A 56074-nucleotide genomic window follows, 5' to 3' on the forward strand; every position below is an offset into this window, starting at 1 on the left:
CCGCGCCACGTGCCGCAGCCGAGCCCCTTCCATCTGGTCGTAGGCCACCTCGATGACCCGCTCGATGCGCACCGGGATCCAGTTGCGGTCGTTCGACGAATTCCAGCGGGTCGCTTCACCGTCGTAGGTGACGTCGTCACCGAGTCGGAGCGGTTCGAGTTCTTCGAGCAACTCCAACCGCCGCTTGTCGGTGAACGCCGACGCACCGCCGATCATCCGCAGATCGTCACCGTCGTACAAACCGAGCAGTAGCGATCCGATGCCGTTGCCGGACTTGTGGATTCGATATCCGATCAATACGCAATCAGCGGTGCGGGCATGCTTGATCTTGATCATCTCGCGCTTGTTGGGCAGGTACAGCCCGTCGAGCCTCTTGGCCACCACCCCGTCGAGCCCGGCCCCTTCGAAACGCTCGAACCAGTCCTCGGCCACCGCCGCATCCTCGGTTGCCGAGGTGACGAAACAACTTTTCGGACTCGGACCGACCACGTCGAGCAGTCTCGCTCGCCGCGTCGAGAACGGCTCACCCGTCAGATCCTCGTCGCCGACGGCCAACAGATCGAAGCCGATGAACTGCGCGGGAGTTTTCTCCGAGAGCATCGTCACCCGACTGACAGCGGGATGGATCCGCTCGGACAACGACTCCCAATCGAGCCGAGTGGAACCGTCCTTCTCCCGAGGCACGACGATCTCGCCGTCGACGACGACCTTCTCTGGCAACTCGGCCTTGACCGCCTCCACCAATTCCGGGAAGTACCGCGCCAGATCCTTGCCCCCGCGTGACCCCAACACCACCTCGTCCCCGTCCCGGAACACGATGGCGCGAAACCCATCCCATTTCGGCTCGTAGGACCACACCGCAGGGCCGTCCTCGGGCTGAGGAGGCACCACTTTCGCGGCTTTGGCGAGCATCGGTGCGACCGGCACGGCAACAGGAAGATCCACGCAGTTCATCCTGCCTCATGCGGCCGACACGCGAGTCCGATATTTTCTACGAACACAGCACGCTCGAATCTACGAGGGCAGGACTCACCATGGCGTCACCCAACCGTTCGGTCCGCGCTCTTGTTCTCGCGACGTCGGCCTGCGTCGCCCTGATACTGGGTGGGTGCGCCTCGGAGGTCTCGGGTACCGCCGTCGCCATCTCCGGTGCCACCATCGCGCCCACCACCACGAGCGCTCCACGTACCACCACCAGCGCCCCGACGACCGACATCGACGACGGGGGCAGCGTCGACATCGACGTGGAGATCGGCGAGTGTGTGAATCTCGGCGGGACCGTCGACGAGGCGGACATCGCCAACGCGACCTGCGGATCCCCACAATCCAACTATGTCGTCTTCGCCAAGACACCCACGTCGGCCGAGTGCCCCGAAGACGCCGACCAGTACTACTACGAGACGTACTTCGACATCGAGCAGGGGGCTCTGTGCCTCGACATCGACTGGCAGGTCGGCGGATGCATGGATCTCGTGGGTGAATTCGCTCAACGGATCGACTGCGCCACCCCCGGCGCCGACACCCGGCGCGTCGTGACCATCCTGCAGGGCACCTCCTCGGTGGACGACTGCCCGGACCCAGCGCTGTACGGATTCGAGAAGGACTCCCGCAACTTCGTCGTCTGTGTCGAGAAGTTGTGACAACCATCAGCGGCATCCCCCTCTCCAGTGCTCGGGGGCGTTGGATCGTCGCGGCGACGGTGCTCGGTTCGGCCCTGGCGATGCTCGACGCCACCGTGGTCAACATCGCGCTGCCCGCGATCGGTCGCGATCTCGGCTCCGGCGTCACCGGTCTGCAATGGACGCTCAGTGGCTACACCTTGACGCTGGCGTCGCTGATTCTGCTGGGCGGCTCGCTCGGCGATCGGCTGGGCCGTAGGCGGGTGTTCGTTTGGGGCACAGTGTGGTTCGCGATCGCATCGGTGCTGTGCGGTCTCGCTCCCAACATCGAGGTGCTGATCGCGGCGCGGCTGCTCCAGGGCGTCGGCGCGGCGTTGCTGACGCCGGGGTCTCTCGCGCTGATCTCGGCGTCGATCAAGGCCGAGGATCGAGGAGCTGCGATCGGCCTGTGGTCGGGCTTGGGCGGCGTCGCGTCGGCGATCGGTCCGTTGCTCGGCGGCTGGTTGGTCGACGCCGTCGGGTGGCGCGCGGTGTTCCTGATCAACATTCCGCTTGCCGTCGTGGTCGTGTGGGTGGCTGCGAAACATGTTCCGGAGAGCCGTGATCCGCATGCGTCCGGTCGGCTCGACGTGCCGGGTGCGGTGACGGTCGCGGCGGCACTGGGTCTGCTCACGTACGGGCTGATCGAGTCGCACGTCCTGGCGCTCGCTCTGGGCGTCGTGGCGGTCGGGGTGTTCGTCGTGATCGAGCGTCGATCGCACGATCCACTGGTACCGCCGTCACTGTTCGCTTCACGAGTGTTCCTGGCGGCCAATCTCGTTACCTTCGCCGTCTATGCGGCCCTCGGCGGAGTGTTCTTCCTTCTGGTGTTGCAACTCCAGTTCGCCGTGGGCTACTCCCCCATCGCGGCTGGTCTGGCCACGTTGCCGATCACCGCGCTGATGTTGGTGTTGTCCGCCCGCGCGGGACGGGTCGCCGGACGCATCGGCCCGCGCATTCCGATGACGGTCGGGCCACTGCTCTCGGCACTCGGCCTGTTGCTCATGTTGCGCATCGGACCCGGATCCAGCTATGCCACAGACGTTCTGCCCGCGGTCATCGTGTTCGGGCTCGGCCTGTGTGCGCTGGTGGCCCCGTTGACCGGAGCAGTTCTGGGTGCCGTGTCCACCGATCGCGCTGGAATAGCCTCGGGCGTCAACAACGCGGTTGCCCGCACCAGTCAACTGCTCGCCGTCGCCGCCCTGCCGGCTCTCGCCGGTATCGCAGGATCCGATTACTCTGCGCCACAGGTGTTCTCGTCCGGTTTCCACACTGCGATGCTCATCTGCGCCGGACTGCTGGTGGTCGGTGCCGTGATCGCGGCGGTCCTGATCCGCGGCACCGGCGAGGACGCGTCCGACTGCCCACCGCACTGCGATCTCGGTTCACCGCCTATCGGCCGCCGAAGCGTCGGCTGATCTGGCGTCGTCATCGGCGACGAGCACGTTTCGCTTCGTAGAGGTCGGCGTCGGCGCGAGCGAGAACGTCCGATATCGGCTCCTCCGAATCGAACGACTCCGCGGTCCCCACACTGGCGTACGGCAACGACTCGGTGGTGGTCAGGACGAAGCCGTCGACAACGTCTCTGGTGTGCCCGGTCAGTAGCGCAGCGAACTCGTCTCCACCCAAACGCGCGATCACCGCTCCCCGTGGAGCCGCTTGCGTCCAGGACCGCGCCAACTCGACCAACAATTCGTCACCGGCCCGGTGTCCGGCCGAATCGTTGACGGCCTTGAAGTTGTCGACGTCGACTATCACGACCGCCACGGGACTGCCCGCGGTTCTACCGCCCGTCGCCTCGGCCGTCGCCATTTCCCATCCCGCCCGATTGAACACCCCGGTCAGCGGATCTGTGCACGACGCGACGATCAGCGCTTTGGTCACTGCACCGAATGCCTCGCCCGCCGCCACGATCGCCACGCCGAAAATCACGTACGAGATCGGGTACATCGGCGCAGGCGAGACCCACACCGCCGCGAGCACGGACACCACGAGAACTCCGACGAGCGCTCGGCCCGGTCCGTCTCGATGGAACGCCCGGATGTTCATCGCCAAGAACATCGCCGCCAACAAACACTGGCTCTGCGCCGCGGCGAGCTGATGAAAGGCCATCACCGCAGGGGTCGCCACCATGGCCGCGGCAAGCGCACAGCTATGCGCCACGGCGGAACCCGGACGGAGCCACAACACCAGCACGCCGGCGATCCCCAAGCAGATCGCCACGACCCCGCCGGTGATATCCGAGGTCACCCTGTCGCCGTGCGGCAGCAAGGTCAGCGTCACGCCAGTCGCATAGAGGCCGGTGGTGACCAGCAGAAAGTACGTCAGCAGTCGCGTCCGAAGACGCGCGGTCCCGTGCACCGAACCCGGATGAACAACGTGATGGAACGAGCGCATGGCCGACACCTTGCCAGGGCACGAGCGAGCTGTCTCGGCCACCTGCCGAGCGGTTCCGTTGCCGCGGCAGCCCCGATACCTGGACGGGTTTAGTGTTGACGGTGAATGCTGCCCAGCAGGGGAGCGTGTGGAAACGCCGAAAGTCCACGCCCGCCGACCGTTCAGGAGTGTCATGACGACCCCGCAGAATCCACCCGAAGTCGACGTCAAACCACGCAGTCGCGACGTCACCGACGGACTGGAGAAGACTGCAGCCCGCGGCATGCTGCGCGCCGTCGGGATGGGCGACGACGACTGGGGCAAGTCCCAGATCGGTGTCGCGTCCTCGTGGAACGAGATCACCCCCTGCAACCTTTCGCTCGAGCGTTTGGCGAAGGCCGTCAAGAAGGGCGTCCACGCTGCCGGCGGCTACCCGCTGGAATTCGGCACCATTTCGGTGTCCGACGGCATCTCGATGGGTCACGAGGGCATGCACTTCTCGTTGGTCTCGCGAGAGGTGATCGCCGACAGCGTCGAAACCGTCATCAGCGCGGAGCGTCTCGACGGTTCCGTTCTGCTCGCCGGTTGCGACAAATCGCTGCCCGGAATGCTCATGGCCGCAGCGCGTCTGGATCTGGCCAGCGTCTTCCTCTACGCCGGCTCCACCTTGCCCGGCTTCGCCACCCTCTCCGACGGCAGCGAGCATCAGGTCACGATCATCGACGCCTTCGAGGCCGTCGGCGCATGCTCGCGCGGGCTCATGTCCCGCGAGGACGTCGACACCATCGAACGCGCCATCTGCCCCGGTGAAGGCGCCTGCGGCGGTATGTACACCGCGAACACGATGGCGAGCGCGGCCGAGGCCATGGGAATGTCGTTGCCCGGCAGCGCATCCCCGCCCGCCCCCGACCGTCGTCGCGACGGTTTTGCACACGCCAGCGGCGAGGCCGTCGTCGATCTCCTGCGACGCGGCATCCGCACCAGCGACATCCTCACCAAGGAAGCCTTCGAGAATGCCATCGCCGTCGTCATGGCGTTCGGCGGCTCCACCAACGCTGTGCTGCACCTGCTGGCCATCGCCCACGAGGCACAGGTGGAGTTGACCCTCGCCGACTTCACCCGCGTCGGTGCCAAGGTGCCGCACCTGGCCGACGTCAAGCCCTTCGGCAAGCACGTCATGACCGACGTCGACGCCATCGGCGGAGTCCCCGTCGTCATGAAGGCTCTGCTCGACGCCGGCCTGATGCACGGCGACTGCATGACCGTCACCGGAAAGACCGTGGCGCAGAATCTCGCTCACATCGCACCCCCTGACCCCGACGGCAAAGTGTTGCGCGCACTGGACAAGCCGATCCACCCGACGGGCGGCATCACCATCCTCGAAGGATCGCTGGCCCCCGGCGGGGCAGTGGTCAAGTCCGCCGGCTTCGACTCCGACGTATTCGTCGGCACCGCACGCGTTTTCGAGCGTGAACGCGCGGCCATGGACGCACTCGAAGACGGCACCATCGCCGCCGGTGACGTCGTCGTCATCCGCTACGAGGGACCCAAGGGCGGACCGGGGATGCGCGAGATGCTCGCCATCACCGGAGCAATCAAGGGCGCGGGACTCGGCAAGGACGTCCTGCTCCTCACCGACGGCCGATTCTCCGGCGGCACCACCGGCCTGTGCGTCGGGCACGTGGCACCCGAGGCCGTCGACGGCGGCCCCATCGCCTTCGTCCGTGACGGCGACCAGATCCGACTCGACGTCGGCAAGGGCACCCTCGACCTGCTCGTCGACGCAGCCGAACTGGCCTCCCGAGCACAGGGCTGGGCTCCACTGCCGCCGCGCTACACCCGCGGAGTGCTGGCCAAGTACTCCAAGCTGGTCGGATCGGCCTCGAACGGTGCGGTGTTGATCTAGCCGACTGCTGCCGCGTCAATGGACCATTGCATGCGTCTGGGTAGTTTCAAGCGGTCGTTGCAACGACCGCTTGAAACTACCCTGAGCAGTGCAATGGTCCATTCACGCGAGTGGAATAAGCGGGCCGGGGTGGCCGGAACTACAGCGGCATTGCCCACATGGAGCTCGAGCGTTCCTTGAATTCCGCGCACGTTGCGTGTTGTTGGCTGGCCCGCTGGTAGAAGGTCTGCAGCGGCGTGGATGGCTCGACGTCGACCGGCGTGGAGGTCGCTGTGGACTCGCCGAGTTCGCGCGCCAGCTGATAGATGCTGGGGCGTTCGAGTTCCGCGTCGACAAGGGCAGATTCGGCAACAGTGCGCATCGGTGATTCAGAGGACCGCAACGCATGTCGAGCCCCGGACTTGTCGGGTTTCGCGGACGGCCGCTCCAGCAACTGCTCGAGTTCGGCAACTTCACGGTCTGCTGCGGCGTCCTTCGTCGGCGGAACGACGAAAGGCACGATCGGCTCGAATGCGATCTTCTCCGAGGACGTCGCCGTGGCCGCATTCTTCGACGGGATCAGCAGAGCCACGATCACGGTGCCGACGCCGAACACCACGGCGGCAACCACACTCGTCTGCACCACCGCGTCACCGAACGCCGCGACGGCATTCGCTTCGAGGTTGTCGGCGAACCCACTGAGGAAGGCGTTGTTGGCGCGGATGATGTCGGAGACGATCACCGCACCTGCCAGCGAGTCCTGTGATGCCGCAAGCCCTTCCGCCGCCTGGCCGGTGTATTGCCCGTTCGGTTGCTTGCCGGGGAAGGTCTGCAGAAAGCCCTCGATTCCCTGGCGGTAGGACGCGGCGAGCACCGATCCGAGCACGGCGATACCGAGCGATCCACCGAGTTCGAGGGCGGTGTCGTTGAGGCCGCCGCCCACGCCGAGCTTGCTGTCCGGGAACTCCCCCATGATGGCGTCGGTGCACGGCGAGACGGACAGGCCGATCGCGAGACCGAGCAGCGTCAGCACGGGCAGGAAGTCGGAGTACGTTGCCGTCGAGTCGATCTCGACGAGAGAGACCACCGACAGCGTTCCCAGGATCATGCCTGCGGTCACGGTGACGCGCGGTCCGAACTTGGGCGTGAGCCACATCGTGATGCCGGATCCGACGAACACTGCGCCGGCCAAGGGCAGGAGGTGTACGCCGGTGGACACCGGACCGTATCCGAGTGCGAATTGAAGGTACTGCGCCACGAAATAGATCGCACCGAACGTGACCAGGAAGAAGATCAGCACCGCGAGGGTGGCTCCGCTGAGGATGCGCGAGGAGAACATTCGGACGTCGAGTAGCGGATTGGCATGGCGCAGTTCCCAACCCACGAAACCGAGAGTCGACAGCAGTCCGACGAGCGCGAAGTAGAGCGGTCCGATCGTCCAGCCGAAGTGCATTCCCTCGATGATGGCGTAGACGATGGCCGACACTGCCAGGACCGACAGCAAGCCACCGATCCAGTCGATCGCCCCCGGGTCGACGGCCCGCGACGGTGGAACCAGCACGACGGCTCCGACGATAGCGGCCAACGCAATCGGCACATTGATCAGGAACGTCGAGTGCCAGGTGAAGCTTTCGAGGAGCCAGCCCGCCAACAGCGGCCCGGCCGCGATCGCGAGCCCTGACGTGGCCGCCCAGACGGTGACAGCGGTGGCACGCTCCCGCTTCGGGAACGTTGCGACCAACAGCGACAGCGTCGCAGGCATGACGATTGCGGCAGCAACGCCCATGACGATGCGGGCCAGGATGACGCCGAGAGTGGCATCGGTGAGTGCGCCTGCCACCGAACCGGCGACGAAGATGATCAGGCCGAGGATCAGAGCGCCGCGGCGGCTGTAACGGTCACCGATAACACCGCACAGCAGCATCAACGACGCGTAAGGGACCGTGTATCCGTCGATCACCCACTGCAGGTCGCTGCTCGTCAGACTCAGATCGAGAGTCATCGACGGCGCGGCCACCAACAAGGACGTGTTGGCCATGACCACGATCAGCAGGCTCAGGCACAACACCACCAGCGCTGACCAGCGTCGTGCGTACGGTTTGTGCATATCTTGGACAGGCGTCATCGCGAGCAGCGTCATTGTGTTCCCCCCCGTTGGCAAAGTGCGACACACCTTGCACAGTGCTGTGCAGCTTAGGAAGCATCGTCTAGGATCGGCAATCTTTTGTGGCGGCAGCCACACTCTCCGCCCGAGATCGTGCTAGATGTTGAACTGTGCACAAGACGACGGAGTCGGACTCGAATGCACGGGACGCCGCAGCGCCGCCGGTGCAACGACGCGACGCTCGGTTCAACCGCGCTCGGATTCTGCATGTCGCGCAGGGGGTCCTGGCGGACAATCCCGATGCGACCATCAACGATGTCGCAGCTGCGGCGGGGGTGGTCCGACGAACCGTGTACGCCCACTTCGCCTCTCGCGAAGCGCTGATCGACGGTATCGCCCTCGAAGCAGCAGAACGCATCTCGGCTGCACTCACCCGCGTTCCCGCCGCCGACGAATCGGCTGTGACGGTGTTCGTTCGGCAGACGCTGGCCCTGGCTCGCGTCGGTGATCAATACCGGCTACTGCTCGCCGTTGCACGAACCAATTTGGGACACAACAGTATTCACGATCTACTGACTCCGATGAGAGACTCGGCCGCCGCCGTCATCCGACGGGGCCAGCGCGAGGGTGTGTTCTCTCCGTACCTGGCCGCGGAAGTACTGATCCTCAACATCGAGGCCATCGCGCTGTCGATCCTCGATGCCACCAACGCCGGATTGCTCAGCGACCCGGCGGGGGCGGCCACCACGTCGAGCCTGGTGTTGCTGGGAATCGCCCCGGACGACGCCGAACGCATCGTCGCGGACGTCCGAGCGTCCGACTCGTCCGTGCACACACGCTGACGACCGCACGCCCCTTCGAACGACGAAGGCCCCGTACGCGCGGTGTGATTGCGCGAGCGGGGCCTGCGATCGAAAACTCTAGGGAGCCGGAACGAATCCTGCGCCGATTCCGTTGCCCTGATCGACGTTACGGAGGATCGCGTCGAAGTTGGTGCCGACCTCGGGGCCGAAGCACGCCACACCGAGGTAGGCGTTGACCATGCCGACGAGAGTGTTGCCGACGACGACCGGGCTGCCCGAGTCACCTTCGACGACGCACAGCTGAGCCCAGGTCTCCTGCGACTGCAAGATGTCGCCGTATGCCAGACCGCAGGTGTTGCCGGTGGTACGGCCTTCCTTGCAGACGATGTTCGGGAACGCGGTGGGCGGCCCGACCTGAGAGATGGTCACATTGCCGACGCGATTGATCGGTGCAACCTTGTCACGCTGGAATTCAATGACGGCGTAGTCGTACTCCGGGTTGGAGAACGCGATGCGGCCGACCTCACCGAGGGAGGTGTCGTACTCGGGGACGATGGAGGCACCCGCTTGGCCACAGTGTCCGGCGGTGAAGCCGACCAGGTTGCCGTTACGGTCGTTTCCGATCGTCGTCAGCGTGCACTCTGCCTGACCACCGACGATGATTCCCGAGCCGCCGCCGAGAGCAGCAGGAGTGGCCGCAGATGCGGACCCCACGCCGACGCTGGCTACGATTGCAGCCGCCCCCACGACGACGAGCATGAATTTCTTGAACATGTACTCCCTCTCAGCGGTGTCGGCAGAACCCTAGCAACAACAGGTGTACGAACACGAGCTAGTCGTTCATACCTCCTGCTCGAGGGCTGCCAGCGTGGTGCGCGCCTCCTCCAGTTGGCGACTCAGTTCTGCAACGCGGCGAGCAGCTTCCTCGCGCGCATGAGAGATGACTGCCTCGACCGCGTCCCGTGCAGTGGGGTCACCCAGCTCTCGTACTGCGCGGCTCACCGATTCCGGGCTCACCGGCTGCGCCTTGGTCGGCCTCTTCGCGCCCTGAGTTACCGTCACCGACCAATCGTTGTCGGCCCCGGCATGAATGGTGACGCTGATTCCGCCCGGTGTTTTCTTGGGTCGACGTGACGCCTGACTCGGTACGGCCACTTCCGGTCTCGACGAAGCGGCAGCAGTGGGGGCAGTCGGCGCTTTCGGCGCAGTAGCTGCAGACGGTTGCTTCGGGGCCGATGCGGGCGTGGGAGTAGCGGGTGCCGGCGCAGTGGGTGTGGAGGCCGGGATTCGCTTGGCGGCGATACGTTTCGCCGGCGCGGGCGGAGTCGCGGGGTTGCGGGTGATCCGCAGTTCCTCGGCCTCGTAGGGCAGTTCGTCGTTGACGCCCTTCGGGCTGATCGTGACGGTGTTGCCGTCGATCGAGACGACTTTGGCCGACGTGCCGTCGGGCAGGCCCAGGCTCGGGTTCGCCTCACGGAGATAGACGGTGGCCCGACGGCCTGCAGCGAGCGCAGCAGCGAGCGTCGCGAGATTCTCCTGGGTCAACGAATCGTTCACGGCGCGCCCACGGGGTGGCATCGACTACCGGCCTTTCTCGAAAGTGTTTGCGAATACTGTCGCACAGATGGATGTGCCTTGTCGCAGGCATCCGCCGAGACGCCTTGCGAGCGCGCACTCGTAGCTCCGCCCCGGAAGGCAAGGTATCTGTGAATCCAAGTAACTGTAACCGCAAGTAACTGTTACTTGGATTAACACTTAGATTGGGTTGGCCGAGAAAGCCGATGCTCCAACTCTATACGACCACCCTCGCGCGCGCCCCCCGAGCCACTGAAAGGTGCCGTCGACACCTGCCGCGTACCGGCGAGTAGGCGTGCGAGTACCCCTCGGCATGTCGTCCCGGAACCACCTCGCCGAACCACCCTCGCGCACGGTTTCTGCCGCGTAGCCTGGCGGCGTGCCTTGTTGCGTAGGTACGGAACAGGAGTCTCGATGTACCACCTCGACGCGGACGAGCAGTCGCTCAGCGACGGTCCGCACGTGTATTTGCTCGACGCCAAATCCACCCTCGAGGTTCAGGCTCTGAATCAGTGGATCGATGCCACCACGCCGGACGGGAAACCTCGCCCGCCCTCGGTGGTGCTCTCCGGTGAGGCGAAAACGTCTCTGTCGGACAGCGTTCGGGGATACGCCGACGATCCACTGCTCATCCCGCTGCGAGTGACGCTGTCCGATCGCAAGAACGGCATTCTGCACCGGATATTCGCCCCACGAGGTCGCTCCAAGCCCACGCAGGTCTGGCAGCGATGGGTGGCGGGAGACGATCCCGACCACTCTGCGGTTCTCGTCGGCGAACCCGCAACGCTCAGTGATCTACAGGACCGGTTCGAGCGGGGCGGCGGAACCTCGTTGTCGTCGTTCATTCTTCGCCAGGCCAGTCTGGCGTTGGACAAGGCCGAGCGCGGCGTCATCGGCTCGGAATACAAGATTCCGCGATTCGTCGTCGAGGACATGACCGAGCAGAAGAAGTTCAGGGACGGAATCACCGAACTCGCGGACGAGGTGGGCCAGGACCGCGAGGCCGTCGACAAGCGCGTCCACGACATCCTCGGCGAGATGGTGGCAACCGAGACCCGTCGCGCGGTGGAAATGTGGGGAACGCTCGGGGCGTACTTCTCGCGTGCGTACAAAGTCGATGTCGATCGCGATCAACTGCAGAAGGTGCGCGAGCTCAACAAGAACTATCCGTTGGTGTTCCTGCCCAATCACCGTTCCTACCTCGATCCGCTCGTGCTGCGCCCCGCGCTGTTGGCCGAGGGCCTGCCGCTCAATCACGTCATGGGCGGGATCAATGTCGGCTTCTGGCCGCTGGGTCCGATCGCCAAACGCAGTGGCGTCGTGCTCATTCAACGTAAGTTCTCCGACGCGATCTACAAGTGGACATTGCGTCAATACATGAGCTTTCTGCTGAGCAAGCGGTTCAACCTCGAGTGGTACATCGAGGGCGGCCGTAGCCGCACCGGCAAGCTTCGCCCGCCGCGATTCGGCCTACTGACCTATCTGGTCGACGCGCTCGAGACCAGCGACGCCGAAGATGTCTATCTGGTTCCGACGTCCATCACCTACGACCGACTGCACGAGGTCGGCGCGATGGCCGAGGAATCGCACGGGGCAAAGAAGCAGGCCGAGGGAATTCGGATGGCCATCGGCTACATTCGCGCGCAGGGCACCTTGCGCGGCAACGTGTATCTCAACTTCGGAGAGCCGATGTCGGTGGCGTCGATCGTCGCCGAGAACACCGACAAGCGAGTAGCGGTGCAGAAGATCGCGCTCGGCGTCTCGCATGCGATCAACGACGCGACCCCGGTGACTCCGGCGGCGTTGGTCACCATGGCCCTGCTCGGCATCGAGGATCGGGCGCTCAACGTCAACGAGATGTGGGCGATCATCTCTCCGTTGGCCCGCTACATCAAACGCCGGAACCTGCCGACAGCAGGCGGTGTGGACATCGCCGACGTCGACGTGGTCCGCTCGGCCGTCATCGCGCAGGTCAACGCCAACGTCGTCAAGCGTTTCGACGACGGCCCCGAGCCGTTGTTCTATCTTGCTCAGGACAAGCATCTGGTGGCAGCGTTCCTCCGCAACAACGCCATTCATTTCTTCGTCATGCGTGCCATCGGCGAGTTGGTCGTGCTGCCGACCAGCGGCGACTCGACGCCGCTGACGCAGGAACTGCTGTGGAAGTCGGCATTGCAATTGCGCGATCTGCTCAAGTTCGAGTTCTTCTTCGGCGACAAGAAGGATTTCGGCGAGCGGCTCGAGTCCGAGGTCGATCTGATCGATCCCGACTGGCGCACCAACATCAGCGATCCCGATTATGCTGCGCGACAGTTGCAGTCACAGGATCTGCATCTGGCGCATCGCGTGTTGCAGCCGATCTTCGAGGCGTACCAGGTGGTGGCCGATCAGCTGATGTTGCTGCCCCAGAGCGGTGAATTCGACAAGCCGAAGTTCATCGCGGAGTGCCTCGGTGCCGCTCAGGCCAAACGGCTTCGTCAGCAGCTCGATCACAGCGAGTCCATCTCCGGTGAATTGTTCGATACCGCACTGCAATTGGCCGAGAATCGCGATCTCGTCGATTCCGGTTCCGACGGTATCGCGCGCCGACGCCGAGCGTTCGCACTCGAGATCGACGAGTGGGCTCGCAAGGTGCGCACGATCCGAGACATGGCACATCGCATGCTGCGCGAGGTGGAACCGATCACGGCCCCCGAGGAGAACAATTCATGACCGCGTTCGACGATCGACTCATCGCGATCGCCGCCGCACCACCGGGCCGAGACACCGTGGCATTCTTCGATCTCGACGGCACCCTGATCAACGGATTTTCCGCTCGTGCAGTGTTTCTCGAACGCCTCAAGACCCTCGACGTGACGGTCAAGGAACTGTGGGAGATATCGAGCGCCGTCGTCGAGATGCGGATGCGCAACTCCCCCGTCGACAACCTGATGGGCAAGGCCGTCCGCGGGCTGGAGGGGCGCCGTGAAGAGGATCTGATGGAACAGGCGTACACGCTGTTCCGCAACGAGATCGCGCCGATGATCTACCCGCAGGCCCGCGCTCTCGTCGAAGCCCACCGCCATGCCGGGCATCGACTGGTGATGGCGACGTCGGCGACGCCGTACCAGGCGCTGCCCGTGCAGCAGGACATGATGTTCGAGACCCTGCTGTGCACTACTCCCGTGGTCACCGACGGAATCCTCACCGGCGAACTCGTCGGCGATTCGCTGTGGGGGCCACGCAAGGCGCAGGCCGCGATCGATTACGCCGAACGTGAGGGCATCGACCTCGCCGGCTGCTTCGCCTACTCCAACGGCGGAGAAGACGTGCCGCTGCTCGAGGCCGTCGGGCGTCCCGTCGCATGCAACCCCGATCCGGAACTGCAGCGCTACGCCGCCAAGAAGCACTGGCCGTCGCTGACGTTGGAGAGCCCCAAGCGCGGTACCGACCTCACCTCCGCCGTGCGCAGTACCGCCGCTCTGGGTTCGGTGCTGGCCAGTGCGTCCATCGGCCTGGGGCTGGGTCTGCTGACGCGCAGTCGCCGTAACGGCGCGAACATCACCAGCACCATCGCACCGGACATCGCGCTGACCATCGCCGGAGTCAAGCTCGACGTGACCGGAACCGAGAACGCGTGGTCCGCCCGTCCGGCAGTGTTCATGTTCAATCACCAGAGCACCGCCGACTCGATCATCGTCACGTCCATCCTTCGACGCGACATCACCGCCGTCGCCAAGCGAGAACTCGAACGCGACCCACGATTCGCGCTGCTGGGCAGAATCTTCGACGTCGCCTACGTCGATCGCGGCGATCCCGCACAGGCCCGCGACGCGATGCGTCCGGCCATCGAGAAGCTGCACAGCGGCATCTCCGTGGCGATCGCCCCCGAGGGCACTCGGATGCCGACATCACGTCTCGGCCGGTTCAAGAAGGGCGGCTTCCACCTGGCAATGCAGGCCGGAGTGCCCATCGTCCCGATCGTCATCCACAATGCCGGCGACGTGATGTGGAAGAAGGATTTCACCGTCCACTCCGGTACGGTCAAGGTCACCGTCGGCGAGCCCATTCCCACCACGGACTGGGACCCGGACGAGATCGACCGGTACGTGGACGAAGTCCGTTCCTATTTCGACAGAACGTTGGGATATGCCTGAGAACCAGATCAACTCGGTGGTGCAAGCGGAGATCGAACGCAATCTCCTGGGGGGCACACCGAAGTACACCCGTTCGGACATAGTCAGCAAGTCCGGGCTGCCGCTCGAGCGCGTGATCGCACTGTGGATCGGTATGGGCTTTCCGATTCACACCGATACCGAGGCGCTCGTGTACACCGACGCCGATCTCGAAGCACTGAAGCTGATCACCGGCCTCACCGAGCAGAAGGTCATCAAGCCCGAGATGGAGGTCGCAATCGCGCGCACCCTCGGCCAGTCGATGTCCAGGCTCGCGGAATGGCAAGTGGGCGTCGTGAACTCTCACATCCTCGAACGCATCACCAGCAGCGACGAGGACAAGAACGACATCGACGCCATCCGCCGCAACGCCAGGGACATCGCTGCCGAAACGGTTCCCACCCTCGAAGCGCTGCAGGGGTACACCTGGCGACGACACCTGGCCGCGGCGGCCGGACGGTCCATCGCCGATCCCGACGACGCCACCGACAGTCCGACGATGGCGGTCGGGTTCGCCGACATGGTCGGATACACCAGCCTGACGCGTCGACTCGACATCGGCGAGCTGACGACGCTCCTCGAGGAGTTCGAGTCCCTCGCCACCAACATCATTGCGCGCGGGCGTGGTTCGGTGATCAAGAACGTCGGCGACGAGGTGATGTTCAGCGCGCAGACTCCCGAGGACGCAGCCCACATCGCCCTCGACCTGCAGGACGCGTTCGCCGAGCAAGAGGACATGCCGGATCTACGCGTCGGGCTGGCCTGGGGCCCGGTTCTGGCCCGCTACGGCGACCTCTACGGTTCGGTGGTCAACATCGCTGCGCGCCTGACCAGTTCGGCCAATCCGGGAACGACACTCGTCGACACCGTCATGACCGAGGAACTGCGCCACGATTCCGAGTTCTACCTCAAATCCATTCGGTCACTGCGGGTCAAGGGTTTTCACAAGCTCAAGCCTCATCGACTCAAACGCAACAAGCGCAGCGGTCACCGCAGCGAGGAGTAGAACTCCAGATGTGTGCGCGCGGCCTCGTCCCAGGTGAGGCTGCGCGCAAGCGTCAGGCCCGGTGACGGGTCCCGCGGCGCGTCGAGCGCGCGTTCGAGTTCGATCGCCATCGTCGTCGCCGTGGATGCGTAGGTCACGCAGTCGCCGAACACTTCTCGCAGTACCGGAAGATCTCGCGCGACGACGGGAGTCGACGCGGCGAGCGCCTCCATGGCCGCCAGACCGAATCCTTCCTTCGTGGAGAAGAACGGCAGCACAGCGGCCTGCGCTACGAGGTGGGGCAATTCGTCGTCGTCGACGGTGCCCAGTATCACCGGCTCGATGCCGAGCTCGGCTGCGCGACGGTCGAATTCCGCGCGGTAGTCGCGATAGTCGAACAGGGTTTCGCCGCCCGCAAAGACCAGTGACACGTCTCGCGCGTGCAACCGAGCGAAGGCGTCGAGCAGATCGAGGCTGCCTTTGCGGGGCTCGATGCCTCCCACTGCGAGGACGTATCGGCCGAGCTTGTCGCGCCAGTGGGATCGGCCCGATTGCGCTGCTGCAGAGAATCTTCGAGCGTCGACGCCGTTCGGAATGACCGTGGGTTCGAGCCCCCATCCGCGCTGGACGTCTTCCGCCACGGCCGCCGACACGCAGATGCGCGCGTACGGGGTGGTGATCGCGCGTTCGTGACATGCCGCGAGCTCGGGTGTGGTGAACTCGTCGAGATGGTGGATGGTTCTGATGCACCGGCAGACGGCATTGGCGGAGATGCAGTCCTGCGCGTGGACAATGTCGTAGAGCTCGGGCGTAAATGCTTGTTCCAGAACATCTATGGACCGCAGTATTCGGTCCCCGACGCCCTCGTTCTCGCGGTGCTCGAACGGCACCATTCGAACGGTCACGGCCGGGTCGACTGCACGATAGAACGCGCTGTCGCCACCACGGCCGAGGGACCACACCGACACGTCCTGACCGGCGCGCGCCAGCGCCTCGGCCAACGCCAACGTGTGCACCACTCCGCCGCGCGGCTTGGACGAGTACGTCAGCAGAGCAATCTTCACTGTCTCGGCTTCTCCTGCAACAGATTCGGATACGCATCGACGCGGCGCTCCGCCAGGTGGTGCAGCCCACGGCGGGCACGGTCGACCTCGGCGTCGACATCGATCTCGTGCACGGCGAGGCCGCCCTTGGACCAGGTCTTCGCAAGCACGTCGCCACCGGGACCGACGATCTTCGCCTGCCCCAGGAAACGCAGCGAACCCATCACCCCGGTTTGATTCGACGAGACCAGAACGACCTGATTCTCGGCCGCGCGGGCGGCGTCGTACAGATCGAACAGACGGGACTGTCGGTCGTTCGGTAGCGAGGACGCCCGGTCGGTGACGCTTGCGGGCCATGCCGACAGTGCCGCAATGATTCTCGCGCCGTCGAGGGCCAACGTTCGCGCCGACTCCGGGAACGTCTTGTCGTAATCGATCAGCATGCCCATCCGCCCGACCGGAGTATCGAAGGCTTCGAATCGATCACCGGCCGCGTAAGCGAGCGATTCCCCCAGCGGCTGGTGCACTTTGCGATGGCTACCCAGAATGCCGTCACCCGTCAAGCAGGCAGCGGCGTTGTACCGCAGCCCATTCGAGAGCTCGGTGTAGCCGATGCAGACCGTCATGTCACCGGCCGCCGAGATGATCGCGGCCAGCTCGGGCCCGTCCGGATCGAGAGTCGGCGGAAACTCCGCGGGATCCGGATTGCTCAGGCTGTCGATGTAGCCCCCGAGGGAGGCGTCGGGCAGCACCAGGAGATCGATCCCCTCTCGGGCCGCACTGGAGATGATCGTGGTGATCTTCAGTACGGCCCGATCGACATCTCTGCCGAAATGCGCTGCCAGCGCTCCGATCTTGATGGGGGCCACGTCGAACCTCAGACCATCTGTCTCTGCGGTTGCGCCGCACTGATTTCCAGGCCGATCTGGTCGGCGAGGAACCCCGCATCCCTGGCAACGGAGGCGAAGCGTCCCGAACCCCAGGTGTGCTGCCACGGCAGGCCCAGGAAGTACAGCCCGGGCACAGAGGTGACACCGCGGTTGTGCGTCGGGTGCCCCTCACCGTCGAAGGCCCCGACCTTCAGCCAGCGGTAGTCGGTGCGGAAGCCCACCGACCACACGACGGCCCTGATATCGGCGGTAGCGAGATCCAGTTCGGTGGTCTCGGTCTCGGGACGCCACACCGGAACGTAGCGATCCTCGGTGGGGGCATCGATCCCCTCGCGCTCGATGTACGCGTCGATGTTGTCCTTGATGCTCTCGGCCACTCGATCCGCCGCATCGAGAGACGCCTCGAGGGTGGGCGCGAACTGCAGCACGCCGTCCTGAACTCCGAGTAGCCGGCCGTAGAGCTGCATGCCCTCGGTCGCGAATGCGCGCAGGTCGATGTCGCGACCACCGTCACGGCCGGTGACGTAGTGGTTCGTGTTCTCGCGTTTGCCGACGCCACCGGGTTGATCTTCGATGGAGACATCGTAGACGCCCATGTCGTGTAGCCAGGCGACACAGTCGCGGCCGCGATAGAAACGTGCGACGCGGGGAGCGGTGCCGGCGACCAGGTGAACGCGTCGACCGTCGAGGTGAAGATCTTCGGCGATCTGTGCGCCGGACTGGCCGGTGCCGACGACCAGTACGTCGCCGTCCGGGAACTGATGCGAGCCGCGGTATTCGGAGGAGTGGATCTGCACGATGTCACGTGGAAGCTTCTCGGCGAATCGCGGGATGGTGGGGATGTGGTAACCGCCGACGGCGACGACGATCTGGTCGCCGTGCATGGGTCCGGCCGAGGTTTCGAAATCGAATCCACCATCCACACCTTGAAGCGCGGTGGTGACCGAGACATGTTCTCGCACCGGCGCATCGAAGCTCTCGGCGTACCGGCGGACGAAGGCGTACACCTCGTCACGCTTCATGAATCCGTCGGGATCGTCGCCGTCGTAGGAGTATCCGGGAAGTGCGCACTGCCAATTCGGCGTGACGAGGGTGAAGTTGTCCCAGCGGGAGTCCTTCCACTCGTGCGCGATCGTGTCGCGTTCGAGCACAACATGTTCGATGCCACGCTGAGTCAGATGCCAGCTGATGGACAGGCCGGCCTGGCCGCCGCCGATGACGATCACTCGATGATGTTCGATACCGTTCTCGCTCACAGCAGTTCAGCTCCTGACATACTCAGCACGCGAACGGCACCGGCCTCGTACGAGGTACTGACACCGTGAATCTCCTCCATCTGCTGCGCGGCCGAGGTGCACCGCATGCCGAACTTCGCGAGCACTCGATCACTGGCGATCGTCAATGCCTCCGAGGTGCGCTGCACGAACTCGGCCACCGGGTACTCCTGCCCGGGCGTCAGATAGTCGTGCATCACCAGAGACGGTGAATAGCAGGACTGTTCGCGTCCGTCGGGCCATCGGACGAGGAACGACATCTCAGGCATGAACCGGCTCCTTCGTGATGGTCCGGTAGACGGACGGCCGGCGATCGCGCAGGTTGTACATGCCGCCGCCACGTGCCGCGCCGATGAGGGCAGCGACGTCCACGGTGGCCGTCGCCAAGCCCGGTTCGACGCCTGTTCCGGCGAGGATCTCTCCACCCGGTCCGACGATCTTTGCGCTGCAGACGAATCGCAGTGAACCGAAGGTACCTGCCTGATTGGCTGCGACCCAGATGATCTGGTTCTCGAGAGCGCGCGCTCGGTCGTAGATGTCGAACCGCTGCTTCCAACGGTCCTCCTCCATGTTCTCCACGGTCGCCGTACGCGCCGTCGGCCACGCGGAGATGGACGCGACGATCTCGGCACCGTCGAGCGCCAATTCTCTCGCTGCCTCGGGGAATCCCTTGTCGTAGCAGATCTGCATGCCCATGCGGCCGATCGGAGTATCGAAGGCGGAGTAGCTGTCTCCTGCGTCGTAGCAGAGATTTTCGCCCAGCGGCTGGTGCACCTTGCGGTACGAGCCGAGAATGCCGCTGCCGTCGACCGTCACTGCAGCGTTGTAGCGGGTGTCGCCGTCCTTCTCACAGAACCCGAAGGTGACGACGGTATCGCCCGCCATGTCGATGACGCGCTCGATCTCCGGCCCATCCAGTTCCAGGGCAGGCGGCAGTGCCTTCAACCGGCGCTGCCGGGACTCCTCGGTTTCGTCCCCGCCGCCGAGGCTCGGCAGGTAACCCCCGAGGCAGGCCTCGGGCAGGACGAGTAGCTGGCTGCCGCGATTGCGCGATTCCTCGAGCAGGGCAGCGATGGTGGCGTAGCCCTGTTCCATGTCGCGACCGAATTCGGCTGCGGCGACAGAAATGGTGACGGGCTTCGGGTGGGTGGTCATGCTTCTCCCAATCCGGTCACGGTGGATGTGACCGCGCGAGTGGTGATTCCATCGGGCCATCGCAATGCGACACCCGGAATGTCGGTGAGCTCGCCGCAGATCGCAGAGAGTGCAGGTCCTGACGGTGCAATCGGGGCACCGGGACGGTCCGCGGTGATCATCGCGAACCCTGGAAAGCACGTGATCCATTCGCCCATCGACGCTGCGTCCGGCTTCGGTATCGACGCGACGTCGAGTACGGCACCGGTTCCGCTCGCCTCGGCGAGCATTCCGGTGGTGCCGGCGAGGCCTGCCATGGAGACATCCTTGGCGGCCTTGGGGGCGGTGCGGGCGACGAACGACGCCATGTTCGTCAGTTCGTCGGTATTGCGGCGTGAGGACGAATCCCATTGCTGCCCCTGGTATCCGCGTCGCCATTTGCCTTCGAGGTCTGCGGTGAGCGTCAGTCGATCGCCGACGCTGCCGCCGCCGGCTCGCACCGGCCTCGACGTCTGCCCGAGCGCGCTGACCGACAGCGACGACGGCACCCCGGCCTGGGTGTGGCCGCCGAGCACCGGAACCTGCCATGCCGCAGAGGCATTGGCGAGACCACGAATGATGCGAGTCAGTCGAGATTGCGTGGGTGCGCCGACGGAGTCGAGCATGCCGACAGCACGGGCTCCCATCGCCGAGAGGTCGTTCAGGTTGACCAGCGCCGCACACCAACCGGCCCACTCGGGGTCACGATCGACCATCGAGGGGATGATCGCGTCGCAGGCCGCGATCATGTCACTGCCCGGCACCGGAACACCGTCGTCACCGCGAAAGCCTTTGGTTCCGAGCCCGAGTGGCTGCGCCTTCAGCGGTGCGAGGACCCCGGCGAGCATGGCCTTGGTCGAGGAGACGAGCCGTTCGATGCGGTCGATGGGCCAGTACATCGCCACGTGCGGGGTGCCCGCCACCTCGACGTCCCCGCGGCGAATCCACCCGAGGCGGGTGAACAGCTTCTCGTTGCGCTTCTGCACCGTTGCGTCGAACCGAAGTACTCCTCGGCTCTCGGCATGAGCGCAGGCTGCGCGAACCAGGGCAGGCCCGACGCCGGAGGTGCGCGCCGAGGAAGAGACCACCAGGCGACTCCCGGCCCACCATCCCAGATCCGTTGCGGTGCAGGGTGCCAGCCGCACTCCGCCGAGCACGGTGCCGTCCCGGTCGGTGGCGACGAGAACGACGGCCCGCGGGTCGTCGTCGATATCGTCCTGATCAGTGCCGGAGAACAGGCCCTGTTCGGCAACGAACGTCGCTCTGCGTAGCGCCCGGTACGAGCTCAGTTGCACCGGGTTGTCGCACGGTTGGACGATGTACCGAGGTTCGACGACTGTGGTTGCAGCGCCCGACAATCCGGCAAGATCCTGCGCGTCCACACCGTACATCTCAGCCTCCCGCATTCTGCAGGACGCTGCACGCACCGCATGCCGCGCAGCCTGCCTTCTGATCGGATCCGAGCATCGCTGCTGCCTGGAGCTCCTTGGCGACGCGTCGGGTGACGTTTTCGAGAACGTCCCGGCTGGGAGCCGTCGCCCGGTCGATGTCCACCGCCAACGTTCCGGCGAGCGGACGGAACGGAACGACGAAGGGGTAGACCCCCATCTCGATGAGTTCTGCTGCCCCGGAGACCAATTCGTCCGGATCCTCGCCGAGCCCCACCAGGATGTAGGTCGAGACCTGGTTGCGACCGAAGACACGAACCGCCTCTGTCCACGCGGCCCGGTACTCGTCCATCGAGACCGAGGCCTTGCCCGGCATCCACCTGCGTCGAACGTCGTCGTCGAGAGATTCGACGTGGATCCCGATGGACTCTGCTCCGGCGTCGTACAGGTCCTGAATCGTCCGCAGGTCGCCGGGAGGTTCGCACTGCACCTGAATCGGTAGCTGCGGAACAACCGCTTTGATGGCACGCACACATCGGGCCAGATGACGGGCACCGCGATCCTTCGCAGCCGAAGTGCCTGTCGTCATGACCATTTGGGTGACTCCGTCGAGACGTACCGCCGCCTCGGCTACCTCGGCGAGCTGTGCCGGAGTTTTGACGGCGATGGTGTCGCCGGCCTCGAGCGACGCCTCGATGGAACAGAAGCGGCAGCGTTGATCGGCGTCGTAGCGGATGCAGGTCTGTACCACCGTCGTAGCGAGAACGCTGGAGCCGTGGAGCTTGGCGATCTTCTCGTAGGCGATCCCGTCGGAGGTGACGAGGTCGTAGAACCTCGGGCGATCGACGGCTTGCACATCGAGACCGATGTCGTTGCCGTCGAACAACACTCGTCCTTCTTCGAGAACGTACGGGCTGAGCGGATTGCGGGGGATGGCTGCGCCGAGGCCATCGATGGTGACATGCCCGTCGTCGCTCGGCCCGGCGCCCGCCGTTCTCGAGACCGGCGTGGATCCTCGAATTCCGAGCAACGCCAGATCTACACGCGTACTGACCGACTTCTCGGGTCGCTCCTGCAGGCTCCGCTCCCGGGCCATGGTTCGCGCCTAGACCATGTAGGTCGAGTTGATGATGGCACCCTTGCGCGCGTAGTGGATCAGCGCGTCCTGCACGTCGAGGGGGTGGGCCGGAATGACACCCTCGATGAGGTCCTCTTCACGGCCACCGTGCAGAGCCAGCCCGAAGCGGCAGCAGAACACCGTGCCGCCCTCGGCGATGAACGTCGCGAGCGAGTCGTTGATGTTCTGCTCGCCCGGGAATCCGGAGTCCCCGGTGGTCGGGAAACCGCGAGTGGCAAGGCAATTGATCGCGCCTGGGCCGTAGAAGTACATGGCCGACTCGAAGCCCTTGCGCAGGGCACGCGTCGCCTGCAGTACCGCCACGAACGACACGGACGATTCGTGCGCGATGCCGTGCACCAGCGTGAAGTAGCTCTCGCCGTTCTCGGCCTTGTAGTCGGGGAAGATCTTGGTGGAGCCGTAGATGTTGCTGCCCTTGGGAAGTGACGGGTGCGGAATCTCTTCGAGGGACTTCTTGATGTTCTCGGCGATGGCCTGATCGAGGTCTGACACGTGGGTCTCCTGAAGTTCACAGAGCTGGCTGGATGTGGTGGACGCCTGTGGCCACCTGAGTCATGTCCGGCGAGAGAACAGATCCTCTGCGGCCATGGGACAAGTACAGGCCTCATCGATTTCCGATTGGTCACACCCGGAACAACGCTGGGTTTCGAGGGCCTCACAGTGTTGACGTGGTGTTACGCGGATAGTGTGGAGTTCGATCCACCGTCCACCCGAACCTGACGAGGAACTCGATGATCGGCGCCGTCACCGGCTTGTTGTACGCGTTGTCCCTGGTTGTGGGCATCTGGGTACTCGTGAAGCTCGCCACGAACCGACCCGTCCTGCTGAAGAACAGGCCCGATCGCGCGCTGTTCTGGACCATTGCCGCCACCGAGGCCGTCGTCGCGCTGCAGGCCGTCATCGGGTTCGTCATGATGTTCACCTCGGATCGCGAGATACACCGCCTGACGTTCGGGTCTTACCTCGTCGGACTGCTGTTCCTGCTCCCACTCGGGACGTGGTGGTCTCTGGGCGACCGCTCCCGCGGCGGCACAGCCGTACTGCTCGTTGCCGTCCTCACCCTCGCAGCCATGGTGCTGCGCCTGAGCCAGATTTGGGCCGGATATGCCTGACAACCTCCAGCAAGCGACACGCACCGGATTCGGGCGCTTCCTCATCGCGGTCTACGCCGTGTTCGCCGTCGCCGCGACCTCGCGCTCGATCGTTCAACTCACGACGCGGTTCGACAACGCGCCGATGGCATTCCTGTTGTCTGCCTTCGCCGCCGTCGTGTACATCGTCGCTACGGTCGGACTGGCCCGAGCAACGGAAGCATCCCGACGCGTGGTGACGGTGTCCTGCATCATCGAACTCGTCGGCGTGATCGGCATCGGCACCCTCAGCTACATCCAGCCACAGGACTTCCCCGAGCCGACGGTGTGGTCGCACTTCGGATCCGGATACGTCTTCATTCCGGTGATCCTCCCCATCGCGGGACTGTGGTGGTTGCGAAAGACTCGACAGCAGTAGGAATCTGCACTAAGCCTCACGCAGTTGGCGCAGGTGACGACGCACCACGCTTCGCGCCAGTGCCGGCGGCAGCTTATCGGGATGCAGACAGGCTCTGAGCGCGAGTCCGTCGATCATCGCCGCCAACCTTTCGGTTTCGAGTGCCGACTCCGCTTTCGACGCCAGTTCGGCATGCGTGACGATCACCGCCGCCAGGGACCGCGTCCCCGTGAAGAGCCGGTCGGCCGAGGCTTTCAGTACGGGATCGGTACGCCCTGATGTGACGATCTCGAGCCACACGAGAACCTCGCGGGATGTGCGTTCGGTCAGCGGAAGCAGCTCACACAGCATGTCCTCGGCGATGCCCAGACGATCCTTGCTGCCGTCCAACCGATCTCGGTGCGCCGCGATGCGCGCGGTGATGCGATCGATCACCTCGTCGGAGGCGGCACCGACCAATTCGTCACGCGATGAAAAGTAATGACGAACCGATCCGATGGCCAATCCCGCCGCATCGGCTACCGCACGCAGAGTGACCTGCCCGATTCCGGATTCGACGACGACATCGAAGACGGCCTCGAAGATTCTCTGACGCCTCTCGACGGGATCTACAACTTTCGGCACTGTTCTTTTATAGCAGGTTCGTGCTACTTTCTTATTTAGCACGCTCATGCTTCTAAAGGAGGTCGTTCATGGAAACCGTTCTGACACTGCTACTCATCCGCTTCGCGATCATCGCCGCGATCGTGACCGTCGTCGCCGTCGCACTTTTCGCTATCGCCGTACATCTCAAACGCCGCGGGAAATGGAATGCGACCAAACGGCAACTCGGGCCGATGGCCGTGCGTGCGGCGGATCTGTATACGCGACGCTCCCAGCCCTCCGCCCGAGGATCGTGGACCGCACGTGCTGCCAGGTCGGCCGCAAAGCGCCTCAATCAAGACGGAGACCGTTCGTGACAACGCCGGACGCCGATGGGGACGAGCTTGTGCACCACCTGTTTGTCGACTTCGTATGGAAAGTCGGGATAGTCGCCGCGTTGCTCGTGATCGGAATCGCGGCGGCGATCGTCATCTGGAAAAGGGTGCGATAGCTACTACCACAGCCCGCCGACAAGTTCGATGCGCGAATAAGCAAGCAGTGCAATAGTTTTCGATTCAATCATGGTTGCCAGTCGAACTCATGTTCGATACACTTGGTCCCATGACCGCAGCGATCTGGCAACTGAGCGAAAGCGAACTCCTCGCCGACGCCGCCGCGGTCTCCCACCAGATCCAACTGCTCGAAGCTCGGAGAATTGCTCTCGTCGCCGAGATCGACACCCGCGTCAGCCGAGAGAAGCTCGGCTTCCCCGGACCAGCCGGCTGGCTCACCTCCACCACCCTGCTCAGCCCCAGCAAAGCCACCAAGATCGTCGCCCTCGCCCGCGGACTGAAGGACTTTCCCGACATCGCCGACGCCGTCAACACCGGCGTCATGTCCGTCGACCACGCTGCCCTGATCCTCACCTTCGCCGAAACACCCCCGAAGAACCTCCCGCAAGCAGGACAAGACATCGCACGTGCTGCCTTGGTGAAAGCAGCGATCGGGCCGGGAGCCCAGACCGGCCGGCTCCGCGCGGCGATCACCCGCCTGCACGACACCTACGGCAGCAAGAAGCCACCCGCCGAAGACACCGACCGCAACGAACTCTTCGCCTCGAAAACCCTGAACGGGCGACTGATCATGAAAGGTGGCTTCGACGCCGTCACCGGAGAAAAACTCCTCACCGCACTCTCACCACTGACCGAACACCAACCAGCGGCCGACGGCACCCCCGACGAACGATCCCCCGCCAAACGCCGCGCCGACGCCCTCGAGCACATCCTCGACCAGTACCTCGCATCGAGTGATCGACCCATCGAAGGCGGTGAACGACCGCATGTGAACCTGCACATCACCCTGCGTGACCTCACCGACCTCCGCGACAGCGCCGACAGCGCCGATATCGCGGACGACGAGAACACCCGCACTGCAGCCGAATCCGACACCAGCGCGGACGCGGTCGACATCAACACCGACAACCCGATCCACCCCGACGGGGCCGACGATGCGGATGGACTTTCCGTCTCCGACAGCTCGAGAACCCCTGCCGAATCGGATGCTTCGGAGCCGGGCGCCGACAATGACGGTGACGGTGACGGTGACGGTGACGGTGACGGCGGTGCCGCAGCCGATCGTGGCGCGTACAGGGATCTGTTCGGTGACGGCACCACCGTGGGCTGGCTTCCCTGGATGGGGCCACTGTCTCGCAACACCTCTCGGCAGTTGGCGTGCGACTGTGTCCTCACGGCCATCGTCATGGACGAGAACGGCTCCCCGATCAACCTCGCCCGCACCGCCCGCACTGTCACCGCCAAACAACGCAGAGCCCTCATCGCGAGAGATCACACCTGCGCATTCCCCGGCTGCGGCAAACCCGCATCCTGGACAGAGGCGCACCATATTTGGCACTGGGCCGACGGCGGCCCCACCGACATGAACAACCTCGTCCTACTCTGCCGATTCCACCACCGACTCCTTCACCACAGTGACTGGGAAGTGTTCATCGGCACCGACAACCACCCCTGGTTCGTACCCCCGGCAACAGTGGATCCCTATCGACAACCCCGACCATCCCACGCCCGAGCCGGCCCCCACATCGCCTGAGCGCGATCACACAATGCGCAGACGACATCAGCCCCGCACCGAAACTACGGTGCGGGGCTGGAAGAGGTTGTCGTGCAGCTACTTCAGCACGGATCCGTCAACGCAAGGCCGCCAGATTCGCTACGGACTTCTTCACGTCGGTATCGAGGGCCCGCGCCACCACCGAGCCCACCGGACCGAAGAGCACACCCCCACCGAATTTCGCGTCGAGTGTCAGCTCGGACCCACCCTCGGCCTCACGCACATGGATGGTCAGCGAAATCTTGATGCCACCCTTGCCGCGGCCGGACATCTCGATGAGCTTCGGCTCGTCGTACTCGGTGAACTTCCAATTGATGGTGTTCTTGAAGCCCTTCACCTTCACCAACGACTCGACCTCGGTGCCCTTGCCGATCTTCTTCGGCGGCGGACTGCACCAGCCGCCGTGGATGGTCATCCACTCGTCGAACCGATCCAGCGCGGAAGCCTTGTCCCACGCGCCCTGCGGATTTTCGGGCATCTGCACCGAGACACTGATCGTCGCCATGGATCGAGCCTGTCACAACTTCCCCGCAGGTTCTGACGGCGACCACTAACCTGAGACGATGGCCACGCTCGAGATCGAAGGTCGAAAGGTCTCCGTCACCAACCTCGACAAAGTGCTGTTCCCCGAAACCGGCACCACCAAGAGCAAGATCATCGAGTACTACACCACCATCGCGCCGGCAATGCTGCCCCACCTTCTCGGCCGCGCTGTGACGCGTAAGCGCTGGCCGAACGGCGTCGACCAGTCCTCGTTCTTCGAGAAGAACCTCGCCGCGTCTGCGCCCGACTGGCTCGACCGCCGATCGATGCAGCACTCCGACCGCGTCGTGACCTACCCACTGCTGTCCACCGCAGCCGATCTGGCGTGGCTCGGCCAACAAGCCGCCATCGAAGCGCATGTGCCGCAGTGGCGGTTCGACGGTACCGAGCCAGGACCCGCCACCCGCATGGTCTTCGACCTCGACCCCGGTGACGACGTGGATCTGGCTCGATGCGCCGAAGTAGCCTGCGAAATACGGGATCTGATCGGCGACATCGGCATGACGGCATATCCGGTCACCAGCGGCAGCAAGGGAATTCATCTGTATGTGCCGTTGGAGAAGCCACTGTCGACCTCCGGCGCGTCCACCGTCGCCAAACGTGTCGCCACACTCCTGGAAGAACGATCGCCGGATCGAGTGACCGCCACGATGGCAAAAGCGAAACGCACCGGGCGGGTGTTCGTGGACTGGAGTCAGAACAACGGCAAGAAGACGACGGTCGCACCGTACTCGCTGCGCGGACGCGCCCTCCCGACCGTCGCGGCGCCGCGCACCTGGGACGAGCTGGAAAACCCGGGCCTGCAACAGCTTCGGTTCGAGGAGGTCCTCGAGCGTCTCGCGGACGTCGGCGATCTACTGGCCGAGCTGGACCCCGAGATGAACTCCCACGTCGAAAATACAAGCACCACAGACAAACTCGACAAGTACCGCAGTATGCGCAGCGCCGACAAGACCCCCGAACCCATACCGACCACCACCGAACCGCAGGGCAACAACGACACCTTCGTGATTCAAGAACATCATGCTCGACGCCTGCATTACGACTTCCGACTCGAACACGACGGCGTCCTGGTCTCGTGGGCAGTCCCGAAGAACATCCCGGTCGATCCGAAGCAGAATCGGCTGGCGGTGCACACCGAGGACCACCCGCTCGAGTACGCGACGTTCTCGGGTCGGATCCCGAAGGGCGAGTACGGCGGCGGCGACGTCTCGATCTGGGACAGCGGCACCTACGAACTCGAGAAGTGGCGAGACGACGAGGTCATCGTCGTTCTGCACGGAGCCAAGGCGCGCGGCAGATTCGCCTTGATACGCACCAAGGGCAGCCAGTGGTTGATGCACCTGATGAAGGACGCACCCGACAAGCCCGAGCCCAAGAACATCTCGCCGATGCTCGCCACTGCCGGTGACATTCTCGATCTTCCGGCGGACGAGTGGTCGTTCGAGGGCAAGTGGGACGGGTTCCGCATCGTCGCCGAACTGACGCACGGCTCGATGTCTCTGCGTACCCGGAGCGGCAACGACTACACCGAGAAGTTCGGGGCGGTCCAGTCTCTGGCGGACGACCTGGCCGATCACGACGCCGTCGTCGACGGCGAAGTCGTCGTGTTCGACGACAGTGGCATCAGCAGCTTCGAGCGACTGCAGAACGCCACCCGCGACGAGATCCGATTCATCGCCTTCGATCTGCTCTACCTCGACGGCACGTCATTGCTGCGGAAGAAGTACTCGGATCGACGACGGCTTCTCGAACTGCTCACCACCGGACTCGACTCCGTTCTGGTGCCGCCGCGGCTGACGGGGTCCGCTGCGGACGCCGTCGCCGAAAGCAGGGAACGGGGCTGGGAAGGCGTCGTCGCGAAACGAACCGATTCCGTCTACCAACCCGGCAAGCGCGCTCACACGTGGATCAAGTTCAAGAACTGGCGAACGCAGGAGATCGTCATCGGCGGGTGGCGACGGGGTCAGGGTCGTCGCTCCGGCGGGTTCGGCTCGCTACTGATGGGCATTCCCGACGGGGACCGACTGCGCTACGTGGGACGCGTCGGAACCGGGTTCGACGACCGTGCGCTCGATACGCTCGCTGCCGTTCTCGCCCCACTCGAGGCGTCGGACAGTCCCTTCGTTTCGGCACTGCCCGCGGCCGATCGGAAGGGGGCGGTGTGGGTCGAGCCTGTCCTCGTCGGCGAGGTCCGGTTCTACGAGTCGACCGAATCGGGCCATCTGCGGCATCCGAGCTGGCGTGGCCTGCGCCCCGACAAACAACCGAATCAGGTGCGCATGGAATGACACGAGCGTCGTCACCGGTAAAAAACTTGAATCCGATCGACAAACCGAAGATAGGTAACGTTCGGTTGCCATAAAATCAGCGGATGCGTACCGTTGCGCCCATCGTTTCCGGGGGAGCGTAACAAGTCACGCATCAAGAGCTATATCGGTTTGCGGGCCGGCTCTACGGGGGCTTGCCAGATCGTCGGAGCGCGCGTCGTTTCGATTCAGGCACGGAGGGGTTTACCACATGCGGGTTCTCAAGTTGGCAGGCGCTGTCAGCATGACGGCGGTTGCAGTTCTGTGTTCGTCGCTCGTCGGCGCAGGTCAGGCCGCTGCTGCGCCGCTGCTGCCGTCGCCGATCGCGGACAGCTTCTACGCTCCGCCGGTCGACCTCGAGGCGCTGGCTCCGGGTGACGTCATCTCCAGTCGCCCGATGCCCCCGCCCCCAGGATTCGTCGGCGTGGACGTGTGGCAGCTCAATTTCCGCTCCACGAATTCGGCCGGAAATCCCATCGCGGCAATCAACACCGTGTTGGTTCCGCAAAACAAAGCACCCAATGGCCCGGTGCTTTCCTACCAACACATCATCAATGCGCTCGGTCTCGAATGTGCACCTTCACAAGCGCTCTGGACCACCGACCCGAATTTGATGATTCGTGAGGCACCTGCTATGAACGCAGTGCTGCAGCGCGGCTGGACCGTCGTCATCGCCGATCACCTCGGACCCAACAGTGCCTACGGTGCAGCCAGGCTCGGCGGGCAGATTGTGCTCGACAGCATTCGCGCCACTCAGCGCTTCGATCCCATCCAGGTCCAGCAGAGCCCGGTTGCGTTGGCCGGTTACTCCGGCGGCGGAATGGCCACGGCATGGGCAGCTGCGTTGCAGAACGACTACGCACCCGAGCTGAACATCGTCGGCAGCGCGAACGGTGGCGCTCCGATGAACCTCGAGCGCATGGCCCGCGATCTCGGGTTCGCTCCGCACCCCATGTTCGGTCTGGCGTTCGCTGCCGCACTCGGTATCGAACGTGAGTACCCCACCCGCATCCCGATCAGCTCGCAACTGAACCCGCTGGGCAAGGAGATCGAGGCCAAGATCCAGAACGGGTGCACCAACGACATCATCGCGGCAGGCGCAGGCAAGAGCGCCATGGAGGTTGCAGGCACGCTGGACCTGATCAGCAGTCCGGAAGCGATCGCCGCCGTCAACGACAACAGCGTCGAGCTGTATCCCGGCGTACCGAAGGCACCGTACTTCGAGTGGCACAGCCCCACCGACGCGTTGATCCCGGTCAGCGCGATCGACAACACGATCGCCCGATACTGCCGCGCCGGAGTTCTGGTGACCGAGGTGAAGGTGCCCAGCAACGATCACCTGACTGCTGCGGTGCTCGGCCTACCTCAGGCGCTCGAGTGGATCGACCAGCGATTCTCCGGAGTACCGGCTACCTCCAACTGCTGATCCGGTCCGGTCGCCCCCTGCACCTGATCGACGCCCCGAAGGGTCGGTTAGGCTAACCTCGCTAAGTTCATTTGCGAGGAGACCACATGAAGAAGACTGTCCAGCTCGTCGCCGCCGGTGCCTCGATTCTGGCACTGGCGGTCGGCTGTTCGTCCGATGACGGAGCCACTGCATCCGGCAACGCCGAGAACACCGCCGGCTTCCCTGTCACCATCGAGCACCGATTCGGTGAGACGGTCATCGACGCCGAGCCGACCCGTGTCGTGACGATCGGGTTCAACGAACAGGACTTCGCCCTCGCGCTGGGAGTCAAGCCCGTTGCGACACGCGGCAACCTGAGCTACGACTACCGACAGCGGCCCTGGGCCCAGGAGGCGCTGGGCGGCACCGAGATTCCCGAGGTCGGCAGTACCGACCTCAATCTCGAGCAGATCGCCGCGCAGACACCCGATCTGATCCTCGGCCCGTACTCCTTCATCGATCAGGGCCAGTACGACCAGCTCTCGGGGATGGCTCCCACGATCGCCGACATCGGCGGCTACGACAACGTTCCCGCAGCAACCTGGCAGCAGGAGTTCGAGGTCGTCGGCGAAGCCCTCGGCAAGAAGCAGGAAGCGCAGAACCAGACGGCCGAGCTCGAACAGAAGTTCGCCGACACCGAAGCCGAGAATCCCCAGTTCACCGGCAAATCCCTCTCACTCGCCTTCGTCATGGACGACGGCAGCTACCTGCTGCTCGGCAAAGACGACATCCGCGCCCTGTTCTTCACCGACCTCGGATTCGAGATTCCCGACGCCTCCGAGACCATCAGCCCCGAGAACCTCGACCGACTCGACACCGACGTACTCGTCATCGCAGGCCAGAGCAAAGAGCAGCTTCAGGCCAACCCACTGCTCGCCGCCCTCGACGTCGTGAAGCAGGACCGCACCGTCTACATCGGCTCGTTCAGCACGGATCTGCCGTCGGCCCTCGGCTATTCGAGCCCGCTGTCACTGAACTACGCGATCGACGGATTCACCCCGATGCTCGCCGCCGCCACCGACGACAACCCGGCAACCGTGGTCCCGGGCCCGGTGTCCTAGGGTCACTCCGCAGGCTCCGCTCCCGGTGTCCTAGGGTCACTCCGCAGGCTCCGCTCCCGGTGTCCTAGGGTCACTCCGCCTGTGCGAATTGCGTCCGATGCAGCTCCTCGTAGCGGCCGCCCGCTGCGAGCAGCTCGTCGTGCGTACCTCGCTCGGCGACCCGCCCGTCCTCGATGACCAGGATCATGTCCGCTGCCCTGATTGTCGAGAGTCTGTGCGCGATGACCACCGACGTCTTCCCTTCCAATGCCTCGGCCAACGCGGCCTGAACAGCGGCCTCGGACGTCGAATCCAGTGAGGCCGTTGCCTCGTCGAGAATGACCACCCGTGGCTGCGCGATCAGCAACCGAGCGATCGTCAGGCGCTGACGCTCGCCTCCGGAGAGCCGATACCCACGCTCGCCGACGACGGTCTCCAGACCGTCGGGCAGGGAACGCACGAGGTCTACGAGCCTCGCCCGCGACAGCGCATCCCACACTTCGTCGTCGGTGGCGTCGGGCCGCGGCAGCAACAGATTCGACCGGATGCTCTCGTGGAACAGGTGCCCGTCCTGGGTCACCATTCCCACTGTGCCGCGGACGGATTCGGCGGTCAGGTCTCGCACGTCGACGCCGCCGAGCCGCACGGCACCGCCGTCGACGTCGTACAGCCTTGCGATCAACTGGGCGATGGTGGACTTGCCTGCGCCGGACGTACCGACCAACGCGACCATCTGGCCGGGTTCGGCGCGGAACGACACACCGTGCAGAACGGTCTCTCCCCCACGTGAATCCAGAGTGGCAACCTCTTCGAGCGAGGCGAGTGACACCTTGTCCGCGGACGGGTACGCGAACCGAACATCGTCGAGTTCGACGGCCACCGGCCCCGGCGGTAGCGCCTGCGCATCGGGCTTGTCGACGATCAAGGGAACGAGATCGAGCACCTCGAAAACTCGCTCGAAGCTCACCAATGCGCTCATGACCTCGACGCGAGCACTCGCCAGTGCCGTCAATGGTGAATAGAGCCGCGCCAACAGAAGCGACAGCGCGACAACCGAACCGGGGTCGAGTGTCCCTCTGAGAGCATAGAAACCGCCCAGGCCGTAGACCACGGCGAGCGCCAACGCCGAGACCAGCGTCAGCGCCGTCACGAACACCGTCTGCACCATGGCGCTGCGTACTCCGATATCGCGCACCCTGGCCGCACGCACCGCGAACTCGACCGATTCCTGCTCGGGATGACCGAACAGCTTCACCAGCGTCGCTCCCGGTGCGGAGAAGCGCTCGGTCATCTGCGTACTCATCGCCGAGTTATGCGCTGCCGCTTCACGTTGCAGGCGCGCGAGGCGTCGACCCATCCGACGCGCAGGAAGCACGAACACCGGCAGCAGGATCAGTGCGAGAAGGGTGATCTGCCAGGAGATCCCGATCATCACCACCAGCGTCAGCACCAGGGTGACCAAGTTACTGACGACACCGGACAGGGTGGTGCTGAAAGCGCGCTGCGCTCCGATCACGTCGTTGTTGAGCCGGCTCACCAACGCACCGGTGCGGGTGCGGGTGAAGAACGCGATCGGCATCAGTTGCACGTGGTCGAACACCGCGGTCCGCAGATCCAGGATGAGGCTTTCGCCGATGTTCGCCGAGAGCCATCGGTTGATCAGACCGACCACCGCGTCCACCAGAGCGATTCCCGCGATCGCCAGTGCCAGCAACACCACCACGCGCAGCTCTCGCCCGTCGACGATCGCGTTGACCACCCGCCCGGCCAACACCGGCGTGGCCACGGCGAGAACGGCCAGAGCCACGCTGAGCACCAGGAATCCGCCCAACGCGCGACGATGCGGCGCCGCGAACGTCAGGATCCTGCGGGCCGTCTCCTTCGAGAACGACGACTGGGTGTCGGGCCTGTTCATCGTCCGATACATCTGATTCCAGGCGGTCATCTCCATACTCATCCCCCCAACGTAGAACCTCGACATAGCTCGAGGTCAAGCGCGGCACTCGAGACCGAAAGGAGGGGCAGGCGGACGATGCCACCTGCCCCTCCACGGGCGATCACTGCAGTGCTACGCCGCCGCTGCGGCTCCTGCCGGCTCCAGTGCGAGTGCGAGGATGTCGGCGACGTCGGTCATCGGCCGAACGTCCAACGCCTCCAACACTTCTGCGGGCACATCGTCCAGATCCGGTTCGTTGCGGGCCGGAATGAACACCGTCTTCAGTCCCGCGCGCTGGGCAGCGAGCAACTTCTGCTTGACCCCGCCGATGGGCAGCACCCGACCGTTCAGCGTGACCTCACCGGTCATGCCGACATCCGAACGCACCGGCCGTCCGGTGGCCATCGACACCAGAGCGGTCACCATCGTCACACCTGCCGATGGACCGTCCTTCGGCACCGCGCCCGCCGGAACGTGCACGTGGATGCGCCGATCGAGAGATTCCGGAGTGACACCGAATTGCTCGGCATGCGAACGCACGTAGGACAGCGCGATTTGCGCGGACTCCTTCATCACGTCGCCGAGTTGCCCGGTGAGCTCGAGCCGGGCATCGCCGTCCGTCGAGGCTGCCTCGATGAACAACACGTCACCGCCCAGCCCGGTGACCGCCAGACCTGTTGCCACGCCCGGCACTTCGGTTCGCTCGTGCACCTCGGGAGTGAAGCGTGGTCGCCCGAGATACGTCACCAGATCCGGTTCGTCGATCTCCGGAACGTCCGCGCCGCCTGCCAACTTCGTCGCGACCTTACGCAGCGCCTTGGCCAACAGACGCTCGAGCTGCCGCACTCCCGGTTCGCGGGTGTAGTCGGCTGCGATCCTGCGCAGCGCAGCATCGGTCACCGTCACCTCCTCGGCTGTGACTGCGGCCCTGTCCATCTGACGGGGAAGCAGGTAGTTCCGGGCGATCACGACCTTGTCGTCCTCGGTGTAGCCGTCGATGGTCACCAACTCCATGCGGTCGAGCAACGGCCCGGGAATCTGGTCGATCACGTTGGCGGTGGCGAGGAAGACCACGTCGGACAGGTCCAGATCCAGATCGAGGTAGTGATCTCGGAAGGTGTGGTTCTGCGCCGGGTCGAGTACTTCGAGCAGTGCGGCACTGGGGTCGCCGCGGTAGTCCGAGCCGACCTTGTCGATCTCGTCCAGCAGCACAACGGGATTCATCGATCCCGCCTCACCGATGGCCCGCACGATCCGGCCCGGCAGCGCGCCGACGTAGGTGCGCCGGTGCCCGCGAATCTCGGCCTCGTCTCGCACGCCGCCCAGAGCGACGCGCACGAACTTTCGGCCGAGCGCTCGGGCCACGGACTCACCGAGCGAGGTCTTGCCGACCCCGGGAGGACCGGCGAGCACCATGACGGCACCGGAACCGCGCCCACCGACCGACTGCAGACCACGCTCGGAGCGCCGCGCGCGAACAGCCAAGTACTCGACGATCCGATCCTTGACGTCATCGAGACCATGATGATCGGCATCGAGAACTGCACGCGCAGAATCGATATCGGTGTTGTCGGTAGTGGTGTTGCTCCACGGCAGATCGAGCACGGTGTCGAGCCAGGTGCGGATCCAACCCGACTCCGGGCTCTGATCGCTGGCCCGCTCCAATTTGCCAACCTCACGCAACGCCTGTTCGCGCACCTTCTCGGGCAGGTTCGCAGCCTCCACGCGGCCGCGGTAGTCGTCGGCTCCGTCGGGCTCGTCCTCGCCGAGTTCCTTGCGAATGGCGGCCAACTGCTGCCGAAGCAGGAATTCCTTCTGAGTCTTCTCCATGCCCTCGCGCACATCGCCGGAGATCTTGTCGTTGACCTCGACCTCGGCGAGATGAGCCTTGGTCCACTCGATGAGCGAGGTCAGACGCCTTGCCACGTCGGGTGTTTCGAGAAGGTCGCGCTTCTGTACGTCGGTGAGGTACGACGCGTAACCGGCCGTGTCGGCGATCGCGCCCGGGTCGGTGAGCTTGTTGACCGAGTCGATCACCTGCCACGCGTCCCGGCGCTGCAGCATGGCCACCACGAGCTGCTTGTATTCGGCCGCAAGGGCTTTGAGTTCATCAGTCGGGGTCACGTCCGCGACGGTCTCGGCCTCCACCCACAGGGCAGCACCGGGACCGCTGACACCGTGGCCGATGTGGGCGCGACGAGTGGCCTTGATGACAGCGGCCGGGCGGCCGTCCGCGAGGCGTCCCATCTGCACGATCGTGGCGAGGACGCCGTACGCGGCGTAGCGGTCCTCGAGACGGGGCGCGACGAGCAGTGTGCCGTCGTTGCTCGCCTGCGCCGCGTCGACGGCGGCGCGCGAAGCCTCGTCGAGTTCGACGGGCACCACCATTCCGGGCAGGACGATCGGGTCGGTCAGGAACAGTACGGGGACACGAACGGTTTCGGTCACTTCTCCTCCAAGAGATTGAGCTATGTGGGCTCAACTTCGAAAGCAGTAGTGATGTTCCCGAATAGTTCGCTGTTCTCCGTGGGCAGAATGCCGTCAAGTCGTCTCGGCGTGGGCTTCACGCGCGCGGTCGACCTCGTCCATGTGCTCCTCGGCCCATGCTTTGATCTGAATCATCAATTGCCGCAACGACATACCGAGTTCGGTCAGCTCGTAGTCGACTCGCACCGGAACCTCAGCCGTTACCGTCCTGCTCACGAGTCCGTCTCGTTCCAGGCTTCGCAGGGATTGAGTGAGCATCTTCTGACTCGCACTCGGAATGCGCCGAGAGAGTTCGGAGTACCGCAACGACCCGTCACCCAGGGCGACGACTATGAGCGCCACCCACTTGTCACTGATTCGTCCCAGCAGTTTCTGGCTGGGACAGGCAGCGACGAATGCGTCGTACTCGATCTTCGCCTCGGCACGTCGCGCTGCAGCGGTTGTCGTTGCCATTGCACACCTCCAGGAGGGTTACGCACTTTCAGGTGCCTACTTCCCGTTGGAGAGTGCCATCGAGAAGATCGTTGTGCAACCGCTGACCATCGAAAGGACATCGAGACCATGCGCGCAGTAGTGACAGACGGCAAGGGCGACCTGAAGTTCTCCGATCGGCCTGTTCCCGAGCCCGGGCCGGGCGAAGTACGAATTGCAGTGGCCGCAGCCGGGGTGAATCCGGTCGACATGGCGACGCGAGATGGATATCTGCACGCGTCGGTGGTGCCGGCGGGTACAACACTCGGCCTCGGGTGGGACGTAGCCGGGATCGTCGACGCCGTGGGTGCCGACGTCACATCACCAGCAGTGGGGACGCGAGTGGTAGGCCTGCGCCCCGACCCCACGACCCCGCTCGGCACGTACGCCGACTTCGTAGTGCTCCCGGTCGAGGCCGTCGCGTCGATTCCGGACGGCCTGGACACGGTCGCGGCGGCATCGATTCCGCTCAACATTCTGACGGCCGACCAGGCTCTCGACCTCGCCGGACCAGTCGGCACCCTTCTCGTGACGGGAGCCGCGGGCGGCGTCGGCGGCTACGCCGTGGCGCTGGCTGCACATCGGGGGTGGACGGTGACGGCGCTCGCGCGGGACAGCGACCGAGAATTCGTACTGAACGCGGGTGCTGCATCCGCGATCGGCACCGTTGCCGACGCGGGTTCGTTCGATGCGGTGCTCGACGCGGCCGCCCTGGGTGCGACCGCGATCGCTGCCGTCCGAGACGACGGCCATTACGTCGGCGTTCTGCCACCCGCGATTCCCGAACCCGTGCGCGGTGTTTCGGCGGCGGCAGTGTCCGTCCGACACGACGGCGGACGCCTGGCGCAGCTGCTCCGACTCGTATCGAACGGCACCGTCGAGGTACGGGTAGCTGGCACCCTCTCCCTGGACCATGCGCGCAAGGCCCAGGACGAGGCGTCGACTCCAGGGGTGCGCGGGCGGTGGCTGCTCACCCCCTGATTCTCGGAACCTCTACTTCAACGAGTCGACCAGCTTCTCCGCGAGGGGACGCGTCGACGCCGGGTTCTGACCGGTGTACAGGTTGCGGTCGACGACGACCTTCGGTGCCCATGCGTCGGTGGACTCGAACTTCGCGCCGTTCTCGCGCAGCCGGGTCTCGAGCAACCACGGGGCCTTCTCGGCGAGACCGGCCTGGGTTTCCTCCTCGTCGGTGAATCCGGTGAGTTCGTACCCGTCGAACGCCCAGGTTCCGTCGGTCCGGACGGCGGGGAGCAGGGCGGCAGGCGCGTGGCACACCGCGGAAACGACCTTGTTCGCGTCGAGGAAGTCGACCACCAGTGCGCCGAAATTCTCGGAGACTGCGAGGTCTTCCATCGGCCCGTGACCGCCGGGCACGAAGACGACATCGAAGTCGGATGCCTTCTGGTCCTCCAGCTTTGCGGGCGAGGACAGGATCGACTCGATGGAAGCGAGGTAGCTCTTCTGGTCCGCCACCTTCTCCTCGTCGCCGCCGTTGGCGTCGACGGACAGGCTGCCCTCGTCGACGACCGGAGCCTTGCCACCCGGTGTTGCGACCGTGATGTCCCAGCCTGCCTCGACGAACGTGCGATGAGACTCGACGAGCTCCTCGGCCCAGTACCCGGTGGGGTGCTTCGTGCCGTCGTTCAGGGTCCAGTGGTCGGCAGCGGTGACTGCGAACAGCAATGTCGTCATGGTCGAACAACCTCTCTTCGTCGATATCAGGTCAGCGGGGATCAGGTCAGGCATGCCACGTAAGTGCCCGATCGAAACCCTCACCGATTCGGCAGCGAACCGATCACCACGACGGCACCGAACATCTCCGATTCGCTGACACGGCCGTCGAATCCGGCATTCACGACGGCGTGCAATGTCGAATTCACCAGCGCTGCACTGGTTTCGATGAGAAGATGGCCACCGGGAGCCAGCCACTCGGGAGCCCCCGCGGCGACGCGCCGATGGATTCCAGCTCCGTCTGCACCGCCGTCGAGCGCGATGTGCGGCTCGTGCATCCGCGCCTCGCGCGGCATCAGCCCGATGTCGCCCGTCGGGACGTAGGGAGCGTTGACGACGATCGCATCGAATCTGCCGCGCAGCTCCGGCGATACGGCGTCGTACAGGTCCCCGAGATACACGGTGCCCCCCACTTCGGCGAGGTTGCCTCTCGCGCACTCCACCGCCGCCGCGTCGATATCGGCGGCATGCAACTCGGTGACGCCGTCGACCGACAGGCCGATCGCTCCGGAGCCGCAGCACAGGTCGAGCAGCGTCGAAGGGCGCAGTGCACCGGCACATTCGACGAGAAATTCGGTTCGCCGGCGAGGTACGAACACGCCAGGTCCGACGGCGATGCGTCGACCACAGAACGACACCCACCCAACTATGTGCTCGAGTGGTTCTCCGCAGACACGACGTGCGAGCATGTCCCGCAGTTCGGCCGCGCCGGAGGCCGACTCGACGAGGATGTCGGCTTCCTCCTCGGCGAATACGCACCCGGCACCGCGCAGCGAGGACACCACTTCGTCGTACGCGAGATCCATCATCGACGGTGCCTCCTGTCGGGCTTTTCGCCCAGCTGCACGTTCGTTGAATTACTGTAGCGCGGTATGTCGCACCCGAGGACGAACTGGGAAACCACGGTCCGACGCGTGTGCCTGGCCCTCCCCGAGACCTACGAGGAGCAGGCCTGGGTCGGCGCGCGCTGGCGCGTCCGTGGCCGCACGTTCGCGCATGTCCTCGAGATTCTCGACGGGACACCGCCTGCATTCGCGAAGGCCGCAGGCACCGACGGCCCGGCGCACGTGCTCATCTTCCGTTCCAGCGGAATGGAATTGGACGCACTCTCCGCCCGCGCCGGATTCTTCGCCCCGGGCTGGGGTCCACAGATCGTCGGCATGATGCTCGACGAGTCGGTCGACCGGATGGAGCTCGGCGAGCTGATCACCGAAAGCTACTGCAACCGTGCGCCGAAGAAGCTCATCGCACTCCTCGACCTACCGGAGTAGCCACTCACCCCAGATGTTCGCGCGATACCGCGACGGCCCCCGCCGCGTCGCCCGCCGCGATGGCGTCGAACAGGGCCCGGTGCAGGTCTACGTCGGGCTCACTGCCGCGCGGCCGAGCCAGCACCCCCGAGGTATAGGCCAGTAGCTCCGCCCTCAATCGCGGCAGAAACGACTCGAACAGATCCGACAGCAGCGAGTTGTGGGCGGCGGCCACCACCGCGACATGGAAATCGATGTCTGCGTTCACGAACGCCGCGTCGGACTCGCTCGCGGCATCGTGTCGGGCGTCGAGGGCACGTCGCATTCGGTCGACATCGGCATCCGTGCGGCGCTCGGCGGCCAGTCCAGCGGCGTCGATCTCGACGATCCGGCGCACCTCCTGCACCTCGACCAGGCCCGCACGCTGCACCGACGCAGCGACATCGATCGGAACCGACTCGGCGACGACGAAAACACCCGCACCTTGACGCGGTCTCACGAGCCCTCGGGTAGCGAGCACCCGCACTGCCTCCCGAACGGTGGATCTACCGACGCCCAGGTCCTGCGCGAGGGACGTCTCGCCGGGCAACTTCGATCCGACAGGCCATTCGCCCGCACCGATGCGTCGGCCCAGTTCGGTGACAGCACGATCTGCGGGGCGGAGATGCTCGGTGGACACGGCTACCAGTATCGCGCTTCTGCACTTGTCTGAGAAGTAACCTTTGCATTACAGTCCTCAGACATGTTTGGTTGTGCGCTCCTTCTGCGCCGCGACGGGGTCGATCACCGACCGGCACCCCGTCGCGGGGTACGACGCTGCGCCGGTCGGTGAGACCAGGAACCACACACCGAAGTCGAGGATCACCGTGATTCACAACCGCCAACAACCCAGCCCGATGCCGTCGCACCGCTACCGCGACGTGCACAGCCGCGTCGCCGTCATCGACCAGGAAAGACACTGGCCCGCAGCCACGTTCACCGCTGCGCCACTGTGGGTTCCGGTCGATCTCCGGGACGGGAATCAAGCCCTCGCCGAGCCGATGGACCTACACCGCAAACGTCGGATGTTCGATCTCCTCGTGGGCATGGGCTACAAGGAGATCGAGGTGGGGTACCCATCGGCGAGTCGCGCCGACTTCGACTTCGTCCGATCGCTCGTCGGCACTGTTCCCGAGGACGTGACGATCGTCGTGTTCACCGCGGCCAGAGCCGATCTCATCGAGCAAACCTTCGCCTCCTTCGACGGGTTGTCCGACGTCGTGGTGCACATGTACACCGCAACGGCACCGACCTGGCGCGAGGTGGTACTCGGCCACTCCCGTGATGCATTGCGCACGTTGATCTTCGAGGCCGGGGAGCAGATCGCACAGGCGGCAGGCGACCGCAGCGGGATTCGCTTCGAGTTCTCACCGGAAGTGTTCAACCTGACCGAACCGGACTACGTGCTCGAGGTCTGCAACGGGATGTCGAAGATCTGGGATGCCAGCGTGGATCGGCCGGTGATCCACAATCTCCCTGCAACCGTGGAGATCTCATCGCCCAACGTCTATGCCGACCAGATCGAGTACATGCATCGACACCTCGATCGCCGCGACTCGGTGATCCTGTCGGTGCACCCACACAACGACCGCGGAACCGGAGTCGCGTGCGCCGAACTGGCGGTACTCGCCGGCGCTCAACGCGTCGAAGGGTGCTTGTTCGGCAACGGCGAACGAACCGGGAACGTCGACCTGGTGACGCTGGCCCTCAACCTGCACGCTCAGGGTATCGATCCGATGATCGACTTCTCCGACATCGACGAGATACGCCGAACAGTGGAGTACTGCAACAGAATCGACGTGCACGAGCGGCACCCGTATGCGGGCGACCTCGTCTACACCGCCTTCTCGGGCACACACCAGGACGCGATCAAGAAGGGGATGATCCATCACCGCGACGAGGCCGAGCGGCTGGGCCTCGCTCCTGAACTCGCGCCTTGGGCGGTGCCGTACCTGCCGATCGATCCGGCCGACGTCGGACGGGACTACGACGCTGTGATTCGGGTGAACAGCCAATCCGGTAAGGGTGGAATCGCGTACCTGCTGTCGGTGGATCACGGCCTGGAATTGCCGCGACGGCTACAGATCGATTTCGCTCGGGTGGTCCAGCACGACACCGACACGACGGGTACCGAAATCAGCTCGAAGGAAATCTGGACCCTGTTCGAGGACAACTACATTCGCACCGGCCGTCGAACACTGTTGTCATGGTCCATCGATGCCGAATCGACCCTGTCGATCACCCTCGCCGACGACGACGGCGAGCACCATCACAGCGCCACCGGAACCGGGCCGGTCGACGCGTTGGCGCGGATCCTCGGTGTCGAGGTGATCGGCCTGTCTCAGCACTCCACCACTCACGGCTCGGACAGCGGAGCGGCGACGTATATCGAAGCTCGTCGGGGTGGGACGTCGGCGTGGGGAGTGGGGGTCGACGGTTCCGTTGTCGCCTCCTCGTTGAATGCGTTGGTGGCTGCGGCGAACAATCTGGTTCGACCCAATCTGGTTTGACGCTGCCACGCGTCGAAGGACAGAGTGGACGCATGCATGCGCCCGAGAATCTGCTGGCCGATTGCGGCAGTTGTTTCGGACTCTGCTGCGTCGCTCTGCCCTTCGCGAAGTCGTCGGATTTCGCGGTCGACAAGGCGGCCGGGGAGCCGTGCCGCAATCTTCGTCAGGACTCGAAGTGTGGCATCCATTCGACGCTGCGGGAGAAGGGCTTCCCCGGGTGCACGGTGTACGACTGCTTCGGTGCGGGCCAGAAGGTCTCGCAGTCCACCTTCGCCGGACAGGACTGGCGGGAGCAGCCGTCGAATTCGTCGGAGATGTTCGCGGTGTTCCCGATCATGCGTGATCTGCACGAGTTGCTCTGGTATCTGGCGGATGTGCGCGACCGCGACTCGACCGCGACGCTGCACGACCGGCTTGCGCGCGAGATCGACGAGCTGGAGGCGCTCACCACGTCGGTACCCGACATCCTGATGTCGGTCGATGTAACCATGCTGCGCTCACGGGTCAACGAATTGCTGATCCGGGCAAGCGATCTGATTCGCGCCGAAGTGAAGGGCAAGAAGAACTATCGCGGTCGCGACATGATGGGTGCAAAACTGGCCGGTGCAAATCTGCGCGGTGCCAGCCTGCGTGGCACGTACCTCATCGGGGCGACGCTGCGCGGAGCCGACCTGCGCCTGGCCGACCTGATCGGCGCAGACCTCCGCGGTACCGACCTGCGAGGGGCGGACCTACGCGGCAGCATCTACGCCACGCAGTTTCAGATCAACGCGGCACAGGGCGATCTCGCGACCCGAATTCCAGAATCGTTGGCCCGTCCGAGTCACTGGGCCTGAAGACTCAGGCCCCGAACTATTCAGCCCAGCGATCGACCTGTCTGCTCCAACGCTGCTTGGACGACCGCCAGGGACTTCGGACCGACCCCATGCAACTTCTTCAACTCGGCTGCGGGCACATCCGCGAGATCGTCCAGGCACAGGTAGCCGGCCGCGCGAAAGGCCCGAGATGCGGGATTTCCGGTGCCTTCGGGAAAGTCCGGAAGTTCCTCGGTTTCTGCTCTGCTCACGGGCGCATTCTAAAACAGACCGGTAGCCTGACGGCGTGCCCGAAAACAAGCAGAGACGCGTTGTCATCACCGGTGCAAACACCGGCATCGGCTACTACACCGCCTTGGAGTTGGCGAAGCGCGGCGACCACGTGACGCTTGCGTGCCGCAACCGGAGCAAGGCCGACGCCGCCGCAGCCAAGATTCGCGCGGAAGCACCGAAGGGAACCGTGGACACGGCCACACTCGACCTCGCCGACCTGGCGTCGGTGCGTGAGTACGCCGCCTCGGCACCCGAATCGATCGACATTCTGATCAACAATGCCGGCGTGATGATGCCCTCCATGCGGACCGAAACGGCAGACGGATTCGAGCTCCAGCTCGGCACCAATCACCTCGGCCACTTCGCACTGACCGGGTTGCTGTTTCCCAAGCTCGCCGCAGACGCGAAGATCACCACCATTGCTTCCGTCGCGCACCGGCAGGGCCCCAAGCTCGACTTCGACAATCTTCAGCTCGAGCGTGGGTACAACCCTCAGCGCGGGTACGCGAACTCCAAGCTTGCGAACATCCTCTTCGCGCTGGAACTGCAGCGCCGGATCGACAAGGCCGGTTCGAAGATCATCAGCAATGCCGCGCACCCCGGCATCTCGGCGACCGAACTGTACTCGAGCCCCGACGGACTCGGCAGCAACAAGATCCTGGCCGCTCTCGCTCCCATCGGATTGAAGCTTTTCTCGCAATCTGCCAGTGCCGGAGCACTTCCCACGCTCTACGCGGTCGATGTTGCGGGCGGCGGCACCTACAGCGGCCCCAAGTCCCTCTTCGAGACGCGCGGTAAGCCGGGCCCAGCCAGCATGACCAAGACCGCACAGGACCCGGCTCTGGCAGCGAAGCTCTGGGACGCCAGCGAGAAGTTGACCGGAGTCGGCTACCCGCTCTGACCCCGCGCAATCACCGGGCGGGTGCGGGCAGAGGCAGTCCGCGCTCGCTCATGACCGCACGCAATCGGTCGGGGTAATCGGTGATCAGGCCGTCGACGCCGAGATCCATCAGGGCACGCATGGTGCCGGGATCGTCGACGGTCCACGGGATCACTCGGATTCCGCGCTCGTGCGCAGAGTCGACCATCTCCTGGGTGACGTAGAGCTCGAAGTCCGAGTCGCCGATCTTGCCGCTCTGCGGGGTGCCCTGTACAGGCGAGTACGCCGAGGCTCCGAACGAATCGATCGCGGCGATCGCGTCTCCACCGAAATCGTCGATGTCGATCCCACCCAGCCAGGGTGAAGCGCCGTCCTGCCCGACCTGCAGGAAATCTCCGTTGGTCAGCGCCACCACAGGCACCTCGGGCTCGGCCTGCCGGACCAACTTCAGGGCGCCCCAGTCGAAACTCTGCACGGAGATTCTGTCCAGCATGCCCGCGTCGCGGATGGTCTCGAGAACCGTGTCCACGAACTGCTCCCGCGGGGCGGTCTCGGTGGGGCTGCCCGCCTCGACCTTGGTTTCGACGTTCAGCTTCACCTGCGGTGCATCGGCCGATTTCACCAGCTCCAACACCTCGGTCAGCGTCGGCATTCGAGCGCCGGCAACGCGGCGCTGCTCGGGATAGTCGGCAAGCGGTAGAGCACCGCAATCGAGTGTCCGAATCTGCGCGAGGCTCAATGTGTTCACGAATTTCCCGACGTACGGAAACTCCGGGTCACCCGGGGTGGACGCCCCGGTATCGACGCACTTCTTGTCGGAGACCTTGCGGTCGTGGGTGACGATCGCAATGCCGTCCTCGGTGATCTGAGTGTCCAGTTCGAGAGTGCTCACCCCGAGTTGCAGTGCGTTGGTGAACGATTCGATCGTGCTCTCGGTGACCAAGCCGAGACCGCCGCGATGCGCCTGCAGATCGAACGAGCCCAGTGGCGCGCTACCGCCGTCCGGCGACGCGGGGTCTGCGGTGGTATCCGTTCCGCACCCCATCAATACCGCGAGTGGAACGCACACCAGGGGCAAGTACCTACCGAATCGCATGCTCGGCGAGGCTACGGAAGGTCGGTGTCCACCGAGTTCCCTCGCAGTGAACTCCCGGCACCCTCGAGGTAGACGGAGATCGGAAGCTCAAGCGCCGCAATATTCTTCGATGTACGCCGCCCGAACACGACATCGGCCACCAGACCCTCGCACAAGGAGACCAGGCCGTCTCCGTGCGCGGGGTCGACGAACAAGTCCTGTGCCCGTTCGAGCGAGAAGAAGGAGCGAGCCAGGACGTCTCGAATATCCTGTGCAACAGCAGGATCGAGCATCAACGCGTAGCGGGCTCGAAGCTCGACCATGCGGTGGGTCAGTACCTCGTGCAGATACCGGGCAATCAGCGTTGCCACGTCGTTTTCCGTACCGGCGATCTTCACGAACCTCGCGTGTGAGAGCTCGACCAGTCGCGCCGCCACCGCCGCCAGCAGATCGGATTTGGTTCGGAAGTAGTAGGACGTCGACCCCGCCGGATAGTCGAGTGCCGAGTCGATCGACCGATGCGTCAAAGCGCGCAACCCGTCGCGGGCGATGACCTCGAGCGCCGCGTCGGCGATAGCGGTTCGGCGATCCATGGTGGTGACCCTACACACCCCCTCTACAAAAGTAGAGGGCATCGGCGTACGGTTCGATCCATGAGGCCGATCGCACCGCGACATACCTTCGACGCAGATTTCACCCTCGACGACGCCCAAACCGCAGCAGCCGATGCACTCTCGACCCCCGGCAGCACCGGCGTCTATCTGTGGGGACCGGTCGGCCGCGGCAAGACCTGGCTGCTCGACGCCTACTTCGCCGGTGTCACGACCCCCGCGAAGAAACGCGTCCACTTCCACACCTTCTTCCGCGACCTGCATGCGGCGTACTTCCGCCACAGATTTTCGATCGACGCTGCGATCGACGACATCCTCTCGACGGACGAATCCGGGCTCCGGGCCGAGCTGCTGTGCTTCGACGAATTCCACGTTCACGACATCGGCGATGCCCGGCTCATCACCCGTATGCTCGACGCCCTCTTCGCCCGCGGCGTGGCGCTGGTCGTCACCTCCAATTACGCCCCCGACGATCTACTGCCGAACCCGCTCTTCCATGCGACTTTCGTTCCGACGATCGAGAAGCTGAAGCAGAACCTGGAGGTGGTCTGCGTCGACGGTCCTGTCGACTACCGCACCGTCGGCGGCAGCGGGTCGCGATTTGCGTCGGGAACCTGGACTCTCGAGCGCGGGTCGGGTGGTCACACGTTCACCGACTTGTGCTGTGCCGCTCGCTCGACAGGTGACTATCTACGGATGCTCGAGGGAGTGACGAGCCTGACCGTCACCGAGGTTCCTGCACTCTCGACCGTCGACGAGTTCGCCGCTCAGCGATTGGCCAATCTCGTGGATATTCTGTACGACCACGATGTGCGTACCGACTTCCGTGCACTGGTCCCGCTGAGCGAATTCGCGGTCGGCTGCGCAAGTCTCGACACCGATCGACTGGTCAGCCGGCTCAGTGAGTTGGGCTAGCCGTTTCGAGCGTTGTACGCACAATCTTGGCGCGGGTGAGCCTGAAATTGTGATCCCGGTTGAACACGGCGGAGAACCCGGGTTCGAACCAGGGCGGTTCCATGGACGGCCGGACGAAGTCACGGTAGATCTCCGGTGAGAAATCGGACGCGTACCGCATGCTCTCGGTCGCTCCGGCGTACAGAGTCCCGAGTTCGGTGAGCTGATCGGCAAGATCGAACCACTGCTCCCTGGCGACGTCATCGCGAAGCCGTTGGCTGGAAAATCTGGCCGGCAGATGTGGACGCTGGCGGTTGTGCGTTCCGTCGGAGTAGACGAAAGATGATGAGGGGCACGATTGCTAGCGCAGTCGTAGCGGCAGCGATAAACGGGAGCACATGCAACCCGTCGTGCGAGGACACCAGACTTCCCAAACCGGCTCCGAGGCCAACGCCGAGATTGAGAACGGTGACCAGGACACTGCCGGCCAGAGGCCGGAAGTTCTCAGAGGCGGCGCGCATCACGTTCGCTTGCAGCACGACGGGGAGCATCCCGATCATCACGCCCCACAAGACTGCGAGGAGGACGTACGCCATTGGCGCATGCGCGAAGCCGGTGACTCCGAGGATGACCGCGAAAGTCACCACGGTCACCGGAAGTGCGCGTAAAGGCCATCGGTCGCTGATCCGACCGGCAGCCAGCACACCGACGACGCCGCCGATGCCGCTGGCCAGCAGCACGCCGGGCACTTCACTGGCGGCGATCTCTGCGACGGCTTCGCTGACCGGAACGACGAAGGTGAAAACATCGCAGTGTTCATCTGATGGTGTGTGAAAGGTACTCCGAACGCATCGAGGACGCGGGGGTCTGCAGGGCAAAGGTTCGCCATTCTCGCTGCAGGTGAGGTTGGTCGGCGTAACCGGCTTCGGCGGCGACGCGCGCGAGTGGGTGACCGTTCTTGACGAGTCGCTGAGCCGGTGGTAGCGCGTGAGCTGTTGCCATCCTTTGGGTGTCAGCCCGAACTCCGACGCGATCAGGTAACGAAGCACTCAACCGAGCGCGGCGCGAGTACATCGAATAGGTAGTCGTCCCACAGTGATGAACGATCTGCCCACCGCACTAGTCGACCATATGAGGTAGAGAGACGAGGTGGTAACAGAGCTGCGAATCGCATTTGGACGCAGGCGTTTTGAGTTTTATACAACTCGTCCCAGCATACCGGTAACAGCTCTTATGTCGGGTAACAATCGTAAGCGGTTGCTAGACAGTTTTTTTCAAGTCATTACGCAGAGGCTGGTGCGTCCCGTGGATCGACACTAGAACCCTACGGCTCGTAAACGACCCCGGTGCGGAGTCGACAGGATCAGTCATAGCGTCCCCGTTAGGCGCGGAGTCGGACACCAGGAGTCGGGAAATTGGTAGCGCGCCCTGGCGAGGGGACGATCTAGACCGGCCACGCTACCCCTGACGACCGGCGATTGCCTGGGGCAAAGTTCGAACAGCTCGACGTCGTCTAGTTGCTCCGAAATGGGCGTGTGGAACGTGGGCCGGGCAACTACGGTGTGGCCGAGGTCGTGGCTCGGCGTAGATGCTCGCGCAGGGCCGCTGCTACGCCTTGAGGGTTCTCGAGCATGGGGATGTGGCCGACGCCCGGCAGTGCGACTTCTGCGACGGTATCGGGCAGTTCGTCGATGAGACGCTGCATGAAGTCGGCTCTGGTCAGAAACGTGTCGAACTCAGACAGTATCAATGTTGTTGGTGCGGTCACGAGGTCGAGATGGGATAGCGGCCCATCACGTAGGAACGCCAACATGATGGGCAGGTAGATCCGGCAATGAGACACCGCACGCATCACGTTCGCAGCATCGTCTCGCGAGACCTTGTCGGTGTCTCTGCTGCAGTTTCCGATGATTGGGCGCTGAAAGCGTCGGTGGGTTGCGGCCCTCTCACCGAGGATGCGGACGAGCGCGGCGAGCGGGAACTGGGCGATGAAGCCGAGGCCCATACGGATTTCGGCGTAGGAAAAGCGGGTCCATCCGCCGGCAGGGTTGATCGCGGCGAGCGATCTCACCCGACCGCGGCGCTCCAGTTCAAAACCAACCTGACCTCCTAGGGAGTTGCCGGCGACGTGGCACGTCTGCCAACCGAGGGTGTCGAGTTCATGTTCGATTCCATCGGCGATTCCGGCTACCCCGAGATCCCGTAAGCGGAGTCGGGGGCCGCCCCAATGTCCAGGCATCGTCAGCGCAACGACGTCGTAGTCTGACGCCAGGTTGTCGACAACCTCGTGCCACACATGATGCGAGAGGGTGAAACCGTGCAGCAGTAGTAGGGGCTCGCCTGAGCCTGACCGATTCGCGGACGTAGGAGCGCATGCGCCGGTGTGATTGACGTGCATTGTTTCAACCCGCGATCAGGTCGGTGTAGGACACGACGAGGACGGCGCTCGAGAGGGCGAGCATTCCAAAGCAATTGAGCCAGGACTCTTGCTTGACGAAGTGCGCGCGGACGTGTTCAGGTGCGGCGCATGCAAAGTAGGCCACCACGCCCGCGGTGGCGCTGATGCCAACTCCGGGATATTGCAGTCCTGCGATTAGTCCTGCTGCGGCCAGCAACTTGATCACCACCAAAGTCCACCACCATTCGCGAGGAAACGCGACGCTGTCAAGGCAATTTCGGATGAAAACTGGTGGGCGGACCGGCAGCAGGGCGTCGGCCAGGAGGATCACGGCGAGTGCAGCGGTCAACCACCAGACATGTGGGGTGTCGATCACAAGGAGCCCTTCGGGTTAGAGGAGTTGATGACAAACTCGATGCTGCTGAGGAAGTGCTCGAACGTAGACGCATCAGCCGCTCGGTCCGCAGCGGCACCGGCAGACATGAGCAGTCCGAGATAGCCGAAGTAGATGACATTCTCCCGCGCTCCCCGCGCTTCTGCGTAAGGCCGGCACACACGAGGGTGATACGGATTTCGCCGAGCAGAGTGCGCCTCAGCTGGTTGAAAATGTCGGAGCTGGTTCGGCCGCTAACGATAATCGCAGCGTAAGCACGGGAGTTCAGGATCTCGTGCGAAGTGCTCGACGAACGTCGTAAACAGCGCGAGAACCGCCTCAAGTGCTGCGGTGGCGGTAAGAGGGCTCGCGTTGCTGATGACGTCGAATTCGCGGTCTCGGTGGACAGCCGCGATCCACTCGTCGAAGACACTGACCAGCAAGGAGTCCTTATCGCCGACCGCCATGACGGTGCCCACGCCAACTCGGGCGGCAGCCGCGATACTCCGGACCGCTGTGTCGCCGACGCCGTGGCAGACACCTGGTAGACGATTCGCCGTTACTGCAGCCCGGCCCATCCGTTGACCGCGTCGAGAACTTTCTTTGCGGAGTGACCTTTCGTCGGTCTCGCACGAAAGGTGCCGCGCACCAATGCGGTCAGACTCGAGGCGTAACCCCTGCGCGCGTCTGCTTCGTCCTTCCCGACAACTATGCGCGCTGCGGTACTGCGCGAAATCAATAACGCCGTCTCCGCCAGCCTGCGCTCCCCGTCGTCGTCGTAGTTCTCGAGGCCCCAGGCGTCGGCGATGTAGCGATAGAAATGGGTGAGCCGGTCGATGTCTTCGGAATCTGCGCGTTCGAGCGCGGTGCGCAACAGTTCGGCGGAGGTCCCCGTGGCGACGGCTTGGAAACAGACAAACGCGCGCCACCGCGGCGATGCCAACAGGAGGGTGAGTTCCTCGTCCGCGCACAGTGCGACAAAGTATGCCGCGCAGTGGACCGGGTCTGTTTCGACGTCGAGCGCACGCCGTGCGAGAGCAATTGCTCTTGTGTGCGTGAGGCTTTCGAGAGTGTTCCCGGCCGCGCACTGTTCGATGGCAAACGCGCCGAATGCCGACCGGCCGGGCCAGATGCGATAGGCGGATGCGCGGGAGACCCCCGCTGTTTCGAGTATCCGTTCCATGGGAATTTCTGGCTGGACACCGATCCCGTGTTCGGCAACATACTCGATCACCGCATCGGAGACCAGATCTCGGGTGGCGTCCTCTGTGCGATGGGTGCGCGGCATTCGTAAACGGCCTCTCGGTTTGACTTGAGACATAGTATCTCACACTCTACAGTTGAGACACCGTGTCTCGTCGATCGGATTCAAGACAACACAATGACGAACCAAGGAGTGGGCAGTGATCAAATCTCGAACGGCAGCCGCGGCGGGGGCCATTGCCAGCGTCGTCGCCATTGTAGTGACGGCGTTCAGCTCGGATCTTGTTCGAACGACCCTCTCGCACGCCTATTCGTACCCGAATGCCACAGGCCTCGAACTCGACGAGGCGACGTCGATGACGATGACATACCTCTTCGCTGTTGCCGGTGCAGGCCTAGTGATTTCGGCGCTGTACCTATGTTCTCGGCCGGTCGCACGATCGCGTTGGGGCTGGTACCTCGGCGGCGTAGTCGCAGCGTTGGGTCTCGTCGTAGCCAGCTACAACGCGACGCAGGAATTTCCCGTCGCGGTGAAGCTGGTCTACTTTTTGCCCGTCATTGCGGGAGCGCTCTGGGTTACCTCGGCAAAGCCCGGACAATCTGCACCCGTGGCCGCAGCCCGGTAGTCGTGCCGCGCCAGGACGGCGCCCGCGATGAAGCGGAACCTCTACTGGACGGCCTGGACCGAATCCACACCCGTTCGTACACATGAGCACCCTTGTCGCCGAGACAGGGGTGCTCATGTGGTTACTCCTAGCGGCCCCGGGCGTACAACGGCAGACCCGGTGTCCACGAATACGCCTGCACGCGTTGCCGGTTGCGACGCATTGACCCCGCCCAGCGAGGCCGCATTAACGAGATGTCCGAGAAAGCCGAACAACGTCTCGCCGAGGCCAAAGATCCGGCATTGCGGCGGGGCGAACCTGCTGCGCCTCGAACCGGACAGCCCCTACCTGACGGTGCTGCCTTCATTGGCGGGAATCGGTATCGGAATGGGCATGCTCGCCGCACCGATCGTCGCGGCCGCAATGCGGGCCGTACCTGCCGAACGGTCCGGAGTGGCGAGCGCAGCCAACAACACAGCTCGCCAGGCCGCCGGTGCACTCGGAATCGCTGTCTTCGGGGCCATCGCAGCCTCCCCCGACAACGCCGGACGGTTCGTCACCGGAATGCCCATCAACGGACTCGTCGCGGCAGCCGTATGGGGAGCCGCCGCAGTCCTCGCGGTCACCGCGCTCCACCGCCACGAACAGTCCTCCTGACCGAATCCCGTCCACCTGGGGCGTATCACACCGACCGGTTTCCTTCCTCCACCGAAACGAAAGGTGAACGGCGCTAGGGCGACGGTGACGATGATGATCGCCCACCATCCCGGGGAGAGGGCGGCCGGCGTGGCGGGCGAGGCGGCCTGCGTCGTCGAGTGCGGTGACGGTGGACGGTAGAGCCCAATTCGCAATCGGAACGGACACCGATCGACTGGTCAGCCGGCTCAGTGAGTTGGGCTCTCCTACATGGTCTCGAGTCTCGTTCGATTGCCGCCGTCCGCCTTCGCTCGGTACATGAGGGAGTCCGCTGCACGCGTGGCATCGTTGATCACGTTCGACCCTTGCCACGCGTCGGAATCGGGAGCGATCACTACTGCCCCGGCGCTCACTGTGACCGGTATCGGATCCGAACGATCCGTCAAGGTTGCGCTCACCTCGAGCACCAGTTCACACAATTGGTCCGCCTCACCGACGAGGACTGCGACGAACTCCTCGCCTCCTGTTCGCCCCACCACCCCCAACTTCTCGAAGTGACCGCACAGACGCTCCGCGACAAGGACGATGACGGCATCACCCTGATCGTGTCCGTAGCGGTCGTTGACACTCTTGAACCGATCGATGTCGACGAGAACGAGACCGAACGCCAACTGCTCGCCTCGAGCGACCGTCCACAGATCGTCGATCGCATTCTGCAGCCCGCGTCTGTTCTTCAGTCTCGTCAGTGGATCGATCTCCGACTGCCGCGCGTCCTCACACACCAACGACCACGCGATCTGGGCGAAGATCGGCACACCCGACGACGCACCTCCAGCGACCAGCACCGCGGCGATCGCATCCCACGGACCCCACAACCCCTGCACGTACGCGGCCACGCCGATGTAGACGATCACCAGATTGGCGAACACGAGATGAGCGACGAGCAGCTTCGGTCCGAGAAAGAAGGTGCACATCGCCCCCGTCAATGCGAAGAGAAATGTGCCGATCAGAGCCGAGGTAGGTACATCGAGAAGGATCACCGACGCAAGACCGACATCGCCGAACACCAGAAAGACCACCACTTGCCACTTGCGGTCGGGCAACGGTCCCACCAGCAACCACACGATCGCGGCGATCTGTAGAACGAGGACGAACACGACGTAGGCCACTGGACCTGCTCCGGACGGCCCATTCGGCGAGCCCAACATCAGAACCGACACGGCGGCGTACAACGCGACGCAGCCGGCGAACACGAGTCGGATCAATCCGTGCAGTGGACGAGTCGACCTGTGCACGAAGATCCAATCGAAATCGTGCGGAGAAGAAAACCAGTGGCGAATGACCTGAGCCGCACTGGGTTGTGGTCCGAGTGGCGAGACCGTGATGCTCGAGACCGACCTCGACGGAGAACCGGCGGTCGACCGTGTGCGGCGTCGACTGTGTCTGTCGCCGTGCGCCCGCATCGAACGTGGCTGCCGGGACGCGCCCGAGGGCTCGCCGTGCCGCGATCCGGGCACTCGAAAGTCTTTCTGCATGAGGGCTCCCTAGTGAAAACATCTGCCCCGGCCTGAGAGCGTAGCGATCACCGTTTCCGCTCGCCCGAAATCTCGGGATTTCGAAGCGCTACGGCAACCTCTCGTCGAGGCCGGTACCGCACCTTCCGAATCGGTCCGGACCAGCTGGCATCGTCGTCAGCCGAGTGTCCGGCGGACGGCGTCGATGCCTCCGGCCCGTAGTAGTTCCTCGCCGCGGGCCAGGAGGACGACCTCGTTGCCGTCGATCGCGAGTCCCCGGCACGCCAACCCGGCCCCTTCCCAGAGCAGAACGAGCTCGAGGATCAGCCGCGCGAGAGTGGCGTCGGGATTGCGGCCGATGCTCCATGACCAACGGCTGATCCGGATTCCAGCGTCACGGGACAGTGCTTCACCCAGCCGAGCGCCGGTCACCCATGGGTAGGGATCGTCGAGTATCGGAACGAAGGCCGATGCGAGCAGGCTCGCGGCAAGATCTCGTCGATCCTGCCGAAGCAGCGCGTGCAGTTCGGACGATGGCTCACGATCATTCTTGGACACCGCCGAAGCCTAGGGACCGCAGACATGAAGGGAGACACCCACTACTGACGGCGGTCGGGGGCGACAGCAGCAGCGGGTGTCTCACCTTGCATTCGCGGCCCCCCGCCGGGTGGATGGGTGCGGATGGAAAATTCTTCCGAAGAATTTCTCGGGCCGATAGGCATAGCCTGTGACCATGCCTTTCACAGCAGCGAACCACTACGACTTCAGCGGTGACGACCTGACCGGGACCGTCGACGCTCACCGATCCGCCGGCGTCTGGGCGGCCCAGCTCGTGTTGAGCGGACAAACGCTGGAGTCCACCGACGTCACCCGATCCGATCTGGGTTTCGAAGTTCGTACCGTCGTCGACAATCTCTCCGACGGTAATCGGACTCACCTGTTGGTCGTGCTGCCGCGAGTGAACATCGACCCCGCCGACGGTCAGCCGACCACGTTCACCTCGTACGCGGTGCTGTACACCGTGCACGAGGATTCCGGTGAAGCGCACGGTGTCATCGAGTCCTACGACGTCCGCTCGCTCAGCGGAATCGCATCGGTCGTCGGCTAGGTCGCCGGTCGGAATAGTCCGCGTTCGACTCCGGTTGTACGAGTCAGTCAATGCAAACGCATGAACTTTTGTTCGGCTAGGAGCGCGCCATGCAGTTCGGAATTTTCTCCGTCGGAGATGTCACGACCGACCCCACGACCGGGGTGACGCCCACCGAACACGAGCGCATCCGGTCGATGGTCACCATCGCCAAGCATGCCGAGGACGTCGGCCTCGACGTCTTCGCGACGGGCGAGCACCACAACCCGCCCTTCGTGCCGTCGTCTCCGACGACGATGCTCGGATACATCGCCGCGCAGACCGAGAAGCTGATCCTCTCGACGTCGACCACGTTGATCACCATCAACGATCCGGTGAAGATCGCCGAGGACTACGCGATGCTCCAACATCTCGCCGAGGGGCGCGTCGACCTAATCATGGGCCGCGGCAACACCGGCCCGGTCTACCCGTGGTTCGGCCAGGACATCCGCCAGGGCATTCCACTGGCGCTCGAGAACTACCAACTTCTCCGACGCCTGTGGACCGAGGAGAATGTGAGCTGGCAGGGCAACTTCCGTACCCCTCTCGACGGATTCACCTCGACGCCCAGGCCGCTCGACGACATTCCGCCGTTTGTCTGGCACGGATCCATCCGCAGCCCGGAAATCGCGGAGATCGCCGCGTATCACGGTGACGGATTCTTCGCGAACAACATCTTCTGGCCCAAAGAGCACTACATACAACTGATCGATCTGTACCGGCAGCGCTACGAGCACTACGGCCACGGCCGCGCGGACCAGGCCATCGTCGGCCTCGGCGGACAGGTGTTCATGCGCAAGAACAGCCAAGACGCGGTGAACGAATTCCGGCCGTACTTCGACAACGCACCGGTCTACGGTCACGGCCCCACCATGGAGGAGTTCACCGAGCAGACGCCGCTGACGGTCGGGTCGCCGCAGCAGGTCATCGAGAAGACCCTGGCGTTCGCCGACTTCTTCGGCGACTACCAGCGTCAACTGTTCCTGATGGATCACGCGGGCCTGCCGCTGAAGACCGTGCTCGAACAACTCGACATCCTGGGCGAGGACGTGGTGCCGGTGCTGCGCAAGGAATTCGCTGCCCGACGCCCGGAGGGTGTTCCGGAGAATCCTCCGACCCACGCTTCTGCGTTGGCGGAGAAGCATTCCCGTGTTGCCGTCTAGTACCGAGCTGGCAGTCGGAGCCTGGGAGGCACTGTTCCGCTCTCAGGTTTCGCTGATGCGCCGGTTCACCGCCGACGACATCTGGGATCCGATCGGGGT

General features: G+C 64.3%; 57 protein-coding genes (2 of these 57 running past the window's edge). 27 read left to right on the forward strand and 30 right to left on the reverse strand.

Annotation, left to right across the window (positions count from 1 at the left end):
* On the reverse strand, window positions 1-945 hold the 5' portion of the coding sequence (locus ACNEOT_RS00535) for an ATP-dependent DNA ligase (RefSeq protein WP_415971270.1). Its footprint begins 105 nt before the window's first position; the window shows 945 of its 1050 coding nt (coding positions 1-945); the start codon lies at window positions 943-945; its stop codon lies off the left edge, out of view.
* Between the two features lie 89 nt (window positions 946-1034).
* Between ACNEOT_RS00535 and ACNEOT_RS00540 the strand changes: the two genes are divergently transcribed.
* On the forward strand, window positions 1035-1640 hold the full coding sequence (locus ACNEOT_RS00540) for a hypothetical protein (protein ID WP_415971272.1): 606 nt from the start codon (window positions 1035-1037) through the stop codon (window positions 1638-1640).
* Window positions 1641-1720: 80 nt separating this feature from the next.
* Entirely contained in the window at window positions 1721-3076 is a 1356-nt protein-coding gene (locus ACNEOT_RS00545; protein WP_415973609.1) for an MFS transporter, read from the forward strand.
* A 10-nt stretch (window positions 3077-3086) separates the two neighbouring features.
* Here ACNEOT_RS00545 and ACNEOT_RS00550 read toward each other — a convergent pair whose 3' ends face one another.
* A complete protein-coding gene (locus ACNEOT_RS00550; protein WP_415971274.1) occupies window positions 3087-4055 on the reverse strand; it encodes a GGDEF domain-containing protein in 969 nt (322 codons plus the stop codon).
* A gap of 172 nt (window positions 4056-4227) precedes the next feature.
* On the opposite strand from ACNEOT_RS00550, the gene ilvD reads away from it, so the two are divergent.
* Window positions 4228-5940 carry a dihydroxy-acid dehydratase gene (ilvD, locus tag ACNEOT_RS00555; RefSeq protein ID WP_415971276.1) on the forward strand — a complete coding sequence of 571 codons (1713 nt, stop codon included), beginning with the start codon at window positions 4228-4230 and terminating at the stop codon, window positions 5938-5940.
* A 139-nt stretch (window positions 5941-6079) separates the two neighbouring features.
* On the opposite strand, the gene ACNEOT_RS00560 is transcribed toward ilvD, so the two are convergent.
* Complete coding sequence (locus tag ACNEOT_RS00560) at window positions 6080-8059, reverse strand: MFS transporter (RefSeq protein WP_415971277.1); 1980 nt, start codon at window positions 8057-8059, stop codon at window positions 6080-6082.
* Between the two features lie 134 nt (window positions 8060-8193).
* Between ACNEOT_RS00560 and ACNEOT_RS00565 the strand changes: the two genes are divergently transcribed.
* Complete coding sequence (locus ACNEOT_RS00565) at window positions 8194-8865, forward strand: TetR/AcrR family transcriptional regulator (protein ID WP_415971278.1); 672 nt, start codon at window positions 8194-8196, stop codon at window positions 8863-8865.
* A gap of 78 nt (window positions 8866-8943) precedes the next feature.
* Here the strand turns inward: ACNEOT_RS00565 and ACNEOT_RS00570 are convergent, their stop codons facing one another.
* Together ACNEOT_RS00570 and ACNEOT_RS00575 are read right to left on the reverse strand one after the other, a co-directional pair.
* The gene (locus tag ACNEOT_RS00570) at window positions 8944-9600 is read right to left on the reverse strand and encodes a serine protease (RefSeq protein WP_415971279.1); all 657 of its coding nucleotides are present in this window, start codon (window positions 9598-9600) and stop codon (window positions 8944-8946) included.
* 66 nt (window positions 9601-9666) lie between these two features.
* Window positions 9667-10404, reverse strand: a complete 738-nt coding sequence (locus ACNEOT_RS00575) for a DUF6319 family protein (protein WP_415971280.1) — start codon at window positions 10402-10404, stop codon at window positions 9667-9669.
* Window positions 10405-10815: 411 nt separating this feature from the next.
* On the opposite strand from ACNEOT_RS00575, the gene ACNEOT_RS00580 reads away from it, so the two are divergent.
* The 3 genes from ACNEOT_RS00580 to ACNEOT_RS00590 are packed head-to-tail and all read left to right on the forward strand — an operon-like array spanning window position 10816 to window position 15561.
* Window positions 10816-13113 carry a glycerol-3-phosphate 1-O-acyltransferase gene (locus ACNEOT_RS00580; RefSeq protein WP_415971282.1) on the forward strand — a complete coding sequence of 766 codons (2298 nt, stop codon included), beginning with the start codon at window positions 10816-10818 and terminating at the stop codon, window positions 13111-13113.
* Window positions 13110-14537, forward strand: a complete 1428-nt coding sequence (locus ACNEOT_RS00585; RefSeq protein ID WP_415971283.1) for an HAD-IB family hydrolase — start codon at window positions 13110-13112, stop codon at window positions 14535-14537. Before ACNEOT_RS00580 ends, ACNEOT_RS00585 begins: the two co-directional genes overlap by 4 nt.
* Window positions 14530-15561, forward strand: a complete 1032-nt coding sequence (locus tag ACNEOT_RS00590; protein ID WP_415971285.1) for an adenylate/guanylate cyclase domain-containing protein — start codon at window positions 14530-14532, stop codon at window positions 15559-15561. Before ACNEOT_RS00585 ends, ACNEOT_RS00590 begins: the two co-directional genes overlap by 8 nt.
* On the opposite strand, the gene ACNEOT_RS00595 is transcribed toward ACNEOT_RS00590, so the two are convergent.
* From ACNEOT_RS00595 to ACNEOT_RS00630, 8 genes are read right to left on the reverse strand one after another with little or no spacing between them, the layout of a single operon-like run.
* Window positions 15543-16604, reverse strand: a complete 1062-nt coding sequence (locus tag ACNEOT_RS00595; protein ID WP_415971286.1) for an MSMEG_0565 family glycosyltransferase — start codon at window positions 16602-16604, stop codon at window positions 15543-15545. The two genes, ACNEOT_RS00590 and ACNEOT_RS00595, sit on opposite strands and share 19 nt — an antisense overlap.
* Window positions 16601-17452, reverse strand: coding sequence for a carbon-nitrogen hydrolase family protein (locus tag ACNEOT_RS00600; RefSeq protein ID WP_415971288.1), 852 nt, complete (start codon window positions 17450-17452; stop codon window positions 16601-16603). Before ACNEOT_RS00600 ends, ACNEOT_RS00595 begins: the two co-directional genes overlap by 4 nt.
* 8 nt (window positions 17453-17460) lie before the next feature.
* Window positions 17461-18729 carry an MSMEG_0569 family flavin-dependent oxidoreductase gene (locus ACNEOT_RS00605; protein WP_415971290.1) on the reverse strand — a complete coding sequence of 423 codons (1269 nt, stop codon included), beginning with the start codon at window positions 18727-18729 and terminating at the stop codon, window positions 17461-17463.
* Window positions 18726-19016, reverse strand: a complete 291-nt coding sequence (locus ACNEOT_RS00610) for an MSMEG_0570 family nitrogen starvation response protein (RefSeq protein ID WP_032396776.1) — start codon at window positions 19014-19016, stop codon at window positions 18726-18728. The genes ACNEOT_RS00605 and ACNEOT_RS00610 overlap by 4 nt, the downstream gene beginning before the upstream one ends.
* Window positions 19009-19902 (reverse strand): carbon-nitrogen hydrolase family protein, encoded by an 894-nt coding sequence (locus tag ACNEOT_RS00615; RefSeq protein WP_415971291.1) that lies wholly within the window; start codon window positions 19900-19902, stop codon window positions 19009-19011. Before ACNEOT_RS00615 ends, ACNEOT_RS00610 begins: the two co-directional genes overlap by 8 nt.
* Complete coding sequence (locus ACNEOT_RS00620) at window positions 19899-21311, reverse strand: MSMEG_0567/sll0787 family protein (RefSeq protein WP_415971293.1); 1413 nt, start codon at window positions 21309-21311, stop codon at window positions 19899-19901. Before ACNEOT_RS00620 ends, ACNEOT_RS00615 begins: the two co-directional genes overlap by 4 nt.
* A gap of 1 nt (window position 21312) precedes the next feature.
* Window positions 21313-22404 (reverse strand): MSMEG_0568 family radical SAM protein, encoded by a 1092-nt coding sequence (locus tag ACNEOT_RS00625; protein ID WP_415971294.1) that lies wholly within the window; start codon window positions 22402-22404, stop codon window positions 21313-21315.
* A gap of 9 nt (window positions 22405-22413) precedes the next feature.
* Complete coding sequence (locus ACNEOT_RS00630) at window positions 22414-22938, reverse strand: MSMEG_0572/Sll0783 family nitrogen starvation response protein (protein ID WP_415971296.1); 525 nt, start codon at window positions 22936-22938, stop codon at window positions 22414-22416.
* A 239-nt stretch (window positions 22939-23177) separates the two neighbouring features.
* On the opposite strand from ACNEOT_RS00630, the gene ACNEOT_RS00635 reads away from it, so the two are divergent.
* Window positions 23178-23558, forward strand: a complete 381-nt coding sequence (locus tag ACNEOT_RS00635) for a hypothetical protein (protein WP_415971298.1) — start codon at window positions 23178-23180, stop codon at window positions 23556-23558.
* Complete coding sequence (locus ACNEOT_RS00640; protein ID WP_415971299.1) at window positions 23551-23955, forward strand: hypothetical protein; 405 nt, start codon at window positions 23551-23553, stop codon at window positions 23953-23955. The genes ACNEOT_RS00635 and ACNEOT_RS00640 overlap by 8 nt, the downstream gene beginning before the upstream one ends.
* A gap of 9 nt (window positions 23956-23964) precedes the next feature.
* Here ACNEOT_RS00640 and ACNEOT_RS00645 read toward each other — a convergent pair whose 3' ends face one another.
* On the reverse strand, window positions 23965-24558 hold the full coding sequence (locus ACNEOT_RS00645; protein WP_415971301.1) for a TetR/AcrR family transcriptional regulator: 594 nt from the start codon (window positions 24556-24558) through the stop codon (window positions 23965-23967).
* 68 nt (window positions 24559-24626) lie between these two features.
* Between ACNEOT_RS00645 and ACNEOT_RS00650 the strand changes: the two genes are divergently transcribed.
* From ACNEOT_RS00650 to ACNEOT_RS00660, 3 genes are all read left to right on the forward strand, one after another.
* Window positions 24627-24893 carry a hypothetical protein gene (locus ACNEOT_RS00650; RefSeq protein ID WP_415971303.1) on the forward strand — a complete coding sequence of 89 codons (267 nt, stop codon included), beginning with the start codon at window positions 24627-24629 and terminating at the stop codon, window positions 24891-24893.
* On the forward strand, window positions 24890-25027 hold the full coding sequence (locus ACNEOT_RS00655) for a hypothetical protein (RefSeq protein ID WP_415971304.1): 138 nt from the start codon (window positions 24890-24892) through the stop codon (window positions 25025-25027). Before ACNEOT_RS00650 ends, ACNEOT_RS00655 begins: the two co-directional genes overlap by 4 nt.
* 110 nt (window positions 25028-25137) lie before the next feature.
* The gene (locus ACNEOT_RS00660; protein ID WP_415971305.1) at window positions 25138-26622 is read left to right on the forward strand and encodes a DUF222 domain-containing protein; all 1485 of its coding nucleotides are present in this window, start codon (window positions 25138-25140) and stop codon (window positions 26620-26622) included.
* Window positions 26623-26719: 97 nt separating this feature from the next.
* Here the strand turns inward: ACNEOT_RS00660 and ACNEOT_RS00665 are convergent, their stop codons facing one another.
* The gene (locus ACNEOT_RS00665) at window positions 26720-27148 is read right to left on the reverse strand and encodes an SRPBCC family protein (protein WP_415971307.1); all 429 of its coding nucleotides are present in this window, start codon (window positions 27146-27148) and stop codon (window positions 26720-26722) included.
* 58 nt (window positions 27149-27206) lie between these two features.
* Here ACNEOT_RS00665 and ACNEOT_RS00670 point away from each other — a divergent pair, with 58 nt between their 5' ends.
* From ACNEOT_RS00670 to ACNEOT_RS00680, 3 genes are all read left to right on the forward strand, one after another.
* Complete coding sequence (locus tag ACNEOT_RS00670) at window positions 27207-29477, forward strand: ATP-dependent DNA ligase (protein WP_415971308.1); 2271 nt, start codon at window positions 27207-27209, stop codon at window positions 29475-29477.
* A 229-nt stretch (window positions 29478-29706) separates the two neighbouring features.
* Window positions 29707-30921 carry a lipase family protein gene (locus ACNEOT_RS00675; protein WP_415971310.1) on the forward strand — a complete coding sequence of 405 codons (1215 nt, stop codon included), beginning with the start codon at window positions 29707-29709 and terminating at the stop codon, window positions 30919-30921.
* Window positions 30922-31007: 86 nt separating this feature from the next.
* Complete coding sequence (locus tag ACNEOT_RS00680; RefSeq protein WP_415971312.1) at window positions 31008-32003, forward strand: iron-siderophore ABC transporter substrate-binding protein; 996 nt, start codon at window positions 31008-31010, stop codon at window positions 32001-32003.
* Window positions 32004-32073: 70 nt separating this feature from the next.
* Here ACNEOT_RS00680 and ACNEOT_RS00685 read toward each other — a convergent pair whose 3' ends face one another.
* The 3 genes from ACNEOT_RS00685 to ACNEOT_RS00695 form a co-directional block, all read right to left on the reverse strand.
* Entirely contained in the window at window positions 32074-33939 is a 1866-nt protein-coding gene (locus ACNEOT_RS00685; protein WP_415971314.1) for an ABC transporter ATP-binding protein, read from the reverse strand.
* Window positions 33940-34050: 111 nt separating this feature from the next.
* A complete protein-coding gene (lon, locus tag ACNEOT_RS00690) occupies window positions 34051-36366 on the reverse strand; it encodes an endopeptidase La (RefSeq protein WP_415971315.1) in 2316 nt (771 codons plus the stop codon).
* Window positions 36367-36459: 93 nt separating this feature from the next.
* Window positions 36460-36858, reverse strand: a complete 399-nt coding sequence (locus ACNEOT_RS00695) for a winged helix-turn-helix transcriptional regulator (RefSeq protein ID WP_415971317.1) — start codon at window positions 36856-36858, stop codon at window positions 36460-36462.
* 108 nt (window positions 36859-36966) lie between these two features.
* Between ACNEOT_RS00695 and ACNEOT_RS00700 the strand changes: the two genes are divergently transcribed.
* The gene (locus ACNEOT_RS00700) at window positions 36967-37857 is read left to right on the forward strand and encodes an NADP-dependent oxidoreductase (RefSeq protein WP_415971318.1); all 891 of its coding nucleotides are present in this window, start codon (window positions 36967-36969) and stop codon (window positions 37855-37857) included.
* 12 nt (window positions 37858-37869) lie between these two features.
* On the opposite strand, the gene ACNEOT_RS00705 is transcribed toward ACNEOT_RS00700, so the two are convergent.
* Window positions 37870-38571, reverse strand: a complete 702-nt coding sequence (locus tag ACNEOT_RS00705) for a type 1 glutamine amidotransferase domain-containing protein (RefSeq protein ID WP_415971320.1) — start codon at window positions 38569-38571, stop codon at window positions 37870-37872.
* Window positions 38572-38651: 80 nt separating this feature from the next.
* Window positions 38652-39419 carry a putative protein N(5)-glutamine methyltransferase gene (locus ACNEOT_RS00710; protein WP_415971321.1) on the reverse strand — a complete coding sequence of 256 codons (768 nt, stop codon included), beginning with the start codon at window positions 39417-39419 and terminating at the stop codon, window positions 38652-38654.
* A gap of 63 nt (window positions 39420-39482) precedes the next feature.
* Here ACNEOT_RS00710 and ACNEOT_RS00715 point away from each other — a divergent pair, with 63 nt between their 5' ends.
* Entirely contained in the window at window positions 39483-39881 is a 399-nt protein-coding gene (locus tag ACNEOT_RS00715; protein ID WP_415971323.1) for an MmcQ/YjbR family DNA-binding protein, read from the forward strand.
* Between the two features lie 4 nt (window positions 39882-39885).
* Here ACNEOT_RS00715 and ACNEOT_RS00720 read toward each other — a convergent pair whose 3' ends face one another.
* Window positions 39886-40548: a FadR/GntR family transcriptional regulator gene (locus tag ACNEOT_RS00720; protein ID WP_415973610.1), complete on the reverse strand. Its 663-nt coding sequence runs from the start codon at window positions 40546-40548 to the stop codon at window positions 39886-39888.
* Window positions 40549-40756: 208 nt separating this feature from the next.
* On the opposite strand from ACNEOT_RS00720, the gene ACNEOT_RS00725 reads away from it, so the two are divergent.
* Window positions 40757-42409, forward strand: coding sequence for a 2-isopropylmalate synthase (locus ACNEOT_RS00725; protein ID WP_415973611.1), 1653 nt, complete (start codon window positions 40757-40759; stop codon window positions 42407-42409).
* A gap of 32 nt (window positions 42410-42441) precedes the next feature.
* The gene (locus tag ACNEOT_RS00730) at window positions 42442-43245 is read left to right on the forward strand and encodes a pentapeptide repeat-containing protein (RefSeq protein ID WP_415971325.1); all 804 of its coding nucleotides are present in this window, start codon (window positions 42442-42444) and stop codon (window positions 43243-43245) included.
* Between the two features lie 20 nt (window positions 43246-43265).
* Here ACNEOT_RS00730 and ACNEOT_RS00735 read toward each other — a convergent pair whose 3' ends face one another.
* On the reverse strand, window positions 43266-43475 hold the full coding sequence (locus ACNEOT_RS00735) for a DNA-binding protein (RefSeq protein ID WP_415971326.1): 210 nt from the start codon (window positions 43473-43475) through the stop codon (window positions 43266-43268).
* Window positions 43476-43510: 35 nt separating this feature from the next.
* On the opposite strand from ACNEOT_RS00735, the gene ACNEOT_RS00740 reads away from it, so the two are divergent.
* A complete protein-coding gene (locus tag ACNEOT_RS00740) occupies window positions 43511-44398 on the forward strand; it encodes an oxidoreductase (RefSeq protein WP_415971328.1) in 888 nt (295 codons plus the stop codon).
* A 10-nt stretch (window positions 44399-44408) separates the two neighbouring features.
* On the opposite strand, the gene ACNEOT_RS00745 is transcribed toward ACNEOT_RS00740, so the two are convergent.
* Complete coding sequence (locus ACNEOT_RS00745) at window positions 44409-45473, reverse strand: glycerophosphodiester phosphodiesterase family protein (protein ID WP_415971330.1); 1065 nt, start codon at window positions 45471-45473, stop codon at window positions 44409-44411.
* An 11-nt stretch (window positions 45474-45484) separates the two neighbouring features.
* Window positions 45485-46045 (reverse strand): TetR/AcrR family transcriptional regulator, encoded by a 561-nt coding sequence (locus tag ACNEOT_RS00750; protein ID WP_415971331.1) that lies wholly within the window; start codon window positions 46043-46045, stop codon window positions 45485-45487.
* 60 nt (window positions 46046-46105) lie between these two features.
* Here ACNEOT_RS00750 and zapE point away from each other — a divergent pair, with 60 nt between their 5' ends.
* Window positions 46106-46978, forward strand: coding sequence for a cell division protein ZapE (zapE, locus tag ACNEOT_RS00755; RefSeq protein WP_415971332.1), 873 nt, complete (start codon window positions 46106-46108; stop codon window positions 46976-46978).
* Window positions 46979-47217: 239 nt separating this feature from the next.
* Here the strand turns inward: zapE and ACNEOT_RS00760 are convergent, their stop codons facing one another.
* From ACNEOT_RS00760 to ACNEOT_RS00770, 3 genes are all read right to left on the reverse strand, one after another.
* Complete coding sequence (locus tag ACNEOT_RS00760; protein ID WP_415971333.1) at window positions 47218-48006, reverse strand: MFS transporter; 789 nt, start codon at window positions 48004-48006, stop codon at window positions 47218-47220.
* Window positions 48007-48512: 506 nt separating this feature from the next.
* The gene (locus tag ACNEOT_RS00765; protein WP_415971335.1) at window positions 48513-49355 is read right to left on the reverse strand and encodes an alpha/beta fold hydrolase; all 843 of its coding nucleotides are present in this window, start codon (window positions 49353-49355) and stop codon (window positions 48513-48515) included.
* Between the two features lie 4 nt (window positions 49356-49359).
* Entirely contained in the window at window positions 49360-49731 is a 372-nt protein-coding gene (locus ACNEOT_RS00770; protein ID WP_415971337.1) for a DoxX family protein, read from the reverse strand.
* Window positions 49732-50030: 299 nt separating this feature from the next.
* On the opposite strand from ACNEOT_RS00770, the gene ACNEOT_RS00775 reads away from it, so the two are divergent.
* Window positions 50031-50276 carry a hypothetical protein gene (locus tag ACNEOT_RS00775; RefSeq protein ID WP_415971338.1) on the forward strand — a complete coding sequence of 82 codons (246 nt, stop codon included), beginning with the start codon at window positions 50031-50033 and terminating at the stop codon, window positions 50274-50276.
* Between the two features lie 11 nt (window positions 50277-50287).
* Here ACNEOT_RS00775 and ACNEOT_RS00780 read toward each other — a convergent pair whose 3' ends face one another.
* On the reverse strand, window positions 50288-51016 hold the full coding sequence (locus tag ACNEOT_RS00780) for a hypothetical protein (RefSeq protein ID WP_415971340.1): 729 nt from the start codon (window positions 51014-51016) through the stop codon (window positions 50288-50290).
* A 115-nt stretch (window positions 51017-51131) separates the two neighbouring features.
* Between ACNEOT_RS00780 and ACNEOT_RS00785 the strand changes: the two genes are divergently transcribed.
* Both ACNEOT_RS00785 and ACNEOT_RS00790 read left to right on the forward strand, forming a co-directional pair.
* Window positions 51132-51557, forward strand: coding sequence for a hypothetical protein (locus tag ACNEOT_RS00785; protein WP_415971342.1), 426 nt, complete (start codon window positions 51132-51134; stop codon window positions 51555-51557).
* Window positions 51558-51890: 333 nt separating this feature from the next.
* A complete protein-coding gene (locus ACNEOT_RS00790; protein WP_415971344.1) occupies window positions 51891-52193 on the forward strand; it encodes a hypothetical protein in 303 nt (100 codons plus the stop codon).
* Window positions 52194-52438: 245 nt separating this feature from the next.
* Here the strand turns inward: ACNEOT_RS00790 and ACNEOT_RS00795 are convergent, their stop codons facing one another.
* Window positions 52439-53467: a GGDEF domain-containing protein gene (locus ACNEOT_RS00795; RefSeq protein WP_415971346.1), complete on the reverse strand. Its 1029-nt coding sequence runs from the start codon at window positions 53465-53467 to the stop codon at window positions 52439-52441.
* Between the two features lie 396 nt (window positions 53468-53863).
* Window positions 53864-54244 (reverse strand): hypothetical protein, encoded by a 381-nt coding sequence (locus tag ACNEOT_RS00800; protein ID WP_415971347.1) that lies wholly within the window; start codon window positions 54242-54244, stop codon window positions 53864-53866.
* 175 nt (window positions 54245-54419) lie between these two features.
* On the opposite strand from ACNEOT_RS00800, the gene ACNEOT_RS00805 reads away from it, so the two are divergent.
* The 3 genes from ACNEOT_RS00805 to ACNEOT_RS00815 form a co-directional block, all read left to right on the forward strand.
* Window positions 54420-54794: a hypothetical protein gene (locus ACNEOT_RS00805; protein ID WP_415971349.1), complete on the forward strand. Its 375-nt coding sequence runs from the start codon at window positions 54420-54422 to the stop codon at window positions 54792-54794.
* An 89-nt stretch (window positions 54795-54883) separates the two neighbouring features.
* Window positions 54884-55975: an LLM class flavin-dependent oxidoreductase gene (locus ACNEOT_RS00810; RefSeq protein WP_415971350.1), complete on the forward strand. Its 1092-nt coding sequence runs from the start codon at window positions 54884-54886 to the stop codon at window positions 55973-55975.
* On the forward strand, window positions 55962-56074 hold the 5' portion of the coding sequence (locus tag ACNEOT_RS00815) for a MarR family winged helix-turn-helix transcriptional regulator (protein WP_415971352.1). The gene runs 343 nt beyond the window's last position; the window shows 113 of its 456 coding nt (coding positions 1-113); its start codon is at window positions 55962-55964; the stop codon falls past the right edge of the window. Before ACNEOT_RS00810 ends, ACNEOT_RS00815 begins: the two co-directional genes overlap by 14 nt.

It is taken from the genome of Rhodococcus sp. 077-4 (assembly GCF_047782425.1).
Taxonomy (GTDB): domain Bacteria; phylum Actinomycetota; class Actinomycetes; order Mycobacteriales; family Mycobacteriaceae; genus Rhodococcoides.

Coding starts and splice junctions, on each gene's coding strand:
- ACNEOT_RS00540 (WP_415971272.1), top strand. CDS start 1,035: ATGGCGTCACCCAACCGTTCGGTCCGCGCTCTTGTTCTCGCGACGTCG.
- ACNEOT_RS00545 (WP_415973609.1), top strand. CDS start 1,721: ATGCTCGACGCCACCGTGGTCAACATCGCGCTGCCCGCGATCGGTCGC.
- ACNEOT_RS00550 (WP_415971274.1), bottom strand. CDS start 4,055: ATGCGCTCGTTCCATCACGTTGTTCATCCGGGTTCGGTGCACGGGACC.
- ilvD (WP_415971276.1), top strand. CDS start 4,228: ATGACGACCCCGCAGAATCCACCCGAAGTCGACGTCAAACCACGCAGT.
- ACNEOT_RS00560 (WP_415971277.1), bottom strand. CDS start 8,059: ATGACGCTGCTCGCGATGACGCCTGTCCAAGATATGCACAAACCGTAC.
- ACNEOT_RS00570 (WP_415971279.1), bottom strand. CDS start 9,600: ATGTTCAAGAAATTCATGCTCGTCGTCGTGGGGGCGGCTGCAATCGTA.
- ACNEOT_RS00575 (WP_415971280.1), bottom strand. CDS start 10,404: ATGCCACCCCGTGGGCGCGCCGTGAACGATTCGTTGACCCAGGAGAAT.
- ACNEOT_RS00580 (WP_415971282.1), top strand. CDS start 10,816: ATGTACCACCTCGACGCGGACGAGCAGTCGCTCAGCGACGGTCCGCAC.
- ACNEOT_RS00585 (WP_415971283.1), top strand. CDS start 13,110: ATGACCGCGTTCGACGATCGACTCATCGCGATCGCCGCCGCACCACCG.
- ACNEOT_RS00590 (WP_415971285.1), top strand. CDS start 14,530: ATGCCTGAGAACCAGATCAACTCGGTGGTGCAAGCGGAGATCGAACGC.
- ACNEOT_RS00610 (WP_032396776.1), bottom strand. CDS start 19,016: ATGCCTGAGATGTCGTTCCTCGTCCGATGGCCCGACGGACGCGAACAG.
- ACNEOT_RS00615 (WP_415971291.1), bottom strand. CDS start 19,902: ATGACCACCCACCCGAAGCCCGTCACCATTTCTGTCGCCGCAGCCGAA.
- ACNEOT_RS00620 (WP_415971293.1), bottom strand. CDS start 21,311: ATGTACGGTGTGGACGCGCAGGATCTTGCCGGATTGTCGGGCGCTGCA.
- ACNEOT_RS00625 (WP_415971294.1), bottom strand. CDS start 22,404: ATGGCCCGGGAGCGGAGCCTGCAGGAGCGACCCGAGAAGTCGGTCAGT.
- ACNEOT_RS00635 (WP_415971298.1), top strand. CDS start 23,178: ATGATCGGCGCCGTCACCGGCTTGTTGTACGCGTTGTCCCTGGTTGTG.
- ACNEOT_RS00640 (WP_415971299.1), top strand. CDS start 23,551: ATGCCTGACAACCTCCAGCAAGCGACACGCACCGGATTCGGGCGCTTC.
- ACNEOT_RS00650 (WP_415971303.1), top strand. CDS start 24,627: ATGGAAACCGTTCTGACACTGCTACTCATCCGCTTCGCGATCATCGCC.
- ACNEOT_RS00660 (WP_415971305.1), top strand. CDS start 25,138: ATGACCGCAGCGATCTGGCAACTGAGCGAAAGCGAACTCCTCGCCGAC.
- ACNEOT_RS00665 (WP_415971307.1), bottom strand. CDS start 27,148: ATGGCGACGATCAGTGTCTCGGTGCAGATGCCCGAAAATCCGCAGGGC.
- ACNEOT_RS00670 (WP_415971308.1), top strand. CDS start 27,207: ATGGCCACGCTCGAGATCGAAGGTCGAAAGGTCTCCGTCACCAACCTC.
- ACNEOT_RS00675 (WP_415971310.1), top strand. CDS start 29,707: ATGCGGGTTCTCAAGTTGGCAGGCGCTGTCAGCATGACGGCGGTTGCA.
- ACNEOT_RS00680 (WP_415971312.1), top strand. CDS start 31,008: ATGAAGAAGACTGTCCAGCTCGTCGCCGCCGGTGCCTCGATTCTGGCA.
- ACNEOT_RS00685 (WP_415971314.1), bottom strand. CDS start 33,939: ATGAGTATGGAGATGACCGCCTGGAATCAGATGTATCGGACGATGAAC.
- ACNEOT_RS00695 (WP_415971317.1), bottom strand. CDS start 36,858: ATGGCAACGACAACCGCTGCAGCGCGACGTGCCGAGGCGAAGATCGAG.
- ACNEOT_RS00700 (WP_415971318.1), top strand. CDS start 36,967: ATGCGCGCAGTAGTGACAGACGGCAAGGGCGACCTGAAGTTCTCCGAT.
- ACNEOT_RS00705 (WP_415971320.1), bottom strand. CDS start 38,571: ATGACGACATTGCTGTTCGCAGTCACCGCTGCCGACCACTGGACCCTG.
- ACNEOT_RS00710 (WP_415971321.1), bottom strand. CDS start 39,419: ATGATGGATCTCGCGTACGACGAAGTGGTGTCCTCGCTGCGCGGTGCC.
- ACNEOT_RS00715 (WP_415971323.1), top strand. CDS start 39,483: ATGTCGCACCCGAGGACGAACTGGGAAACCACGGTCCGACGCGTGTGC.
- ACNEOT_RS00725 (WP_415973611.1), top strand. CDS start 40,757: ATGCCGTCGCACCGCTACCGCGACGTGCACAGCCGCGTCGCCGTCATC.
- ACNEOT_RS00730 (WP_415971325.1), top strand. CDS start 42,442: ATGCATGCGCCCGAGAATCTGCTGGCCGATTGCGGCAGTTGTTTCGGA.
- ACNEOT_RS00745 (WP_415971330.1), bottom strand. CDS start 45,473: ATGCGATTCGGTAGGTACTTGCCCCTGGTGTGCGTTCCACTCGCGGTA.
- ACNEOT_RS00750 (WP_415971331.1), bottom strand. CDS start 46,045: ATGGATCGCCGAACCGCTATCGCCGACGCGGCGCTCGAGGTCATCGCC.
- zapE (WP_415971332.1), top strand. CDS start 46,106: ATGAGGCCGATCGCACCGCGACATACCTTCGACGCAGATTTCACCCTC.
- ACNEOT_RS00765 (WP_415971335.1), bottom strand. CDS start 49,355: ATGCACGTCAATCACACCGGCGCATGCGCTCCTACGTCCGCGAATCGG.
- ACNEOT_RS00780 (WP_415971340.1), bottom strand. CDS start 51,016: ATGCCGCGCACCCATCGCACAGAGGACGCCACCCGAGATCTGGTCTCC.
- ACNEOT_RS00805 (WP_415971349.1), top strand. CDS start 54,420: ATGCCTTTCACAGCAGCGAACCACTACGACTTCAGCGGTGACGACCTG.
- ACNEOT_RS00810 (WP_415971350.1), top strand. CDS start 54,884: ATGCAGTTCGGAATTTTCTCCGTCGGAGATGTCACGACCGACCCCACG.